Source organism: Rhodoferax sp. LS1R11 (assembly GCF_056521395.1).
In genome coordinates, this window is record NZ_JBWMAW010000019.1 from 1 (window position 1) to 57671 (window position 57671).

The window sequence follows — 57671 nt, forward strand, 5'->3', positions numbered from 1 at the left end:
GTGATCGAGAACGGGAATGTGTTTGAGGTGCTGATGGCCGCTGTGCGCGTGTGCTCGCTGGGCCAGATCACCAATGCCTTGTTTGAGGTGGGTGGGCAGTACCGGCGCAATATGTAGGGGTGATGACGATGTCCAGACAGGCAATCCGACAGATGAAACGCGTGGTGACACAGGGCCGCCATTCCGAGGCCAACGAGGCGTCGATCGGTTTGGCCAAAGAAGCGTCTGTGCGGCTTCTGGAGCGAAGCATACGATTTGGCCACACGCGCCTGTCAGTGCTGCGACTCGCCATGGCAGCTCAGTCCGGTGCCGTGATTCCTCATGAATGCTGGGATTTTTGCCGACGGATTGCGTCTACAAGCAACGACGCGAACACCCATGCTTTATTTCTGGAAGCTGTTCGGGCCACAACACCCACATCTAGTTCGGCATCAGCTTAATCCGATGGAAAATCTCCCGGTTTTTGGAGAAAGGTGTTGTATGGAGAGTTACGAATACATCTTGAAAGTTTGTTTCGCACACTGGCACAGCACAAAAAGAGCAGGATTCAAGAGGGACACTTAATGTTCGACCACGTGCATATGATGATATTGATATCGCGGAAATATGCGGTGTCGAACGTGGTTAGCTAGATGAAGGGAAAAAGTGGGCTTTACATGGCGCGCGGATATGCAGAGTGCAAGAGAAGTTTTGTGAGGTACCACTTCTGGGCTCGAAGATATTTTCTTTTGACGGTAAGACGAAATGAAGAAGTGATTCGCAACTACAGCCGGCACTAAACGCAGGAAGTTGGAACAGTTGGGGCTTTGGGGATAGTTGCCGCCGTAACGGTGACTGAAAGCAATGCCTGGGATGGACGAAATACCGCAAGCCCATGCGGCACGACATGTTCTTGAACACGATGAAAGTGAACGTGCCGTGGGTGGCGTTGTGAGCCCCCTTACTAACAACAAATCTGAGAGAGTCTAAATGTGGAAAGGTGTTGCCTCAACCAATCGGGGATTTCACGAGGCTTGCGACTGGGTTCGTCAATGAGGACGAGAACTGTTTCAGCGTTACCCACACAGCGCTCACCATCAAACAGTCCCTGCCCCAGGCGGTATGAACTTCGACCAATCGCCAGTATTCCGGTACCGATTTCGACTTCGCCGGGCCAATGGACTTCCCCCAGGAAATTCACGGTCATCTGCGCCAACAGCATCATGACCCGGCGTTCGGCGTCCCGTGCGATAAGAGGCCGCAGGAATTCCGTCCGTCCGGTCTCAAAATACGTTGAGAACGACAGGTTGTTTACGTGACCAACCATGTCAGTATCGGACCACCGGACGCGCTCCGGTATCCAGTGCGAATAGGTAGCGCGATGAGTGAGTGGGTTGTCTTTTTGCATTTCAATTATTTCTTTATCGGTGAGTTTCCAGGATAGGGGAATGCCCATCTCAACGAATCCAGTGCATCGTCACGATCAGATCGATGATCAACCCTCACGCAGCGCCGACGCCAAATGTTCCGAGCCAATAGACTGTCAGGAGCATGGCTGAAACGAGCAACAACCAGCCTTCGATTGCCGACCTCCAGACGAGCGGCGCATGGCGCAGTTCCATGAAATCGAGGGCGATCAGACGGCCTTTCAGGTAGGCGATGACCAGCGTTCCCGTGCCTGCGTAGAAGCCGATCGAAGCTTCTCCGCTGATCTGAAAGTTGGCCACTGTCGCAATCAACAGCAGCAGCAAAACACGGAGTTTTGTATTTCGGATCATTTCAAACATGGGATTACCTCAGTAGATATAACAGCGGAAACAGGAAAATCCACAGCAGATCGACCATGTGCCAATAGGAAGCGCCGGCTTCCAGACCCTTCAGATGGCCGCGGTGATACCGGCACTGTCGCGCGTTCAGGCAGAGCACGATGAGAATGATCGAGCCCCCCACGACATGCGCCAGATGGATCATGGTCAAACAGAAATAAAACATGTAAAAGTCGTTCGTCGTCAGGTCGATGCCGGCCTGAAACTTGGCCGAATATTCGAAACACTTCACCACAATGAAGGCTGCGGCAAGAGCAATGGCCAATGCCAGATAGCGGGCAGTTATTACCGACTGGTTGCGTCGGGCGGCGGTGATCGACTGGACCACGGCCCACGAACTGAAAATAAGAAAAATCGTGTTAAGGACTCCCAGACTACGGTCCAGCGTCAGCTGCGAGGCGTTGTACAGTCCAACCGCACCTGCCCTGTTGACGATATAGGCAACAAAGAAGGCAGCGAACATCAGTAGTTCGGCAAGGATGAAGATCCAGACGTCCGAGTCGCCCGGCAGTCGCCGCTGGGCAGTGGCATGGCTGGCGACGTGGACTGTTGGCATGGTGGTGGCTTGGGCGCAGGACCGGCTAGCCGGCCCGCTTTGGGGGTCGGCGTAGGGCAAGAACGCTGACTGCCTTTCGGGCTGCCCGTTCACATGCTTCGATCGGGGACATGCTGCGCTGAGATTCATTGGCTGCAATGCTTCTGCGGCGCGTGCAACATTGATGGTGAAGCGCGTGAGTACTCACGATGGCGATATGGAGCATTGTCACAATTCTTCCTTTGATCTCGGCTAAGCGTCTATTCCTTGGGCGTGCCATTGCCGTATCGGCATGAGAATGTAACGACCCCACCGCAAAGGGGAGGGATCACTTTGATTACGCGCCTAAGCCATGCAAGAATTACCCTTTGACAGCAAGAACTTCTGCCTCACGCATGCGGCGGCGCACGTCTTTAATCATGAAGAAACTGGCCACGCTAAACCAGCACAGCCAGCAAAAATACGGGATGTAGTAACTCAGCATGCCGTTCCAGGCGAAGGGTCCGGTTTTCAGCACACCCGTCAGACTGGCTGGCAGGAAGCTCAGGCCACACCAGATCGTCAGGAAGCAAGCCCAGCGAGGGAACAGCGGCGTCTTGCTTTTATCGGCCAGTCCGACCATTGCGGCGGCGACCATCTGAAATGTTGTGCAGGCGTATTGCAGGTCGATACACAACCAACCTAGATCCGTCAACAACTGAATCAAGGCGGGGTCGCGATCCGGCCGGAAGGCGGCAGTCACCCAGAAGAAGGCGCTGAAGGACACCACCATCACGGTCAATCCACCGCCCAACAGTTGCACATAGGCCATGACCGGGAACTTGCCCTCGATGCGAGCCATCTGCGTGGCGAGCAGGGCCGACCAGGGCATGTAGAGCACGATGATGATCATCGACATGATGAAGCCGAGGCGGATGTCGTTGAGGTGGGTTACGTAGCGCGTAACTAGATCGGGTGCGCTCAAGGCTGGCGAGGGATTGGGCAGGTTTTGCCCGATCACACCCCAGAACAGGAGGAAGGTGATCAGGAATGCAGGACCGCACCAGGCGCTGATCAATTGGTAACGCAGAGCTGTCTTTTCATTCATGTCGGGTTCTCTTTGTCGTATGAGTGGGTGGGAATTGGCGTTAATGCAACGTGTTAGGCCGCAGCTTTCAAAGGCAAAGCGCCCTTGTCGAAAGAAATTGTGACTTTCCGCAATAAGGTGCCGAGCGTGGCGAATTCCTCTGGACTCAGGTCGGAAAACGCCCGCTTGAGCGGATCGATCATCTGCGGGACTGCGTCGGAGCTTACTTGCCGCCCCTTGTCCGTGATTTCGATGGAATGCCGCCTTGCATCTCGGGCTTCGACGGACCGCGAAGCTAAGCCTTCGCGCTCGAGCAGATCAAGGATGCGTGTCATGTTAGCGCGGCTGGTGCCGACCAAGTCGCTCAATTCGCTGGGTGAAGCGCGACCTTGTTCGCTGGCCATCAGCAGACAGAGGACGTGAAACGAGTTTTCTGTTAGATCAAGCTTGCGGAAAACAGGTTCAAAAAAATCCGTCATGCCGGCGACGGTGATTCGTACCAGACGAACCATGACCGTCTCAGGCATTGGAAGGCCTGGTAACACGGCCTCCATGGGAGACGTACTCCGCTTTACGTTTGCCAATCGTTCATTGCCACGCATTAGATATTACCTAGTTAGTTTACATATAAATTATTATAAAACTATTTATTACCGGATTGCAAGGGAAGTTCAAAAACTCTCTGCTTTGAGTGTTGACGCCTCAAATGCGTCAAGGTCCTTTCGATATAGGGGAGGTTGGCGGCTTCAAGTCGGTGTAGCCGCAGGTGTCTACCGCCAGTTGGATGGATTCAATGCTTTTTTGGAGGATGACGCCTTCAACTACCACCCCTGAGCCCCTGATGCTGGCGCTGGTCTATGGCATCGTCCCTCTGCTGGTGTTGTGGGAGTTCAAGTCCTGGCGGGTAACCATTTGCATCATGGCCCAGCTGGGTCTGGGGGGTCAAAGTGGCCACCTTGCCAGTTATTTCGCTGGATATCGCGATCGGTGTGGATTACGGGATCTACATCTACAACAAGCTGGAGTTCTATTTTGAAGAAGGCTTGGCACTCAAGGAGAGCCTACTTTGAAACACTCAACACCACCGGGGTCGCCGTGGCCTTGACCGGAGTCATGCTTGTCCTTGGCGTGTCGACCTGGATTTTCTCGGATATCAAGTTCCAGGCCGATATGGGTTTACTCCTTGCCTTCATGTTCCTGTGGAACATGTTTGGCGCGGTGGTGATGATCCCTGCCTTGTCGGCTTTGCTCATTGATACGAAGAGTTGCAGGGCGGCCGCCGCGCTGGCCACCCTGCCCGCCGCCTGACGCAACAGAAAATTCCCGTCGATACGGGTAAACCCCTTGCTGTGCGATTTGATTTCGTTGATAAGATACGAACAAGTCAGTCGGTTTGTAAGTTATTAAGTTGATATTCAAACTCCCGGAGTAACCATGAGCGATGCAAATTTTTCAAAACTACTGGATGTCGATCGCGACGCCGGAGTGTTTCGCGTGGCGCGCAAGTCTTTCGTCGACAACGACATTTTTCAAGCCGAGCGGTCGCAAATCTTTGATCGCTGCTGGTTGTACCTCGGGCACACGTCAGAGTTGCCCAAGAAGGGCTCATTTGTTACTCGCCCGGTGGGTGGGCGCAATGTCATTTTCAATCGCGATGTTGCGGGCACGATTCACGCCTTTCTGAATTCGTGTCCACACCGGGGCGCAACGGTGTGTCGTGAGCCCGCCGGAAATGCAAAGAATTTCACCTGCAGTTATCACGGCTGGGTTTTTGGTGCCGATGGCAAGATGCGCGATCTGCCGGGCATCGAGTCGTACAGTGAAGGCTTTAACGGCGGGGGGTGTGCGGACCTGGTGGCCGTTCCGCGCCTTGAGCAGTACCGCGATTTCTGGTTTATCTGTTTCGATGCCGGAGCGGTGTCCCTGGTTGAATACCTTGCGGGTGCCACTGAATACCTGGATCTGGTGGTTGATCAGTCGGCGGCAGGAATGGAAATCATCAGCGGCACGCAGGAGTATGCGATCCGGGCCAACTGGAAACTGCTGGTCGAAAACAGCATCGATGGTTATCACGCCGTCTCGACCCATGCTACTTACTTCGATTACCTGAAGAATATGAATGGCGTGCTGGCGCAAAGCAATGTCGTGGGCTTTGCGCGCGACCTGGGCAACGGTCACGCCGTGGTGGAGTACTCGGCGCCTTGGGGTCGTCCCGTTGCCAACTGGGTCCCGGCCTGGGGTGAGGAGCGCAAGTGTGAAATCGATGCGGTGTTCGATCGACTGGTTGTTAAACATGGTGAAGAGCGTGCCACGCGCATCGCTAAAAACAGCCGCAACATTCTGATATTTCCCAACCTGGTCATTGTTGACGGCATGTCGGTGACACTGCGGACTTTTTATCCGAAGCAGCCCGACTACATGGAGGTTACGGCCTGGGCTATCGGACCTTCAGAAGAGAAGGACTGGCTGCGAAAGAATCGTCTGAATGGCTTCCTTGAGTTTTTCGGTCCTGGCGGCTTTGCAACGCCGGACGACGTGGAGATGCTTGAGCATTGCCAGCGTGGCTATTCCAATGCCCGCGAGGCGGCCTGGAACGACCTCTCGCGCGGCATGAACAAGGCCGAGCCCGCGACGGTGGATGAACACCAGATTCGAACCTTCTGGTCGCGCTGGCATGAGTTGGTGCAGCAAGCGCAGCGCGCCATCCCTGTGCAAGCTGACTGAACTATTTCACAATCAATCTGGAGGAGCTCATGGTTCCACTTCGCTACCGTAAACCTGGTTACGTTGCCCTCAATGTGACGAATGTTGATGCCTCTGTTGGCTTTTACCGCGACCTTGTCGGCCTGCAGCTTGAGTCGCAGCAAGGATCTGACAGCGCCTTTTTGCGCTGCAGCGAGGATCACCACAATATTGTTCTTTATAAATCCAGTGAGCCGGGTATCAAGCGCATGGCCTTTGAGCTGGAGTCCGGCAAGGATCTTGAGCAGGCCGCGAATTACATTGATCAGATGGGTTGGGAGCGACATGAGGTGTCCGCTGAAGAGGCGGGCCAATTGAAGCAGGGGCGGACCTTTCGCTTTTGCATTCCGGAGAGCACCTTGACGTTCGAGTTTTATGCCCAGATGGAGCGTGGCAAAGGGGACTTCGTGCCAAGCGTCTCCAAAATTGAGCGTTTGGGTCATGTCGTGATCCGCTGCGAGAAGCGCGACGAGGTGCTGCGCACGCTGACCGAAAAGCTGAACTTCAGGGTGTCGGATCATTTTGGTGATCAGGTGTCGTTTTTGCGCTGCTTTCCCAATCCGCTCCATCACACCTTTGGCGTCAGCCGTGGCGATGTCGACGGTCTGCACCACCTCAACTTCATGGTGACCGATGTCGATGACGTGGGGCGCGCGATGAATCGCATGCGCAAGGCGGGCGTGGAGGTTGTGTATGGGCCGGGCCGGCACGACATTTCAAATTCAATATTTATCTATTTTCTCGATCCCGACGGATTGACAGTCGAATACAGCTTCGGGATGGAGGAGTTCCCGGAGGTGAGTCCGCGCGAGGCGCGTGAACTGCCGCTGCGTCCGGAAATCCTCGATAGCTGGGGCGGTGCACCCGCGCCCAAGTTTGGCAAGGGCGGCGTCATAGAGTCCGCAGCATTCTGAGCGCCAGGGCGTATTACCAAGGAAATCACCATGATCGCAAACATCACACGCAACGATGTTGAAGAGTACCTTTACCGCGAGGCCGCCATGCTGGATCGCTGGCAGCTCGCGGAATGGCTGGCGCTGTTCACCGACGATGCTGTCTACCATGTGCCAACAGTGGGTACCAGCCCGGACATCCAGCCGGACAACACGTTGTTTTACATCGCCGACGACCGCCAGCGCCTGCAAGAGCGGGTGGTGCGCTTGCTGAAGAAGTCGGCTCACGTTGAATGGCCCCGTTCGCGAACGCGCCATATGGTGACCAACATCCTCATTGAAAAGCGAAGCGATCAGGAGCTTGAAGTGTCCGCGGCCTTTGCCGTTCACCGCTTTAAAAATGGAGCCGCCGACGTGTATGTCGGTAGCTATCGCTATCGTCTGACAGGGGTCAACGGCCAGCTCATGATCCGGGAGAAGCGTTCCATGCTCGACATGGACGCCCTGCGACCCCACGGGCGCGTCAGCATTATTCTTTGATCCCGAACGAATGCCCTGACGATGAACTACCCCACTTTACGACCCCCGTCTGAGCACGCCAGATTCAGTGGCCAGGTTGCCGTCGTCACAGGCGCCGCCCGCGGCATTGGCCTGGCCATCGTCGAGGCGCTCGCCAGGGAAGGCTCTTCCCTGGTGATAGCCGATATCGCCAACCATGAACTGCAGGCCGAGGCGCGGCGGATCGAACATGAATATGACGTCAAGGTGATTGGCGTGGCGGGCGACCTTTCCACCGAGGAGGGGGCGCAAGCACTGTTGGCGCAGACACAAAGCGCCTTCGGCGATGCCTCGATCCTGGTGAACAATGCCGGCGGTGGCGTGATCCTGCCCTTTCTCAGTCATACCGCCGAGACCCTGCGGATGACGATAGACCGCAATCTCTGGACCACCCTTTGGTGTACACGCGCCTTTTTGCCTGGGATGCTGCGCCAGGGCTATGGGCGCATCATCAACCTGGGTGCCGACTCGGTACGCAACGGCCTGCCCGACCATGCCGCCTACAACGCGGCCAAAGGTGGCGTGCACGCCCTGACCACCGGGCTGGCGCGCGAGTTTGCCAGCGCCGGCATCACCGTCAACACGGTGGCGCCCTGCGCCGTCAACAGCGAGCAACTGCGCCAATTCGTGCGGGACAAACCCGAGGTGGCGCAAAAATTCCTGAGTATTATTCCCATGGGGCGGGCGGCCGAGCTGGAAGAAGTGGCGTCCATGGTGGTCTATCTGGCCACACGCGAAGCCGCGTTCGTCACCGGCCAAGTAATCAGCGTCAACGGCGGGAGTACGATGTTGTGACGACAAACCCTTGCTGCAACGATACGGCTGACCACGATGACAACCAAAGCTTCCCAAGAGACCGCACAACAACCCGTCAAGGTGCGGCGTACCCAGGCCGAGCGCACCGAAGAAACCCGCAGGCGCCTGCTCGACGCGGCGGTGGATGTGCTGGCGGCCAAGGGCTATGCCGGCTTTCGCACCGCCGACGTGGCCACGCTGGCCGGCGTTTCACGGGGTGCCCAGACGCACCATTTCCCGTCCAAGGACGAACTGGTGGTGGCGGTCGTCGAACATGTGTTCCAGCGCTCCGCAGAGGCTGGGCGCAAGCGGGCCAGGCGCGTCAACTCCGTGGACGATGCCATCAAGGAGCTGCTCTCGGACAGCCAGGACTTCTTCTTCAGCGAGCTGTTCCTGATTGCCCTCGACTTGGCCATACAGGGCCGCATGAAGACCGGCGAGGAGCACACGGTGGGCGACATCTCGGCGGCCTCGCGGCTGCCGGTGGAGGCCAGTTGGCTGGAGGCCCTGATCGAGTCGGGCGTGCCCCCGGCGGTGGCAGAAGACCTGTTGTGGCTGACCATCAGCATCGTGCGCGGCTTGGCCGTACGCCGGCTCTGGCAGAACGACACCCAGCGCTTCAACCGCCTCTTCAAGCTGTGGCGAAAAATGGTGGTCCTGTACCTGGACAGCCTGTAGCGCTTCGCTGCTGCGTTCCGTTTAAACATTCCGTCCCCAGCCCTCAGGATCTGAGGGTGGGCGCTCGACGGCGTCTGCTCGCTGGTCAGCACCCGGGCAACTGCACGCCTACACGGCGGCTGACCCCTGCGCGACTGCGCGCCCCCTGTTTCTTCCCCCTGACACCGCAAAGGAATACCCCATGAGCCTGTGGCTTGATTTTCTCGGAGCCGAGATCCGCTATGTTGAGACCCCCCAATTTGGCCGTATCCGAATTGCCGAAGCCGGTGCAGGCAATAAGGAAACCATTCTGTTCCAGCACGGCATGAACGGGCATCTAGAGGCCTATGCAAAAAACCTGATGACCCTGTCCGAGCAGTTCCATGTGATTGCCCTGGACTATGTGGGCCATGGCCTGTCGGACAAAAAGCTCGACGCCTACACGCCCGCCGTGTTTGTCGAGCAGTTGCTGGCCTTGATGGACACCCTGCACATTGACAAGGCCCATCTCTCGGGTGAGTCACTGGGCGGCTGGGTCTCAGGCCTGTTTGCCGCCAAGTACCCGGAGCGCGTGCGCCGCCTGATGCTCAACACGGCTGGCGGCATCCCGGTTGTGTCAGTCAAGGGCAAGCAGGACATGGAAAACTTCATGGCCTTGAACAAGCGCAACGTTGATGCGGTGCCGAACCGCGAGTCAGTGACGGCCCGCATGCAGTGGTTGATGCACCCGAATAACCACCACCTGCTGAACGACGAGTTGATTGATTTGCGCCTGCGCATCTACCTCGCGCCCGAGACCCGGCGCGTGGCGCCGACGATCAATGCGGTGATTCAGCGGCATGACGAGTTCCTGATCCCACTTGAATCGCTGAAGTGCGACACGCTGTTCCTCTGGACCCAGGATAACCCGATCCATGACCTGGAGGCTGCCCGCGCCGCCGCCGCCCGCGTGCCCGGCAGCCTCTTTTACCTGATGCAGGCCGACGCTGCCCACTGGCCCCAGTACGAATCGCCAGAGGAGTTCAATGCTGTGGCGGCACATTACTTCGCCACCGGCAAACTGCCCACAACTGCCCAGGGCTGATCGTGTCAGCTCTGATTGATGTCCACACGCACGTCGTACCGGAGAATTTCCCCGCATACATCGGACGGCATGTGAATGCGCCCTGGCCGTCGATGGTCGCCGCGCAGGCCTGCCATCGCCATGTGATGGTGTCCGGCGCCGTCTACCGCACGGTGTCGCACCAGTGCTGGGACTGTGCCATGCGGCTGGGCGATATGGACCAGCGACAGGTCACGCGGCAGGTGTTGTCGCCCATGCCCGAGCTGTTGTCCTACTGGCTGGATCCGGTGGACGGCGCCAGGATGTCGTGCTACCTGAACGAGGTTATTGCCGAGATGGTGGCCAGTCATCCCACGCGTTTCGTGGGTCTGGGTGCAGTACCGCTGCAGGACGTGACGACAGCAATTCGCGAGCTCGATGTGGCGGTCCATCAGCTAGGTCTGTCCGGGGTTGAAATTGGCGGCAATATCAACGGCACGGTGATCGGGGACCCGCGCTTTTTCCCGTTCTTCGAGGCGGCGGCTGAATGGGGCGCGGCGGTGTTTGTGCATCCGCTCAAACCGAGCGGCATGGACCGCCTGGCGGGTCCGGCGGTGCTGGAGCAGGTGTTGGCCTTTCCCAGCGAGACCGGTCTGGCCGCCGCCTCCATGATCACAGGTGGAACGCTGGCCCGCCTGCCTGGCCTGCGCATCGCGTTCAGCCACGGTGGCGGTTCGCTCAGTGCGCTGCTGCCGCGCTTGCAGCACGCTTGGCAGACCTTGCCCCAGGTCCGCGACACCCTGGCTGGCGACCCCAGCCTGGCGGCGCGGCGCATGTATTACGACGACCTGGTGTACGACGCTGACACAATTCACCGGCTGATCCAGGTCTTTGGCAACAGCCAGATCCTAGCCGGGTCAGACTATCCGTTTGTCATCATGGACGCCGACCCGGCTGCACGCTTGCAATCGCTCGGTTTGCCGGATGACGTCCTGCGCCAGTTGTGCTCGACGAATGCCGAGCGCTGGTTGGGTCTGGCGCCGCAGGCGAAGCACGACCATCAGGAGAAAAAATGAAAAACACGTCCTTTACGATAAAAATTGCGGGCAGCGACGCCAGTTACGTCAACGCCGAGGGCGACAACTTGCTGCGTGCGGGCTTGCGTACCGGTATCGGCCTGCCTTATGAATGCTGCGCCGGCGGCTGTGGCTCCTGCAAGTTCGAGCTCCTGAGCGGTGAGGTGCAAGACCTGTGGCCCGATGCGCCCGGCTTGAGTGCGAAAGACCGGGTTCGCGGCCGCCGCCTGGCCTGTCAGTGCCGACCGCTGTCGGACTGCGAAATCAAGATCCGCCCAGGTCCCGAGTATTTATCGGAAAACGCCCCCACGCGCTTCAAAACCCAGTACCTCGGTAGCCGCCAGGTCACCGTTGACATCCGTGAATTCAGGTTTCGCGGCGAGCAGCCAGCGCAATTTGTACCCGGTCAATATGCCTTGTTTGATTTGCCCGGGGTTGGTCAATTGCGTGCCTATTCGATGTCGAATCAGCCGAACGAAGCGGGCGACTGGCACTTCATGGTGCGGCAGGTGCCCAACGGGCGCGTCAGTACCTTGATGTTTGATGCCTTGCAGCCCGGCGACAGCGTTGACATTGACGGCCCCCTCGGTCTCGCCCAGTTGCGCGCGGAGTCCCCGCGTGATGTGGTGTGCATTGCAGGCGGATCCGGCCTGGCGCCGATGCTGTCGATCGTGAACGCCCTTGCCATGCAACCGGCGCTGAACGAGCGTGCCGTGTGGCTCTTTTACGGCGGCCGCAGCCCGGCCGATATCCCCACCTTTACCGACTGGCTGCAGGACCCGGACCGCGTCCAGGTCAAAACCGCTGTGTCGAATGCGCCACCGGCAGACGGCGATGGCTGGCAGGGCGAGCGCGGCTTTGTTCATGAATTGCTGGGCCGCAGCCTGAGTGGTGATTTCACCGCCCATGAGTATTACCTGGCAGGACCGCCGCCGATGATTGAAGTGGTGGTCCGGATGTTGATGGTCGAGTACCAGGTGCCGGCGCAACAGATACATTACGACCGATTTTTTTGAGGTGGTTCGAGAATCATGGAACAAAAAGACGTCACACTTTCAGCCGGCGAGTTGCGACTGTGCCGCGTGGATGCGGTCGAAGACGGCGAGGCCCTTCGGGTGGAAGTCGAAGGCCGGATGCCGCTGGCGGTCTATCACGTGGATGGGGAGTTCTATGTCACCGATGACACCTGCTCGCACGGAAACGCATCGCTGTCCGAGGGCACGGTCGAAAACGGCCAGGTCGAATGCCCCTGGCACGTTGGCCGCTTCTGTCTGAAGACCGGGACCGCACTCACGTTCCCGGCCATCACCCCCATTCGCGCTTATCGGGCCATCATCAAGGACGGTAACGTGTTTATTCGACCGGAGGACAGCACTACATGAACAATTACTCAAACGAGGCTGTACCACAGGCCGCGCTGGCGTTGCGCACGGCGCGCGCGAACCGCGCCCCGATTGCCCCTATCTCCATCAGCTACGGCATCCAGGATCTTGAAGCGGCCTATGCGGTGGCAGAAATCAACACCCGCGCCCAGATCGAGTCCGGGCGCCGCATGGTGGGGAAAAAAGTGGGCCTCACTTCCAAGGCGGTGCAACTGCAACTGGGCGTCGATCAGCCCGATTTCGGCATCCTGTTTGACGACATGGAGTGTCTGAACGGGCAGGATGTGCCGACGGCGCGCCTGATGCAACCCAAGATCGAGGCCGAAGTCGCCTTTGTCGTCGGTCGCGACCTTTGCGGCATCACCCCGAGTTGGGCCGAATTCATGACCTGCATCGCCTATGCACTGCCGGCCCTCGAGATCGTGGACAGCGCCATTGCCGACTGGAAGATCAGCCTGGTGGACACTGTGGCGGACAACGCCTCCTGTGGCCTCTATGTGCTGGGCGACCAGCCGGTCGCAGTGGGCAACGTCGCGCTGGGTGATCTGGAGATGCAGATGAGCAAGAACGGGCAGCTCGTCTCGATCGGTACCGGCGCCGCCTGCCTCGGTCATCCGCTGCGTGCGGCCTACTGGCTGGCCCGCACCATGGCCGAGCGCGGCCAGGGGCTGCGCGCCGGTGAAGTCATCCTCTCGGGCGCCCTCGGCCCGATGGTGCCCGTACAGGCCGGTGACCTGATTCATGCCCAGATCGGCGCTCTTGGTTCAGTTACCTGCCGCATGGCTTGAAGGAGTTACACATACATGACACGCAAACTCAAGGCTGCCATCATCGGCAGCGGCAACATCGGCACGGATTTGATGATCAAAATCATGCGCCACGGCATTAACATCGAAATAGGTGCCATGGTCGGCATTGATCTCGCTTCCGACGGCCTGGCGCGTGCGGCTCGCTTGGGCGTGGCCACCACGCACGAAGGCGTCAAAGGCCTGACGCAATTGCCCATCTTTGCCGACATCGACATTGTGTTCGACGCTACCAGCGCCGGCGCCCACATCAAGAACGACGCCTTCCTGCGAAGCCTCAAGCCCGGCATCCGCATGATCGACCTGACACCGGCGGCGATCGGTCCGTACTGCATTCCGGTGGTGAACGGCGAAGAACATCTGGACGCGCTCAACGTCAACATGGTCACTTGTGGCGGCCAGGCCACCATCCCGATGGTGGCAGCGGTATCGCGCGTGGCCAAGGTGCACTACGGCGAGATCGTCGCCTCCATCTCCAGCAAGAGTGCAGGGCCCGGCACCCGCGCCAATATCGATGAATTCACTGAAACCACCTCGAAAGCGATTGAGGTCGTGGGTGGCGCCGTCAAGGGCAAGGCCATCATCGTGCTGAATCCGGCCGAGCCGCCGCTGATGATGCGCGACACGGTGTACACCTTGAGTGACTTTGCCAGCGAAGATGCCATCGCCGAATCGGTAGCGCGCATGGTCGCCGACGTGCAGGCCTATGTGCCCGGCTACCGCCTCAAGCAAAAGGTGCAGTTTGACCGCATCGAAGCTAGCAACCCTATCAATATCCCGGGCGTGGGTCCGCGCATGTCGGGCCTCAAGACCTCCATCTTCCTGGAAGTGGAAGGTGCTGCGCACTATCTGCCGTCCTACGCCGGCAACCTCGACATCATGACCAGCGCCGCACTGCGCACCGCCGAACACATGGCGGCACGCATGCTCACCGTCGTAGCCGCGTAAAGGAGACATCCATGAGCTATTCCCCCGACAAAAAAATCTATATCTCGGACGTGACGCTGCGTGACGGCAGCCACGCCATCCGCCACCAGTACAGCGTGGCCCAGGCCATGCAGATTGCCAAAGCGCTGGACGAGGCCAAGGTCGACTCCATTGAAGTCGCCCATGGCGACGGCCTGCAGGGCGGCAGCTTCAACTACGGCTTTGGCGCCCATACCGATGTGGAGTGGATTGAAGCCGTGGCAAGCGTGGTCAAGCACGCCAAGATCGCCACCCTGCTCTTGCCCGGCATCGGCACCGTGCACGACCTCAAGGCGGCCTACGACGCCGGCGCCCGCATCGTGCGTGTGGCCACCCACTGCACCGAGGCCGACATCTCGCGGCAGCACATTGAATACGCGCGCCACCTGGGCATGGAAGCGGTCGGCTTCCTGATGATGAGCCACATGCAGACGCCGCAAGGCCTGGCCGAGCAGGCCAAACTGATGGAGAGCTACGGTGCCACCGTGTGCTACGTGGTGGATTCGGGCGGTGCCTTGAGCATGAACGACGTGCGTGACCGCTTCCGCGCCTTCAAGGATGTGCTCAATCCCGAAACGCAGACCGGCATGCATGCCCACCACAACCTGAGCCTGGGTGTCGCCAACAGCATCGTGGCGGTTGAAGAGGGCTGTGACCGCGTCGATGCCAGCCTGGCCGGCATGGGGGCGGGCGCCGGTAACGCACCGCTAGAGGTGTTCATCGCCGCCGCCGCGCGCTTGGGCTGGGACCATGGCTGCGACCTCTACAAGCTGATGGATGCGGCGGACGATATCGTGCGCCCACTGCAGGACCGTCCGGTGCGCGTGGACCGTGAGACGCTGGCGCTCGGCTATGCCGGTGTTTATTCCAGCTTCTTGCGCCACGCGGAAGTGGCGGCCAAGAAGTATGGCCTCAAGACCGTGGACATCCTGGTCGAATTGGGCCGTCGCCGCATGGTGGGCGGGCAGGAGGACATGATTGTGGACGTCGCCCTGGACTTGCTCAAGACCGCCGAGCACAACCGTATTCACGCCCAGCCGGTGATGAGCGAGGCGGGCTGAACGCCAGCCCGCCCGTTGTGAAATAGCCTCTGCTAAACACATCTCTTCAAATAAACATGACCACTGACACCTCAGACGCAAGCAGCGCTCGCACGAAATTCATCCAGGCCCGCGACTTTTTGTTGCAGCACCGCAATGAGTACGAGCTCGCCTACCGCGATTTCCGCTGGCCCGAACTTGAATACTTCAACTGGGCGCTGGACTACTTTGACGTGATGTCCCAGGACAACGACGCCCCGGCCCTGCTCATCGTTGGCGAGAACGGCAGCGAAGTGAAGCGTTCATTCAAGCAGATGGCCGAGCACTCGGCACAGGTCGCCAACTACCTACGCGGTCTGGGCGTCAAGCGCGGCGACCGCATCCTGCTGATGCTGGGCAACGAACTGGCGCTGTGGGAACTAATGCTGGCCGCCATGAAACTCGGCGCCGTCCTGATCCCGGCCTCCGCACTGCTCACGGCCGATGACCTGTGTGACCGGATCGAGCGGGGCGAGGTGAGCCATGTTGCGGTTGGCAGTGAGCAGGTGCACAAGTTCGCGGCGCTTGCCGGAAACTTCACCCGCATCAGCGTGGGCGCACGCCATACCGGCTGGCAGTGTCTGGAGGATGCGGCGCAGGCAGCGCTGGTCTTCACCCCTGACGGCCCCACACGCGCTACCGATCCATTGTTGCTGTATTTCACATCCGGTACCACGTCCAAACCCAAGCTGGTGCTGCACACACACCAGAGCTACCCGGTGGGCCATCTGTCCACCATGTACTGGATCGGACTCAAACCCGGCGATGTGCACCTGAATATCTCCTCACCCGGTTGGGCCAAGCACGCCTGGAGCTGCTTCTTTGCACCATGGAACGCGGGGGCATGCATCTTCATTTACAACTACGCCCGCTTCGACGCTCATGCCATGCTGTCGGTACTGTCCACGCACCACGTGACCAGCCTGTGCGCACCGCCCACAGTTTGGCGCATGCTGATCCAGGAAGACTTGGCAGCCTACCGCAGCCGCTTGAGCCTGCGCGAGCTCATAGGCGCGGGGGAGCCCCTGAACCCGGAGATCATCGAGCAGGTGCGCACGGCCTGGGGTTTGACCCTGCGCGATGGCTACGGCCAGACCGAGACCACGGCGCAGGTCGGCAACACGCCCGGTCAAAAGCTGATACCCGGCTCCATGGGGCGACCGCTGCCCGGCTACCGCATCGCGCTGCTGGACCCAGATGGCCATGCCGCAGAGGAAGGCGAGGTCTGTCTGCTGTTGTCACCGCGACCATTGGGCCTGATGCAGGGCTACCAGGACAGCGAGGAGAACACCCAACAAGCCATGCGTGACGGCCACTACCATACCGGTGACACGGCGACGCACAATGCCGAGGGCTACATCACCTTTATCGGCCGGGCCGATGATGTGTTCAAGGCCTCGGACTACCGTATCAGCCCGTTTGAGCTGGAGAGCGCCCTGATTGAACATCCGTCCGTGGCCGAGGTGGCCGTGATTCCCAGCCCGGATCCGCTGCGCCTGGCCGTGCCCAAAGCCTACCTGATCTTGACGGCAGACGCCGTGCCCGGACCGGTGCTGGCCGAGGCCATCTTTGCCTTTGCGCGCGCACAGCTGGCACCCTACAAGCGGGTGCGGCGCATTGAGTTTGTCGCCGAGCTGCCAAAGACACTGTCCGGCAAGATTCGGCGCGTGCAATTGCGTGCGCTGGAAGTTGAACGCCAGGCCCATGCCGTACGGGGCGAAAACGAATACTTTGAGGAAGACTTCCCTGGGCTAAAGAGGGGCGATTAGGACATTGCAGTCCTGGCGAGGTACCAAACTACTCGCATGTCATCGCATACGATGCCGGCTTATCCCATATGAAATCACCCATGTCTCAACCGCCCACCGAAGCAAGCTATCCAGTTGACGAAATCAACAACCGCTTGTTCTTTCGTCTATTTCAAACCGCCAACACCTTACATACCAAGGGATCCCAGGCACTCGATGAATTCGGCATCACCACACACCAATGGTCTGTTTTGGGAGCACTTTCGCGCCCCAAGGGTAACGGGTGGGATGCCGATAGGCGACTTGTCACGCTTTTTGCTCATGAGTCGCCAAAATCTCACGGTCCTGTTATCGCGACTCGAGCGCGATGGCCTGATTGAGCGTGTCACAAACAATGACGATTGGCGCTCACGATCCGTCAAGCTCAGCGCAAAAGGTGAAGTGTTGTGGAAGCAATTGCAGAAATCCATTCACAACTTTTATGGTCAGGCTTTGAAAAATCTGTCTTTTGATGACCGCCTGGCGTTCATCCACTATTTCACGGTACTGCAGGGGAATATGTCCAAGCTCTGAAGGTTCCTCATTGCATGAAACACGCTGCGCAAACTGTCAAACCAGCAAGTCCTTGAGCGGAACAGCGGTGTCGGCCAATCGAGTGGCATCGACAATGGTCCTTGTGCCTATCATCTTCTTGCCCGCCATGAAGTCCTGCGGGGAGTTGACCGCTTCCACCGCAACGACGCGCCCCGCACACAGGTGGTAGACGGCGAACTTGCCTTGGTCCGGATCACCGCGCACCACGCTTTCTGTGGCTTCAAACAGCAGACCGGCCATTTGCAGTTTCAGATCATACTGATCGGACCAGAACCAGGGCACCTCGGCAGCAGCGGACTCCCGACCCGTGAGAACCGAAGCCACACGTTTGGCCTGCTCAAGTGCGCTGGGAACACTTTCCAGGCGCAGCGCACGCCCATAGACGTCGTGCGGGCGCTTGGCCGCATCGCCCAGGGCAAAAATATTCGCCTGCGAGGTGCGGCAATCCGCATCCACCAGAATGCCGTCGTCACAGACCAGTCCGGCGTCCTGTGCCAAGGCCACCGAGGGGTTGGCGCCCACTCCCACCAGCAGCGCGTCGCAGGCAAAGCTGCGTCCGTCTTTCAGACGGATGGCCTCAGCCCGTGTTTCGCCATCGATCGCAAGAAGGTCGGCAGCTGTCACTATCACTACGCCGCGGCTCTGGTGGTACTTTTGCAGAAAGGCAGAAATGGCTGCGCTGGCAACCCGCTCCAGCAGGCGCGGCGCACGCTCGATCAGCACCACCTCTACATTCAAGGCGCGCGCTGTCGCCGCGCACTCCAGCCCAACGTAGCCGCCCCCAATAATGACCAGCTTCGTCCCCGGCGTGAGCGCGGCACGCAGGCCGGCCGCATCGTTCAGGTTGCGCAGGCTCATGACATTGCCAAACGCAGCCCCTGGCAGAGGCAATGTGCGGGCATCGGCACCGGGGGCCAGCACCAGTTGGTCGTAGACCAGTTCGGCGCCGTCGGACAGGACCACACAACAGCGCGCTGCGTCGATGCGTGTCACGCGCGTGCCCAGGCGCAGGACGATATTCTCTGCTGCATAAAAAGCCGCTGGCTTGAGTGCCAGGGCCTCCAGGCTGGTCTCACCCTTCATCCAGGCCTTGGACAGCGGAGGCCGGTGGTAAGGCACCACCGGCTCAATGCCAATCAGTTCAATATCGCCTGCGTAGCCATACTGGCGCAAATAGGCCACCACCGAGCCACCGCCATGGCCGGCACCCACCACCACCACCTTTTCGCGCTTGTCCTGGGTCATGGTGCGCCCTATCCCTGCAGGTTTCTGGAAATCAGCTCGCGCATGATTTCCGACGTGCCGCCATAAATGCGCTGTACCCGCGCATCGGTGTACAGGCGGCAGATTTCGTATTCGCGCATAAAGCCGTAGCCGCCGTGGAACTGCAGACATTGGTCGACCAGGCGGCCATGCATTTCGCTGCACCAGAGCTTGGCGGTAGAGGCATCCAGCGCACTCAGTTCGCCGCGCACGTGCCTGGCCAGACACTGGTCCAAAAAAGACCAGCCCACCAGCAGATCAGCCTTCAGGTCGGCCAGCTTGTAGCGGGTGTTCTGAAAGTCTCCGATCGGTTTGCCAAAGGCCTTGCGGTCTTGCACATAGCCGCAGGTGATGTCGAAGGCGCGTTGCGCTGCGGCCATGGAGTGGACGGCAATGATCAAACGCTCCTGCGGCAACTCGTTCATCAGGATGCTAAAGCCAGAGCCTTCGCCGCCCATCAAGTTGGTGACAGGCACCGCCACTTCGTCAAAGAACATCTCTGACGTATCCGAGGACCGGTGTCCCAGTTTGTCCAACTTTTTTCCGCGCCGAAAGCCGGGACTGTTGGTCTCCACCAGAACCAGGCTCAGGCCTTTGGCGCCTGGCGCATCCGAGGTGCGGGCCACCACAATCACCAGGTCACAGTGCTGGCCGTTGGAGATAAAGGTCTTGGAGCCGCTGACGCGGTAGACGTCGCCATCGCGTACCGCACGGGTCTTCACACCCTGCAGATCGCTGCCGGTGCCGGGCTCGGTCATGGCAATGGCGCAAACGGTTTCCCCGCTGACCATGCGTGGCAGCCAGTGCTTCTTCTGCTCCTCGGTTCCAGCCTTCAAGATGTAGCCGGCGCAAACATCGCTGTGCACTGAAAAGTTGGTCAGCGGCCCGGCATAGCCGGCGTAACCAATCTCTTCATTGACGATGGCGTTGTATTCAAAATTGGCGCCTGGTCCGCCGTATTCCTCGGGGATTTGCGGGCACAGCAAACCGGCCTGGCCACCCTTGGCCCAATAGCTGCGATCGACGATGCCGGCGGCTTCCCAACGCTCGAAGTGCGGTGTGATCTCGGCCTTGATGAAGCCACGCACTGCGTCGCGAAACATCTCCTGCTCAGGGTTGTGGGCGGCGCGGGGCTTAAGCATGGGTGGCCTCCGAGAGGGCTTCTTCTGCCGTGACCACGGGGCGGCTTTCGCGGGTACCCTTCATGCGCTTGGTCGGGTTCAGGGGGTCGTTGGGGGAGATCTCGACATAGTCTGCGTGCACCGCCACCAGAACGCCCACAAAGGGGAAGTCCGGAAAGCGGTCGGGCACCCGGTAGCTCACCATCTGCCCTGGCTGAAAGGTGGCGGCATCGAAATTGAAGGAAAACGGGCAGGCTTCGCCGCTTGCGCCTAGGTCTTGCATGGTTTGTTTCTCACGATTGGGGAATGGGTGTGGGCGCTCAGGCGCCGGCCTTGCCGAGGATCAGGTCTGCACCTTTTTCGGCAATCATCATGGTGGGGAAGTTGGTGTTGCCACTGGTGATTTGGGGCATGATGGACGCGTCGATGACGCGCAGTCCGCTCAGTCCCCGCACACGCAATGCAGCGTCCACCACCGCCATGTCGTCGTTGCCCATCTTGCAGGTTCCCACCGGGTGGTACAAGGTGTTGGCTTCGGTGCGGATATAGGCATCCAATGCCGCGTCACTGTTTGCCTGCGCACCCGGCGCGTACTCGCTGCCGCGGAAGCCGTCGTAGGCCTTTTGCGCGATGATTTCGCGCGACAGGCGGATGCCGTCGCGCAGCACGCGCAGGTCATCCGGATCGGAGAGGTATCTGGGGTCGATCGCGGGCACATCCGTTGGATTATTGGAACGGATCTTGACAGTACCAACGCTGCCCGGCTGTATGCCATTCAGCACGGCCATAAAGCCCTCTTCCTTGATCACATCACGTCCGTGGTCGTTGTACATCAGGGGCACCGAGTAGATCTGCAGATCGGGATAGGCCAGCTCAGGCTTCGACTTCAGATGCGCCCAGGTCTCCAGTGCTCCGATGGAGGTCGGACCCGATTTGAACAGCAGATACTGACCCAAAGCCTTGACCATGGCCAACGGCTTCAGGTCAGCCAGCAGGGAATACGGTTTGGTAATGCGCTGTTTGACAGCAACCGACAGATGGTCGCGCATATTGCGGCCCACGCCCGGCAGTTCGTGGCGCACCGCAATACCGTGGGGGCGCATGTCCTGAGGCTCGCCAATGCCCGAGAGCTGCAGCAATTGCGGTGAGTTGATGGCGCCACCCGCAAGAATCACTTCGCGGTTGGCACGCGCAGTATGTGACTGCCCACGCTGCAGGTATTCGATGCCGGTGGCCTGCCCGCCCTCGATGACGATGCGCTTGGCCAGAGCACCGGTGATGACGCGCAGATTGGTGCGATGCATGACGGGTGCCAGGTAGCAGGCCGAGGCGCTCTGTCGCACGCCATTGGCGTAGTTGCCCTGCATCTGCGCCATACCGAGTGGGTCGCCGGCATTGACATCCGGGTTAAACGGATGACCCGCCTGCACACCGCCATCGATCCAGGCGCGTGAGGTGGGGTTCATGCTCTCCAGCGCCGTCAGCGTGACACCGACCGGCCCGTTGTGGCCGTGCGACGCCGGGTCGCTACCAGGGAAGCTTTCGATGCGCTTGAAGTAGGGCAGGCAATCCTTGTACGACCAGCCCATGTTGCCAAGCTCTGCCCAGTGGTCGTAGTCGCCCACATTGCCACGCGACACCACCAGACCGTTGATGGAGCTGGAGCCGCCCAGCACCTTGCCGCGCGGAAAGTAGATCTTGCGGTTGTTCAAACCAGGCTGCGCAATGGATTCATAGTTCCAGTTGCCCTTGCCGGATTTCATCAATTCGAAAAAGCCCGCAGGCATGCGGTAGAACAGACTGTTGTCGCTGCCACCAGCTTCCAGCAGCAGCACCTTGATAGCCGGGTCGGCGCTCAGGCGGTTGGCCAAAATGCAGCCGGCCGAGCCGGCGCCTACGATGATGTAGTCAGGTTTGAAATCCATTTTTTATATCTCCTCGTGCAGGCAAGCGGGCACAGCCGCAAGAAGCAAAACTTCCTGCGGCCCCAAAAACGTTCAGTCTCAGTGTTGGTTTTCGGGAATACGCAGAACCAGTCCGTCCAGTTCCGGAGTCATGCGGATCTGGCAGGCCAGGCGGCTGCTGGCCTGGGCGTTATCGGTGAGCGCCAGCATGTCCTGCTCTATGCCCGGCGTTGCCGAGCCCGTCCGTTCGGTCCAGGTCGGGTCGACATACACATGGCAGGTGCCGCAGGCGGCCGCGCCACCGCAGTCGGCGTCGATACCGGGCACCAGGTTCTGGGTTGCCGCGTCCATGGCGGTGGTTCCGTCTGCTGCTTCGACGGTACGTTCTGCGCCATTGGCGGAAATGAAGATGATTTTTGGCATGTTCTGAATCGTTCTGTAGGGGTTTTGCCGGATGCCGTGAACAGCGTCTAGCGATGGCTTTATTTGTGCAGGCGAACCGGAATGTCGATGAAGCCGTGAATCAGGTTGGAGGGAACCCGCACCGGCTCGCTCATCAACTCGATCCGCGAGAAGCGATTGAAGACTTCCTCCCACAGCACACGCAGCTGCAGTTCGGCCAGGCGGTTGCCCAGGCAGCGGTGGATGCCAAAGCCGAACGACAGGTGGTGGCGCGCGCGCGGCCGGTCCACAATAAAATCCATGGGGCGGCTGATCACTTCCTCATCGCGGTTGCCCGACAGGTACCACATCACGACCTTGTCGCCCTTGCGGATCTGCTGGCCCCGGAATTCGATGTCGACCAGAGCGGTGCGGCGCATATGGGCAATCGGCGTCTGCCAGCGCACGATCTCGGGAATCATGCTGGCGATCAGGTCGCGGTTGGCATTGGCCTTCGCAAATTCTTCGGGGTATTGGTGCCACGCCATAGCGCTGCCCGACATGGAGCTGCGGGTCGTGTCATTGCCGCCTACGATCAGCAGCACCAGAATGCCAAGAAACTCCTCAGGTCCCAGGTCCTGCATGGATGGCGCATGCGCCAACATGGAAATCAAGTCCGGCTGCGGCGCAGCTTTTTTACGCTCGGCGTAAAGGGCCTGGAAGTAGGCTAGGCATTCCTTCAACTCGGTCTCGCGCTGCTCCCAGCTGTCGACCAGGCCGTAGCCGGGCCGCGTCGTCACGATATCCGACCAGCGCGTCAGTTTGCGGCGGTCCTCAAATGGAAAATCAAGCAGCGTGGCCAGCATCATGGTGGTCAGCTCGATGGAAACCCGGTCCACCCAGTTGAAGGTCTCTCCTACCGGCAACTCATCCAGAACACGGCGGGTGCGTTCACGGATGGTGGATTCAAAACGGACCAGATTCTGCGGTGCCACGATAGGGCTGACCGCCATGCGGTGGATGTCGTGCGTAGGCGGGTCCATGCCCAGGAAGTTGGGCAGGCTGATACCGCCATCGACCGCGTTCAGTACGGTGTCATCGAGCACAAAACTGCCCACGGTGTGATCGGAAGAGAACACCTTGTGGTTGGTGTCGATGGCCACAATGTCATTGAACTTGGTGATGGACCAATAAGGGCCGTAGGCGCTTTCCTTGCAGTAGTGCACCGGTGCTTCGGCACGCAGGCGTTCGAAGTAGGGGTGCATGGTTTCATGCACATAGAGATCGGGCGCACTGACGTCGATTTGGTCCAGGGGAATGGTGCGGGCTCTGTCCGCAGCGGTTTGCAGGCTTGTCATGTCTTTCCTCGTTGTAATCCTTGATGTGGGGCAGTCTAGGAGGGGGAGAGAAAAGGACACCCGTACTTTGGGAGGGGTTGGCCTACATACAAGCCTAAGATACTGGCAATGGCTGACACAACAACAGGAGTCCGTGCGATATGTGGCAAAACACCGAGGTGAGCGCGCTGGTGGCGGAGGCCGAGCGCACCGTAGGGCGCACCGATCCGCCCATCTTCATGTTTCAACCCCTGCGCACCCGTGTACTGGAACATCTCAAGGCACTCAATGGCGTGGCGTCCAAGGCGCTGCTCATCCGGGCACCCGTAGGCTATGGAAAGACGGTGCTGATGTCCATGATGCTAGCCGAATTGCGGCGCACCGGCCGACAATGCCTCTGGTTTGCGCTGGATGACCGGGATACTGCGGTGGAGAGCGTCGTGAGTGCGTTGGAAAGCTTGCTGCACGGGCCGCTGCTGAATCTGCACCCTACACAGGCGCTGTTTCGTGGCCACCCGGCGGTGGAAAGCCGCATCGATGAACTCATCGATCTGATCAACCACTATCAGTTGCCCCTCACCATCTTCATAGACAACATCAACTGCTGTGATGATGCGGAGATGGGGCCTTTGCTGAACAAGCTGGTTTTTCAGACCCATGCCACCCGGCAGTTGGTGCTGTCCAGCACGCGGGACATTCCCCTGGACATGGCGAATGCGCAATTGCAGGGCCTGGTGCGGCAGATTGGCCCCTCCGACCTGAGCTTCGGTACCGACGATATTGCCAAACTACTGGGTAGCAATGTGTCAGCCCTTATCGGCCGCCAGGGCGTGGAAGACATTGCACGGCAGACCGAGGGCTGGCCGGCCGCGGTGCGCATGGTGCAAATCATCCTGTCGAGCGCAGAGGATCCACGCCTGGCTTTGAAGGAGTTTTCCGGCTCGGACGAGGGGCTTGCCCGGCTGCTGAACCGCCGGGTACTGTCGGCCTTTCCAGCCGAGGTGCGCGACTTCCTGCTCTGTATTGCGCAGGTACGCACCTTCAATCTGGAGTTGTGTTGCCACGTGATGGACGACGAACGTGCCCGAGACTACCTGGCCTATCTGTTAGAGCGCAATGTCTTTGTGATTCCGCTGGACCGCAATCGTAGCTGGTATCGCTTGCACGGGCTGTTCCGCGAGTACCTCTTGCGCGAGGCCGAGACCACTCTTGCCGTAGTCAGGCGCCAGGCGGTGCTGACCCGGGCGGCGCACTGGTGCGAGAAAAATGGCTTCTGGCGCGAATCGGTGGAGTACGCGCTGGCCTCGGAATCGGCCGCCACGGCCAGCCAGATACTGGAACGCATAGCGCCCTCCTGCATCCGCAACAGCGGCCTGATCCTGCAGTACATCCAGTGGATGGAAACCTTGCACGCGCTGGGCCATCAGGCCGGGCCCGAGGCCGAATACTGGTTTGTCTGGGCGCTGTCCTTTCACAGGCGCTACGACTATGCCAGGCGCCAGAGCGCCGTACTGGCACTGCGCCTGCAGAAGCAGAACCGCAAATCCGACGCCGGTGCAAGAAGCAACCTGCAGCGCAGGATTGCGATTCTGCGGGCCTCTATAGACAGCCTCAGCGACCATCTGCTGGAGGCCCATACCGGTGCCTCCAGCTGGCTGGCCGATGCCACATCCGGAGCCGATGACCCCTTCAATCTGGCGGCCGCCAACTGCATCGAGTGCGGCTATTTTTCCAGTGCCTTCCGCTTTGTGGAGGCGCGCAAGGCCCTGCACGCGGCGCGCGAGGCAGCCTTTCAGGTCAACAGCCCGTATGTGGATGGATGGGTCGCGTCCTACGCAGCCCTGATCCCGATCTATGAAGGCCACTTTGCATCAGCCTATTCCGAACTGGTTGCCGTACTGGCCACGACCCGTGCCAAGCTGGGTGATGAGATCGGCATCTGCGGCACCATGGCGATGGTGGCGGCCAAGTGCGCCGCCGAGATGGGACTGCATGAAGAGGCTTGGCTGCTGTTCGAACTAGGTAGCCGGACCTCGCGCACCCACGGCTTTCTGGAGGCTACGGCCTGCGGCCTGGAGGCGGCGGTGCTGCTGTGGCAGGGTGGCGCGGATGAGCGCATCTCCCTGTTGCAGCTGCGGGAAATCGCTGCCGCCTATGCGCCACGCCTGTCGCTGATGCTGTCCTGCTACCTGATACGGCGGCTGCTGGTGCTGGGCAAGCCGGACGAGGCGCGCGACGAGGCCGAGCGCATTGGTCTGGAGCAGGGTGGCATCCGCATTTACCAACGCAGCGCGCACGAAGCGCAGATTCCACAACTCGATGCCCTGATTGAAGACTGCCGGCTAGCCATGTTGATGGCGGGCTCAAAACCCAAGCAGGCGGAGTTGCTCATCGCCGAGGAAACCCGCTGCGCCAAGGCCGCTAACTGTGCCCTGCGACTGGTGGAACTGGCCCTGGCCTCGGCCACCCTAGCCCTTCGTAGCCACCAACAGACACTGGCCGTGCGGCACATCACCCAAGCGGTGCGAACAGCCGCCAGCCACGGCATCGTGCGACCCTTCAAGGAGCAGGCTGAGACTCTGGCTGCGGTGGTGGCCGACACCAAGGTCAATGCCTGGGGCTTTGTCACGGCGGATGAACGGCGTTTCTTTGTGGACCGCTGCCGGGATTTGACCTTTTCCAACCAGTCGCTGTTTGACAAGATCGCCTCACTGCACGATGAGGATCCCCAACTTCTCACACAGCTGACAGCGCGCGAACTGGAGCTGCTAGGTTACATCGACGTGGGACTGTCCAACCAACAAATTGCCGATCACATCGATGTCTCGCTGACCACCGTGAAGTGGCATTTGCAAAACCTGTATTCCAAGCTGGGAGTGCGTAACCGCTCTGCGGCCCTGGCCAAGTCCAGGGCCTTGCATTTGCTGGCTTAGCCAAGCATGTACATGGACTTGAGTTGCTGGTAGGCCGCTACCGATTCCGGCCCCATCTCGCGCCCCAGTCCGCTGGCCTTGATGCCACCAAATGGCGTGTTCAGGTCGGGCATATAGCCGTTGATGCCAACCGTACCGGTTGCCATGCGACGGGCCAGACCCAAAGCGCGCTCATGGTCTGTTGACCAGATCGAACCGCCCAGGCCGTAGACCGAATCATTGGCAATCCGGATGGCGTCGTTGTCGTCCGCATAGCGAATGATGGACAGCACCGGGCCAAAGATTTCTTCCTGGGCAATGGTGGCGCTGTTGCTGACATCGGCGAACACCGTGGGAAGCACAAACCAGCCGCACGGACGCTGGCTGGGGCGGCCACCGCCAGCGACCAGCTTGGCCTCGCTCTTGCCCTTGGCAATATAGCCTTCGACACGGTCACGGTGAATGGAAGAGCCCATGGGGCCGATTTGCGTAGCGCGGTCCAGGGGGTCGCCGACCACGTAGGCCGACACGGTGGCCGCAATCGCATCCACGAATTCCTGGTAGCGACTGTTGGGCACCAGGATGCGGGTGCAGGAAAAGCAGGCCTGGCCATTGCTGGTCAGGGAGGCTGCGGGCAAGCCAGCCAGAACGGTGTCGATATTGGCGTCTTCCAGAATGATGGAGGCCGACTTGCCGCCCAGCTCCAGGCTGACCGGGCGCAGCAACCGGCCGCAGACCTCGCCAATGGCGCGTCCGGCAGCGGTGGAGCCGGTGAAGGCCACCTTGTCCACACCCGGATGCGACACCAGGTAGGCACCCACCTCACGGTCGCCAGGTACCCAGTTGATCACACCCGGTGGGAACTGGGCCTCTTCGGCGGCCTCGGCCACGATGTAGCTGTCCAGCACGGTGCCGGGCGAGGGCTTTAGGACGATGGTGCAACCGGCGGCCAGGGCCGGCCCGATTTTCATCATCGACAAAATGACGGGGAAGTTCCATGGAATGATGGCACCCACCACACCCACCGGCTCGCGCCGCACTAGGGTGGTAAAGCCCAGCGGCGAGGGCCGGCTTTCTTCTTCCTGCAGATTGCTGGCCAAGGCCGCGTAGTAGCGAATCAGGGCCACGGTGTAGCCCACCTCCAGCTGGTCGGCGGTGTTGATGGGCATGCCGTTTTGCACGCTTACCGCCTCTGCCAATTGGGCGCCGCGTTTTTCCAGCGCGTCGGCAAAGCGGCCCAGCGCAGCTCCGCGTGTGGCGGCCGTGCATGTGGCCCAGTCAGATTCCTTCAGGGCATGGCGCGCTGCCGCAACGGCCCGGTCCATGTCGGCGTTGCTGCCCTCAGGCACGCTGCCAATGACCTCCTCGGTCGTGGCGCTAATGACTTCGATGCGCTTGGCTGTAGCCGGCTTAACCCACTCGCCGCCGATGAAAAAGGTTTGATGGTGTGTCTGCATGAAATGCTCCTGGTAGGGAAATTCGGTGGCATGGTGGACGCGTCACAGAAGGCCTGCGCGCATCTCCAATAAATGTCGTAATAACAATTATTGTATGCTACCGTATTACATGCTTGCCAGAGCTAGGGTTTCCACTGAGCGATGCAAGCCACTGGCTTGCTCGGGCGAAAATTAGAGTTCGTTGGCGGCCAGATAGGTCAGCAAATTGGCCTTCATCGCATCCAGGGTCACGGCCGAGGATTCCAGCTGGTCGTCATTGAGGCCAGCCAGAATTTGCTCGTTCATGCGGTGGCTGATCTTGCGCATGCGCGCAATCAGCTGTTTACTTTTGGGTTCCAGAAACACACGGTTCACCCGGCGATCGGTGGCATCCGCGTCGCGACGCACGAGTCCGGATTTTTCCAGGCGATCGATCAGACCACCAACTGCAACCTTGCCGATATCGAGCTCTTCAGCCAATTGGGATTGGGTCATGCCGTCTTCACGCGACAGATAGGCTAGCACCCACCATTGCGCGCGGGTGACATTCAAAGGCTTGAGGCATCGGTCAAACGCACTGCGTCGCAGCCGTGAAACATCGTGAATCAAAAACCCGAGCCTGAGCTCCCAATCGACGGTGTGGACTTGCGCTGTCAATATGACTTTCCGGCGCACGACGAGCCATCATTGACCCCGTGAACGCCTATGCATTACTGTAAGGAAGCGTACATTCTAAACCCTGTTGGCGGGTGCCAACTGCAGGTACGGGGCGTCGTGCTCGGGCAGTGCCTGGGGTTCTGCAGGCCCCAGATGGAATACAGCCACCGTGCGCACCAGATCCTGGGCCTGCTCATTCAAGTTGCTGGCCGCAGCAGCGATTTCTTCCACCAGTGCCGCATTTTGTTGGGTGGCGTGGCCCACCCGGCCTATGGCCTCGCTCACATGGACCACGTCGGCCGTTTGTTCGACGCTGGCCGCACTGATTTCGCCGACGAGCAACGAGACGTGCTGGATGCTATCCACCACCTCGGCCATGGTGATTCCCGCCTGGTCCGCCAATACCGAGCCCTGTTCCACACGCGCCACACTGGCACCAATCAACAGCTTGATCTCCTTGGCCGCATCTGCCGAACGTCCCGCCAAGCTGCGCACTTCACTGGCCACCACCGCAAAGCCGCGCCCCTGCTCGCCGGCACGTGCAGCCTCCACGGCTGCGTTCAGGGCGAGGATATTGGTCTGAAAGGCAATTCCATCGATCACGCTGATGATGTCGGCGATTTTCCTTGACGCTTCATTGATACCTTTCATGGTGGCAACGACCTGCGCCACCACCGTACCGCCCCGGGCCGCAACGCGCGAGGCGCTACTGGCATGTTTGTTGGCCAGGTTGGCGTTGTCAGCATTTTTCAGGACGGCAGCGCTGAGTTCATCTATGGACGCCGTGGTTTCCTGCAGTGCGCTGGCTTGCTGTTCGGTACGGTTGGAGAGGTCTCGGTTACCCAGTGCAATCTCGGCACTGGCCTCGGCCACTCTTTCGGAACCCTGGCGCACCTGAACCACGACCTTGGCAAGTTCGGATTGCATGGAGGACAGGGCCATGAGAACCTGGGACACCTCGTCTTTTCCGTCCACTGCAATGCGTTGGCTCAGATCACCCTGGGCCACCGCATTGGCGCCCACCAGCGCCTGCCGCAAGGAGCGGGACACGCCACGGATCAAGGTTGTCCCCAGAAACAGTGCAAACATCACCCCACCAATGATGGAGCCTATCGATGCTACCCGGATCATCGCATAGCGATCGGTTGCGCTGTCGAATTCTGCTTTGGCTTCGTGCAGTTGGAGCTGCACCAGGAGTCTTCCATTGTCTTGGACCGGCACGTAAAGAGGCGCTATTTTTTCAAACACAATGCTCTGCGCACCCTCCAGATCAACCGCATTCAAGGCGGCAATGGCAGGCAGCATGCCTTCTGCATGCAACTTGCTTTTGGCAACATTAAACAGCGCGGCCAACCGGACCTCCTCGGTCGTGAGCTTGCTGGCCATATAGGCTGCCCACTCGGCATCGATCTGTTTTATATTGGCCTCGATCTCGGCGTTGTACTTAACAACCTTGGCCCTGGTGGGGTCCAACAGGTTGTTGCTGATCATCAAGCGATTGTTCAGTATCAGCGCGTTGATGACCCCTAGCTGCCCTACAGGAACGGTTCGACCCTGGTACACGACCCGCAATGCGTGATTGGCCTGGCTGATGCCATACAACCCCAGGCTTCCGATGGCAATCAGCAAGGTGGACAGAACGCCGATAAGGAGGAAGAGCCGGGTGGATATCCTGAGATTTTTCATCTGCAACTTTATGCGGCCTACACCGGATCCCAGGTGAACACATCACCCGAGCGATCCAGTTTGTAGAAGTCGCCACGGAGCATCGGAATGGCCGTATCCAACACGCTCTCCGGCGTCCAGCCCTCGCCCCGGTGGGCCGATCGAATCGGGCGCGGCTGGCTGAACAAATAGATTTCGTTGTTGCGAACGCCAAAGACCTGACCACTCACATCCGCCGCGGCATCGGCGCACAAGCCGACCACGAAAGGCGCGACCTTTTCGGGCACCAGCTTCTTCAAGCCCTCGACGCGTTTTTTTTGCTCATGCGTCTCATCGGGGATGGAGCCAACCATGCGGGTCCAGGCGAAGGGCGCAATCGCGTTGGAGCGCACGTTGAACTTCTGCATGTCTATCGCAATCGATTTGGACAGGGCCACAATGCCCAGTTTGGCCGCCGAGTAATTGGCCTGGCCCATGTTGCCTATCAGACCGGAAGTGGAGGTCATGTGCACATAGCTGCCGCTGCCCTGCGCCTTGAAGTAGGGGGCGGCGGCGCGGCTGGTGTTAAAACTACCCTTCAGGTGCACGGCCAGCACGTCGTCGAACTCCTGCTCGGTCATGCGGTGAAAGATGGCATCGCGCAAGATGCCGGCGTTGTTGACCACAATGTCAATGCGGCCGAAGCTGCTCACGGCCTGCTCCACCATCGCGTCGGCGTCCTTTCGGCTGGCCACCGACCCCCCGTTGACCACCGCCTGACCACCCATGGCAAGGATCTCGGCCACCACCTCATTGGCCGGCTGCCCGGTGTTGAACGTGCCATCAAGCGAGGCTCCCAGATCGTTCACCACCACCTTTGCGCCGGCCTGCGCCAATGCCAGTGCGATGCCGCGCCCGACGCCGCGCCCGCTGCCGGTAACCAGTGCCACTTTGCCTTCAAGTAATTTGCTCATGATGTGTGTCTCTTCTTAAGTAGTGTTGTCGACGACCCGGAAAGGCGATGCGGCAAGCGCCCCACCTCGGGAAAACCCTTGTGTATTCCCTATGATTTACCCAAAATACGAACGTAACTTTATCATATACTAGCGTACCATGTGTATGGACACGACCTCTTTCAGATGCAAAAACCATGAATACTTCCAAGGCTGAATACGGCCTGCTGGCTTCCACCCGTTATGTTCCGCGCTTGCGCCTGGAGCGCTCTGAAGTGCTGGCGCAGCACCGCTGGATGGCGCCCGGCCTGCGGTCCCTGGCCAAAGGCCAGCGCTCCATGGCGAGCTGGGACGAAGACACTGTCACCATGGCCGTCGAGACCGGGCGCATGCTGCAAGCGGCAGTCCCGCATATGGCGGTGACGGAGTTGACGTTTGCGTCCACCAGCTTTCCCTTTGCCGACCGCTTGAACGCAGGCATCGTTGCCGCCGCCATGGGCCTGGCATCGCGTGCCGGTGTACGTGACGTGGCCTCCAGCGCGCGCGCTGCTTGCACCGAGCTGGGTGCCATGCTGCGCCGCCCAGAGGCGGGCACAACCCACTTGCTTCTGGCCGCAGAGCGCCGCATTGGCCGCCCCGCCAGCACCCAGGAACTGATCTTGGGCGACGGTGCGGCCGGTGTTCTGGTGGGCACCGGAGCCGCCATTGCGACCTTGGTGGCCAGTCAGAGCACGCACGCCGATCTGGTGGACCATTTCCGCCAGACCGGTGCGCTGTACGACTATGGTTGGGAGGAGCGCTGGGTCCGTGACGAGGGTTATATGAAGATTGCCGTCGATACGATACGCGGCTGTCTGAAAGATGCCGGTGTGGAGGCTGCGGATGTGGCCCACTTCGTGATGCCCACGCCACTGGCCCGCGTGAACGACCTGGTGGCCAAGCGCATTGGTTTTGCCTCCGCAGTTGTGGTTTCTTCCGAGCACGAGACGGTGGGTGACTTGGGTAGCGCGCAGCCTCTGGCCATGCTGGACATTGCCCTGCGTGCGGCTGCACCCGATGCTCTGATTTTGGTGGTGGCTTTTGGCAGTGGCTGCGAGGCGCTGCTGCTGCGCCGTACCGGCGTGCCCTGCCCGGGCACGGTGCCGGATGCGGGCCGCAAGGAAACCAGCTACATGAAGTACCTTTCCTTCACCGGCCAGATTGCGTTGGAATGGGGCATGCGTGCCGAGATGGACAACAAGACCGCGCTGACCGCCGCCTGGCGCGACCAGGCTCGGGCCGCGCACTTTGAGGGCGGACGCTGCACAGCGTGTGGAACGGTTCAGTTCCCCAGCGCGCAACTCTGCGTCAACCCCACATGCCGGGCGCAGGATAGCCAGACCCCCTTGAGTCTGGCCGATGTGCCCGCGCAGGTCCTTTCGCACACCAGCGACTATCTGGGCTACACGCCCAACCCGCCATTTCAGTTCGGTCACATCGATTTCGCAGGCGGTGGGCGTGTGATGATGGAGTTTGCCGACACCGACCCGGATGAATTGCGTGTGGGGCTGCCACTGCGCATGGTGTACCGCGTCAAAGACTTCGATGCCAACCGAGGTTTCAGGCGCTATTTTTGGAAGGCCACGCCTGTGCGCGGCGTGGAACAAGGGGCATCACATGGCTGAGGGCATTCGCGACAAGGTCGCCATTCTGGGCATGGGCTGCTCCAAGTTCGGTGAGCGCTGGGATTGCGGTCCCGACGAGCTGATGCTGGAGGCCTTTAACGAGGCGCTGGCGGACGCCGGCATTGACTACCAGCAGATTGATGCGGCCTGGTTTGGTGTTTGCCTGGAAGAGAACAACGTCGGCAAGACCGCAGGCCCGCTCGCCCAGGCCCTGCGCCTGCCGCGCATTGCGGCCACGCGGGTAGAAAACGCCTGTGCCACCGGCACCGAAGCCATGCGTGGCGCGGCCTATGCGGTGGCCTCCGGCGCCTATGACATCGTGCTGGCGCTGGGTGTGGAAAAACTCAAGGACACCGGCTATGGCGGCCTGCCCGCACGTACCCGCGGTGTGGCCAATGACCTGTGGTTGCCCAACACCACCGCACCCGGAGCGTTTGCACAGCTGGCCTCGGCCTATGCCGCCAAATATGGTGTGAACATGACGGACCTGAAGCGCGCCATGGCCCACATCTCGGTGAAAAGCCATGCCAACGGCGCGCTCAACCCCAAGGCCCATTTGCGCAACCCGATCACCGAAGAAGATGTGCTCAAGGCAGCCACCATTGCCGCACCGCTGGGCCTGTATGACTGCTGCGGCGTCAGCGATGGCGCCGCCTGTGCCATCCTCACCACGCCAGAAATCGCCAGGGCCTTGCGGCCCAATGCCCAGCTCGTCAGCATCAAGTCGCTGGAGGTCTCTGTCAGCAACGGCGAAGAAGCCAGCTTTGGCAGCTGGGACGGTGCCCATATTGCCACCGCCCGCGTGGCCGGCGCACGCGCCTATGCCAGCGCCAGGGTCAACGACCCGCGCACGCAAATTCAGATGGCCGAGGTCCATGACTGTTTCTCGGTGACAGAGGCGGTGCTGATGGAAGACCTGGGCTTTAGCCAGCACGGTCGCGTCATTCATGACGTGCTGGACGGCGTGTTCGACCGTGACGGCGCCTTGCCGGTGCAGCCCGATGGCGGCCTCAAGTGCTTTGGTCATCCGATTGGCGCCACCGGCTTGCGCATGGTCTATGAGATCTACCAGCAGATCCATGGTCGAGCCGGCGCGCGCCAACTCAAGAACGTGGACCTGGGCCTGACGCACAACCTGGGCGGTCACCCACACCAGAACGTATCTGCCATTTCCATTGTCGGACGCTTCGGCGCCTGACCCTAGTAGCCCATTACGCTTACTCAACCAAAACCACAGGAGATACCCCATGCGAGGCATCAATAACAAAACGGCTATCGTGACCGGCGCCGGCAGCGGCATAGGCCGCGCCATTGCCGTGCGACTGGCCGAAGAAGGCGCCCAGGTCGGCGTGTTCGACATCAACCCAGTAGGCGCTGCAGAAACCGTGGCCGCCATCACCGCCGCTGGCGGCAAGGCTGTAGCCCAGCTCTGCGACATCACCGACTACAGCGCCGTCAAGGTCGCCGTGACCGCCTTTGAAGCAGCCGTCGGCCCCACCGACATCCTGGTCAACAACGCCGGCTGGGACACGCCCATGCCGTTCCTGAAAACCGACGAAGCGTTCTGGAAAAAAGTGGTGTCCATCAACTACTTTGGCCCGCTGCACATGACCCATGCGGTCGCCCAGGGCATGGCCGAGCGTAAGTCCGGGCGTATCATCAACATCGCCTCCGACGCGGGCCGCGTGGGCTCCTCGGGCGAGGTGGTGTATTCCGGCTGCAAGGGCGCCACCATTGCCTTCGCCAAAGCGCTGGCACGTGAGCTGGCACGCAGCCAGGTGACCATCAACAACGTCTGTCCCGGCCCCACCGACACCCCGGCCATGGATCTGTTCGTGGGAACCGGCGAACAAGGCCAGAAGATTCGTGATTCGATGGTGCGCGGCGTGCCGCTGGGTCGCATTGGCGTGCCCGAAGACTACCCCGGTATCGTGGCCTTCCTGGCCAGCGATGATGCTGCTTTCATGACCGGCCAGACCATCAGTGTCTCAGGCGGCCTGACCATGCACGGCTGATTCGCCGCCACTGCATTTCCCATCCACATCTCCACCACATCCAACCCAAGTCGAGGACCGCATGACCGTATTCAAAGACATTCTTTACGAGGTGGGCACCAATGCCGTGCGCATCACCATCAACCGCCCCGAAGTGTTCAACGCCTTTCGCACGCAAACAATTGAAGAGCTGATTCTGGCGTTTCGCCAGGCCGACGAAGAAAAATCCGTCAACACCGTGATCTTCACGGGTGCAGGTGAAAAGGCTTTCTGCACCGGTGGTGATCAAAAAGTGCACCTGTCGGAAGACGGACTGTATGGACCTCGTGGCATGGTGGGCCTGCCAATTGAAGAAATGCAAAGTGCCATACGCGACTGCCGCAAGGTGGTGATTGCGCGGGTGCAGGGTTTTGCCATTGGCGGAGGCAATGTGTTTGCCACCATCTGCGATCTCACCATTGCGTCCGAGAAGGCGCAATTCGGTCAGGTTGGCCCCAAGGTGGGTTCAGTCGATCCCGGTTTTGGCACCGCCTATCTGGCGCGCATCGTAGGCGAAAAGCGCGCCCGTGAAATGTGGTTTACCTGCCGTCGTTTGCCGGCCCAGGAAGCCTGCGATTGGGGTCTGGTCAATAAAGTGGTACCGCATGATCAACTGGATGCCGAATGTGAAAGCTGGGCTGCGGGCATCAACGAAATGAGTCCGACGGCACTGGCCATTGCCAAGCGTTCGTTCAATGCGGACAGCGAAAATATTCGCGGCATCAGCTTCATGGGTGTGGCCGCCGTCAAGGGCTACTACCAAAGCGAAGAGTCCAAGGAAGGAGTGCGCGCCTTTAACGAGAAGCGCAAACCCGACTTCAAAAAATACGCTGGTTAGAGCGCCAATTCGCAGCCGACAAAAAAAACAGGAGACAAGCACCATGTGGCTTCATTCAGATATCAAATCCTTACCCGACATCGTGCGCCACCATGCCCGCATGACGCCCGACAAGACCGCGCTGATAGAAGGGCGCCGCAAAATGAGTTTTCTGGAGTTGGATCACTCCAGCAATCGCGTGGCGAAGGCGCTGACAGGCAAGGGGGGAACGCCAGAATCGGTGGTGGCCTTCATTGGAAAAAACTCGATTCCGTTTTTCGAAATCATGTTCGGCTGCAGCAAGGCGGGCTGCATTCTGCTGCCCCTGAACTGGCGGCTGGCGGCAGCCGAGCTGGTGCCCATTGTGGACGACGCCCAGCCGGTACTGGTCTTCGTGGACAAGGACTACCTGCCCTTGATGGATGCCGTTCTCCAAGGCGCGGCCCAGCCATTCCAAATTGTGGTGCTTGACACGGCTTCGGCAAGCGACAGCGGCTTGGCCCTGTGGTGCGGTGATGTGCCCAACGAAGATCCCGGCCTGCCCGAAGATCCGCGCTCCCTGGCCTTGCTGATGTACACCTCGGGCACCACCGGTCGGGCCAAGGGGGTGGAGATGACCCACCAGGGGCTGAACTACATGCGCCTGTGCGAAAGCCTGGAGCCCGCCATGCAGTGGCATGCGGACGATGTGCTCTTGATGGTCATGCCCAACTTCCACCTGCTGGGTGCGAGCCTGCCGGTGCAGTCTCTCTACAACGGCTCCACCGTATCCATCCTGTCCGCACTTGAACCCGGCAAGCTGCTGTCGCTGATCGAGAGCGACCGGCCCACCGTGCTGGTGCTGGCTCCCACCGTGATCCAGATGCTGCTGGACCACCCCGCGGCCAAGACCACCGACTTCTCGTCGGTGCGACTCACCATGTACGCCGGTTCTCCCATCAATGCGCAACTGCTCAAGCGCGCCATCCTGGAGATGAAATGCCAGTTCATGCAGTTCTATGGCGCCACCGAAAGCCTGGGTGCCATTACGATTCTGCGGCCGGACCAACATGACCTGGTGCAGGAAAACAAGCTCAAGTCCTGTGGCACCCCCTTGCCATTGATGGAGCTTCGCATAGAGGATGGCATGGGCAATGTGCTGCCGGACGGTGAGATCGGTGAATTCGTGCTGCGTTCGCCGGCCATGTTCAGGGGTTACCGTAACCAACCCGAAGCCACCGCCGCCGTGCTGAACCGGGGCTGGTATCGTACCGGCGACGCTGGCTACCGCGACCAGGATGGCCTGCTCTACATCGTGGACCGGATCAAGGACATGATCGTCAGTGGCGGTGAAAATGTTTATTCCGCCGAGGTGGAGCAGGCGATACAAAAGCACCCATCGGTTGCCATGTCAGCTGTGATTGGCGCCCCGGATGAACGGTGGGGCGAGCGGGTAGTGGCCGTGATAGTGCTGAAGGCCGGATGCACGGCAACTGCTGAAGAAATCAATCTGCATTGCCGCGGCTTGATCGCGGGCTACAAGGTGCCAAAAGAAATTCGTTTTGCCGACTCCCTACCCTTCAGTCCAGCGGGCAAGGTGCTCAAGCGTTTGCTGCGTCAGGCGGCATAGTCAGGAGTGAAGATTTTGAATATGCAAATAGGCAGCCGCCTAGAAGCAGACGGCGTGCTCTTGGCCACCATCGACATGCCCGGTCGCTCAATGAATGTGTTTTCCGTCGAGTTGATGGACGCGCTGGATGCCCTGATGGACCGTGTCGACGCCGACCCGGACGTACGCAGCGTGGTACTCACCTCCGGCAAGTCTGCTTTTCTGGCGGGTGCCGATCTTGTCATGATCCGCGGTTACACGGATAGCGCGCGTAGTCTAAATGCCGACCAGATGGTCGAGCTGTGTGGCCGTCTGGGACGCCAGTTCGTGCGGCTGGAAGCGTCAGAGAAGCCTTGGGTGGCAGCCGTCAACGGGACCGCCTTGGGTGGTGGTTTGGAGTTGGCCATGGCCTGCCGCGCCCGCGTCGTCAGTGACAATCCGCGTGCCTTGTTGGGTTTGCCAGAGGCGCGCTGGGGCCTGTTGCCCGGGGCTGGCGGCACCCAGCGTCTGCCCCGCTTGGTGGGCTTTGAGGCAGGGCTGGAGCTGCTGTTGAGTGCGCGCTCAATGAATCCCACCGAGGCCGTGGAGCGCGGCGTGTTTGCACAGGCCGTGCCCGCGGCTCAATTGCTGGACGCTGCCCGCACCCTGGCACGTAGCCTGCAAGGCCAGCCCTTTGATCCGAAAGCCAAGTTCCCACATTTGGCGCAGACTGATGTGCCCGTGCGCAGCGTCGAGACGGTGCAGGCGCTGGCCCGCCGGTTTGGCGTGAGTGATGCCACCTTCCGTGACTACCCCGCGTACGAGACCATCATCGACTGCGTGCTGCTGGGCGCGCGCCTGCCGCTGGCCGAGGCCAGCGCCATTGAGATGCGCCAGTTTCTGCGCCTGATGTTCAACCCGGTTGCCGGCAATATGGTGCGCTCCTTGTTTCTGCACCGCCAGCGCGTGGACCGCGAATGGGCGGCACCGGCAGACTTGCGCATCGCCCATGTGACACTGGGCCCCTTGTCCACGGAGCACTTGCTGTGGGAGCAGTTGCTTGCCAAGAGCCAGCTGCCACAGCACACCGATATGTCCTTGCCGCCCGGCACTATCAACGTTACGGATTCCCGTGGTGCGTCGCACACCATCCGCGTTGGAACAGTGAACGCAGAGCCGTCCAAAGGAAACGGTGGCGCTGCGCAAGCGCTGTTGTCACCCATAGGCGCTAACGGCTGTGTACTGGAGATCATCAAGGCCAGCGAGCCCGCCGCGCAGGCTTTGGCCGCTCTGGCCGCCGGTCTGGGCGCGGTCCTGCCCTACCGCAGCGGCGATGGCCACAGCGTGCTGCAGCGCCTCGCGACAGCGGGCAATGTATCGCCGGATGCACAGTCCCTGCAAGCCCTGCAGCTACTGGCCAGTGGCGCGGCGCCCCAGGCCGACGCGCTGGATGTGGTGGCCTGTGCGGCGGGCCTGAGCCCGACCTGGAGCGGCGGCCCGCTTACGCATTTGTGGACGCACCGGGAACGATTGACCCCCCAGTTCGATGCCACACTGCGCGCGGCCTGGCCTCGTCTGGAGCCGCACATACGCGTGGCTTGCACATGATCGATCCACGTTTCAAGGGTTACAGCACGGCACCGACCACGGTGCTGGTAGATGCCTGGCGGGTCCAGCTGTTTTGCCAGGCCATTGGTGAGGGCAATCCGGAGCACTGGGACCCGTCCGCAGCCCGCGCGGCAGGCCTGTCCGGTTGCCCGGTCCCACCCACGTTTCTCAAGGCCCTTGAGAGCGAGCACTTCAGCAGCGCCTCACTGTTGCGCGTGCTGATGGTGTCGGTCGGCAAAGTGTTGCATGCCGAGCAAAGCTTTGAATACACCCGGCCGGTGTATGTGGGCGAGGCGGTGGAAATCACCCGCACCATTACCGACCTGTACGATAGGCGCGAGGGAACCATGAGCTTCATCGTCGTTCACACCGATTACCGGGTGAGTGGGCAGGCGGTGGGCAACAGCCTGCAGACCATCATGATCCGCAACCCGGAAGGGGTAAAGACATGAGCGCTCTGCCCTTTCCCACGTCCATTGAACTCAGCTGTGGTCCGGTCACGGCGGTGGATCTGGCGCTGTACGCCGCTGCCTCCGGTGACCTCAACCCCCTGCATCTGGACGACGCGGTGGCCCGCAGCGCCGGTTTTGACCAACCAGTGGTGCATGGCATGCTGAGTATGGCCTATGTGGCTCGTCTATTTACTCAGACTTTTGGCACCACGGTCTTGCTTGCCTTGAACACCCGCTTCATTGGCGTGGCCAAGCGCGGCGACACCATTCTGTTCAGTGCAAAGCTAGAAGAGAGCGCGGGCGCCGGCGCGCAGTACAGTGTGCGTGGCAGGACCGCAACGGGCACCGAGATCGTGTCCGGCAGTGCGCGTGTACGTCATGAACCGAAGACCAGGATGGACGAGGCCGCGCCATGAAACAGCCACTGCGCCATCTCAGTGACGTCATCCGCCCAGGGGATCGTGTTTTTGTTCCGACCATGAGCGCAGAGTCAGCCTTGCTGGCCGAGGAGTTGCATGCCGACCCCGAGCGCGCGTGCGGTGTCAACTTCATGGGAGTGCAGTTCCCGGGCATAGACAGCATCGATTACATCAGCCTGCACCCGGAGTCGAAACTGAGCGCTTTCTTCATGTCCCCGCCCGTGCGCCGTGGCTTGCATGAGCAACGCGCCACCTTGCATGGTCTGGACTATCCTGGCATTGCACACCTGTTGCGTCGGGGCCCACCCGTGGATGTGGCGATTGCCCACGTCAGCCCACCGGATGCCCAGGGCCGCTGCAGCAGCGTGAGCAGTGACTTTCTGCCCCTGGTCTGGCAGCAAGCCAAGCAGCGCATTGCCCATATCAACCCGCTGATGCCGCACACGCAAGGGTCGTTTGGCGTCAACATGCACGAACTCGATGGCTGGGTGGAGGCCGAGCGCCCGTTGTTGAGCTACCAGGAACCGCTGTCCGGGGACATTGATCTGTGCATCGCAAACCATGCTGCCAGTCTGGTGCGCGATGGCGATACCCTGCAGTTCGGCATAGGCACTGTACCGTTGGCCCTGGGTCAGGCGTTGGCGCAACACCGGCGCCTGAAGGTGCACGCAGGCATGGTAACCGCCATCGTGCGACGCCTGCATGTGTCGGGTGTGCTGGATCCGCACGCCCGCATCACCACCGGGGTGGCCTTGGGTGACCTGGATTTTTATGACTTCGTGGCACAGCATCCGCAACTCTGGTTCACCGATGTGGGCCACACCCACAACGTGCAGGCCATCGGCCGCATCCCCCGCTTTGTCGCTGTGAATGCGGCGGTGGAAGTGGATTTATTCGGCCAAGTTAACTCCGAGCGCATGGGCGGCACGCTGCAAGCGGGCGCGGGCGGGTTGCCGGCCTTTGCACAAGGCGCACTGCAGTCTGAAGGCGGACGGCTGTTGATCTGCCTGCGCTCCACGGCCGCCCGTGGCACGGTGTCCCGCATCGTTCCCGCGCTGGGCGCGCAAGGCCTGTGCACCCTGCCAGGCTATATGGCCGACGCCGTGATTACCGAGCACGGTGTCGCCGAATTGCGCGGCTGCAGCCTAGAGCAACGCGCACAGGCACTGATTGGTATTGCCGACCCCATACATCGCGCGGCCTTGCAGACAGCATGGGAGTTGCAATACGCCAGGCTTTGAGGTGTCACACCGAGCGTTAAGGCGAAGCGCCGGGCGCTCGGGCCCGGCACTCCACTCAATCCTGGGCAATGCGAATCAGCCGCTTACCCAGGTTGTCCCCTCGGTACAGACCGGCAATCGCATCCGGCGCGTTTTCGATGCCCTCCAAAATGTCTTCCAGGTAGCGTAGCTTGCCCTCGCGAATCCACTGCGCCAGATCGCGGTAGGCGGCGGCATAGTGTTCGGGATGGTCGAAGATCACAAAGCCCTGCATGCTGGCACGCCTAATCAGCAGGTGGCGCTCCACCCGTGGGCCCGAGGGAACCGGGTCCCAATTGGAGACGGAGGCGGTGCCGCAGACAATCACCCGCGCACCCCGGTTCAGGTGCGTCATTACCGCATCGCTGATAGGGCCGCTGGTGTTGTCGTAATAAATATCCACACGCCCTGCACAGGCATCTGCCAGTTGCCGAGCGAAGTCGGCAGCCTTGTAGTCAAGCGCCACATCAAAGCCGAACTGCTCCAGACACATGTGCCGTTTGGCCTCGCCACCGGTGATGCCAATGGTTCGGCAACCCTGAAGTTTGGCAATCTGGCCGACGCAGGAGCCCACCGAACCAGCGGCGGTCGAGACCACCACCGTCTCCCCCTTTTGCGGGCGACCGATGTGCAGCAGACCATAGTGCGCCGTCACACCGTTGATGCCCAGCACCCCCAGGGCGGTAGAGAGCGGCAGGTCGCGGTCCGCGATTTGGCGCTGGATGGCGTCGGCCTGCACCACGGCGTAGTCCTGCCAGCCAAACAGGCCGGTCACCCGGGCGCCCACTGGCACGGTTGGATCGCGCGAAGCCTCTACCCGCCCGGCGGCAAAAGAGCGCATCACGCCGCCTATGGGCACCGGCTCGCTGTAGTTGCCAACGGCGCTGAGCCAGCCGCGCATGGCCGGTTCCACCGATAAAAAGACATTGCGTACCAGCACCTGGCCGTCTTCCAGGGCGGGCACGGCCTCTTGCGTGATTTCAAAATGTTCGGCTTGCGGGATGGCAAGGGGGCGGCTGCGCAGGCGCACCTGGCGGTTCATGGTAGGGGTCATAGCGGATGGGGATAGAGGTTTCTACTTAGTAGCATGATTGAATACCTATGATATATTACACATGCGTACCATGTACAGGTGAACGCTATAAAATATATCCAACGAGAAGGAGCCTCCCATGGCAGGGCTTTGGTTTAAAGAATTCCGTATTGACCAGACATTCGAGCACGAAATCCGTCGCACGGTCACCGAGACCGACAATATGTGGTTCAGCAACGCTACCTACAACCCGGCGTCCATCCACATCGATGCCGAGTATTGCAAGACCACCGAGTTTGGCCGCCCCCTGGTCAACAGCATTTTCACGCTGGGCCTAGTGATCGGCCTGTCGGTGCAGGACACCACCCTGGGCACCACCGTGGCGAACCTGGGTATGAGTGATGTGCGCTTCACGCACCCGGTGTTTGCCGGTGACACCATACGCTCGCGCACCACCGTCAAGGACTTGCGCGACAGCAAGTCCCGCCCCAATGCCGGCATCGTCACCTTTTTGCACCAGGGCTTTAACCAGCGCGGTGAAGAGGTCTGCACCTGCACGCGCCAGGCCCTGATGCTCAAGCAGGCCGTGGCGTGAAGCTGCGCTCCCTGCTGTTTGTGCCGGCCGATAGCGAGCGCAAGCTCGCCAAAGCCTTGGCCAGCCCGGCCGACGCGCTGATTCTGGATCTGGAAGATGCAGTGGCTGCCAGCCGCAAGGCCGAGGCCCGCAGCGCCGCAGCGGCCTTTGTCACGGCCCAGGCAAGCCAGCTCTGCAGCAAGTTGTTTGTGCGCATCAACCCGCTGGACTCCGGCATGGCCATGTCCGACCTGGCCGCCGTGGTGCTGCCCGGCCTGGCCGGCATCATGCTGCCCAAAACCACTAGCGCGGCCGATGTCATCCATCTGGGCCACTGCCTGGACGCACTGGAGGCGCGCGCCGGAATGGCCCCCGGCAGCGTAGTCATCTTGCCGGTGGCCACCGAGACCGCCGCAGCCATGCTGAATATGCAAAGCTTTGCCGGCCCCGTGCCCCGTCTGGCCGGCATCACCTGGGGAGCCGAAGACCTGTCGGCGGCCATAGGCGCCGTCTCAAACCGAGAAGAAGACGGCCAGCTGTCGCCGCTCTACACCCTGGCCAACTCGCTATGCCTGTGCGCGGCAGCCGCCAGCGGTGCGGCCGCCATTGACACCTTGTATGCCGACTTCCGTGATGACGCAGGTCTGGCTGCATCCTGCCGCGTTTCGCGCAGGCGCGGCTTTCGCGGCCGCATTGCCATCCACCCCGACCAGGTGGAGACCATCAACGCGGCGTTCTCGCCATCCGAGGCGGAACTGGCCCACGCGCGGCGCATCGTTGCCGCCTTCGCGGCAGAGCCCGACGCCGGCACGCTCAGCCTGGACGGCGTGATGCTGGACAAACCCCATTTGACGCAAGCCCTGCGCACCTTGAGCCTGAACGGCTAAGACCTATTTCACGGAGCAACAGAATGGACTTTTCACTCTCGGAAGATCACCGCGCCATACGCGATGGCGTCAGCGCCGTCGTGCGCTCTTTTGATGACGACTACTGGCTGGAGCGCGACGAGGACGGCGCCTTCCCGCGCGAATTCCACAAGGCCATGGCCGACGCCGGCTGGCTGGGCATCACCATGCCCACCGAATACGGCGGTGCAGGCCTGGGCGTGACCGAGGCCTGCATCATGATGCACGAGGTGGGCAGCCATGGCGGCGGCATGGCGGCCACTTCCTCGGTGCACATCAACCTATTTGGGCCGCACCCCATCGTGGTCTTTGGCACACCCGATCAGCGCCAGCGCTGGTTGCCGCGCCTGATAGAAGGCAAGGATCAGTGCTGCTTTGGCTTCACCGAGCCCGACGCCGGCCTGAACACCACTGCCATCAAAACCTTTGCCGAAAAAGTGCCCGGTGGCTATATGGTGTATGGGCAAAAGGTCTGGACCTCGACCGCCCAGGTGGCCAACAAAATCATGCTATTAACGCGCACCACCAAGCTCGAAGACTGCAAGAAGCCTACTGACGGCATCACGATTTTTTATACCGATCTGGACCGCACCAAGATCGAGGTGCGCCGCATCCCCAAGATGGGCCGCAAGGCGGTGGACTCCAATGCCATCTTTATTGACGGCCTGTTCATACCCGATGCCGACCGCATCGGCGAAGAGGGCAAGGGCTTTGGCTACATTCTGCACAGTCTGAACCCCGAGCGCTTGCTGATTGCCTCCGAGGCGGTGGCGATTGGCCAGGACGCGCTGCGCCGCGCCACCCAATATGCCAAGGATCGCGTGGTGTTTGGCCGCCCAATCGGAATGAACCAGGGCATACAGCACCCACTGGCCGAGCGCTGGATGGACCTGGAGGCGGCCTGGGCCATGACCATGAAAGGTGCCTGGTTGTATGACCAGCACCAGCCTTGCGGTGCCGAAGCCAACACAGCCAAATTTCTCGGCGCACGTGCCGGCCATGCGGCGGCCCAGCAGTCGGTCTTCACCATGGGCGGCTTTGGCTATGCCAAGGAATACCACGTGGAGCGCTTGCTGCGCGAAGTCACCGTGACCCGCATCGCCCCCATTACCGAACAGCTGATCTTGTGCTTTATTGCCGAGAAGGTGCTGGGCCTGCCCAAGTCGTACTGAGTACACACCAAGGAATTCCATGTTTAAAAGAACCCTCTTCAACGAAGACCATGACGCCTTTCGCAACACCGTACGCCGCTTCATTGAAAAAGAGATCACCCCTTTCCATGCCCAGTGGGAGGCCGACGGCATCGTGCCGCGCGAACTCTGGCTCAAGGCGGGTGCGGCCGGCATGCTGTGCTGCACCGTGCCTGAGGAATACGGCGGCCTGGGCCTGGACTATTTGTTTGACGTTGTGGTGTTCGAAGAAATGGCCCGCTCGGGTTACACCGGTCCCGGCTTTCTGATCCATTGCGACCTCGTCTCCACCTACGTCAAATCCTTTGGTACCGAGGAACAGCGCAAGACCTGGCTACCCAAAATGGTCGCCGGCGAAGCCATTGGCTCGCTGGGCATGACCGAGCCGCATGCTGGCAGTGACCTCAAGGCCATACGCACCCGTGCCGTGCGTGACGGCGATGACTACCTGATCTCCGGTCAGAAAGTTTTCATCTCCAACGGCCAGCTGTGCGATGTCATCGTGCTGGCCACCAAGACGGACCTCACCGCTGGTGCCAAGGGCGTAACCCTGTTCCTGGTCGATACCAGCTTGCCGGGGTTCCGCCGCGGCAAGAATCTAGAGAAGCTGGGCATGAAGGGGCAGGACACCTCCGAGCTGTTCTTCGATGAGGTACGGGTCCCGGCGTCCGCCATGTTGGGTGAAGAAGGCAAAGGGTTTGAACTGATGATGACCAAGCTGGCGCAAGAACGTTTGGCGCAGGCCATCCGCTCGGCAACGGTTGCCGAAACCGTGGTGGACTACACCGTGGCCTACACCGCCGAACGCAAGGCCTTCGGTCAGACCATTGGAGACTTCCAGAATACCCAGTTCAAGTTGGCCGAGCTGAAGACGGAGGCTGTCATTGGGCGCCAATTCACGGACAAATGCATAGATAACTTCATGAAGGGTGAACTGGACGCCATCGATGCTGCCATGGCCAAGATGTGGCTAAGCAATCTGCATTGCAAGGTAGTGGACGAGTGCTTGCAGCTCTTTGGCGGCTGGGGATACATGTGGGAGTACCCAATCTCCAGAGCCTATGCCGATGCGCGCATTGTCAAGATTGCTGGCGGCTCGATAGAAGTAATGAAGCTCATCATCGGGCGCAAACTTTTTTCGGACTACCGAGCCAACGGACTGGCTAGCCAATAGCCGGTTACCCGCCCCTTTCCCAATCCAAGCCAACTACATACACCTATGGACACACACACTTCAAAAGGCGCCATGCGCGATGACGCATTAAGCGGCAAACGCATTCTGATCACCGGCGGCGGCACCGGCCTGGGCAAGGAGCTGGCGCGCGCCTTCAGCTCCCAAGGTGCGGCCGTGCATATCTGCGGCCGGCGCAAGCAGGTGCTGGACGACACCGTTGCCGAACTGCAGTGCACCGCGGCGCATGGTGGCTCCATCGAGAGCCATATTTGCGACGTGCGCGATGCCGATCAAATCGAAGCCATGGTGGACACCATCTGGCAAGGTGGCCCCTTGACCGGCCTGGTCAACAACGCCGCTGCCAATTTCATTTCGCCTTCCATTGACATCAGCCCGCGCGGCTTTGCTGCCGTGCGCTCTACCGTGATGGACGGAGCTCTGTTTTCCACCCTGGCCTGTGGCCGGCGCTGGATTGAGCAGGGCTTGCCCGGCTCCGTGGTCAGTATGCTGGTGACCTGGGTGTGGACCGGTTCTGCCTATGTGCTGCCATCTGTAATGGCAAAAACTGCAGTGCATGCTATGACCATGTCCTTGGCCGTCGAATGGGGCAAGAATAATATTCGCGTCAACGCGGTGGCACCCGGCCCCTTTCCCACCGAAGGCGCCTGGGAGAAATTGGCCCCTATTCCGAAAGCCAATGTGGGCGCCGCTTCTGCCGATGAAGTACCCATGCAACGCTTTGGCAAGATGACTGAACTGTGCAACTTGCTCACCTTTTTACAAGCTGATGGCTGCGAATACCTGACTGGGCAGAACATTGCCATTGACGGTGGCCACCACCTGGCGGCCCCCAGTACTTTTGCTGCCCTGGGCAAGCTCACACCCGAGGACTGGGCCGAGGCCAAGTCCTTGGTGCGCGGTCGCGCCGAGCAGGAAAAGGCGCAGCGCAGCGCAGGTTGATTCAGAAAAGGGCCGGGCTATACAGCACGGCACCCGCACAACATTCTATTTACGGAGATTTCAATGAAAGTCCTGGTCGCAGTCAAGCGCGTGGTGGACTACAACGTCAAGGTCCGCGTCAAATCGGACAACACGGGTGTAGACATCGCCAACGTCAAAATGAGCATGAACCCCTTTGACGAGATCGCCATTGAAGAGGCCGTGCGCCTGAAAGAAAAAGGCGCCGTCACCGAGATCATCGCCGTCTCCTGTGGCGTCACTCAGTGCCAGGAAACCCTGCGCACCGCCATGGCCATTGGCGCCGACCGTGCCATCCTGGTCCAGACCGACGAAGAACTGCAACCCCTGGCCGTGGCCAAACTGCTCAAAGCCCTGGTGGACAAGGAACAACCCGGCCTCATCATTTTGGGCAAACAAGCCATTGATGACGACTGCAACCAGACCGGTCAGATGCTCGCTGCCCTGTGCGACCTGCCCCAGGCTACTTTCGCCAGCAAAGTCGACGTGGCCGATGGCAAAGTGGTGGTCAAGCGCGAAGTCGACGGGGGACTGGAGACTGTCTCCCTCTCTCTGCCAGCGGTCATCACCACCGATTTGCGCCTGAATGAGCCGCGCTATGTGACGCTGCCCAACATCATGAAGGCCAAGAAAAAGCAGATGGACATCGTCACCCCGGCCGACTTGGGCGTAGACGTGGCCCCGCACCTCAAGACCCTCAAGGTCAGCGAGCCGGCACAACGCAAGGCTGGCATCAAGGTGCCCGATGTCGCCACCCTGGTGGACAAGCTCAGGAACGAAGCCAAAGTAATCTGAACAGGAATTGAAAATGACCTCACTCGTTATTGCTGAACACGACAACGCCACCATCCGCCCGGCCACGCTCAATGTGGTGAGCGCCGCCCTCAAGTGCGGGGGTGACGTGCACGTACTGGTGGCCGGTGCCAACGCCGGTGCCGCTGCTAGCGCGGCGGCCCAAATCGCCGGTGTCGCCAAAGTCCTGCACGCCGACGACGCGTGCCTGGCCCACGGGCTGGCTGAAAACATGGCCGCCCAAGTGCTGGCCATGGCCACCAACTACAGCCACATCCTGTTTGCGGCCACGGCCTCGGGCAAGAACATTGCGCCGCGCGTGGCTGCCAAGCTGGACGTTGCCCAGGTCTCCGACATCACGCAGGTCGACAGTGCGGACACCTTTGAGCGTCCCATCTACGCCGGCAACGCCATCGCCATCGTGCAAAGCCTGGATGCTATTAAGGTCCTCACCGTGCGCACCACCGGGTTCGACCCGGCAGCAGCCTCTGGTGGCGCCGCGGCCATCGAGACCCTGAGCGCGGTGGCGGCCAACGACAAGACCACCTTCATGGGCAGCGAAATTGCCAAGAACGATCGTCCTGAGCTCACCGCAGCCAAGGTCATCGTCTCGGGTGGCCGCGCGTTGGGCTCCAGCGAGAAGTTCATGGAAATCATGACCCCGCTGGCGGACAAGCTCGGTGCGGCCATGGGCGCGTCGCGCGCTGCGGTGGACGCCGGTTATGCGCCCAACGACTGGCAAGTGGGCCAGACCGGCAAGATTGTGGCGCCGCAGCTCTACGTGGCTGTGGGCATTTCGGGCGCCATCCAGCATCTGGCCGGCATGAAGGACTCCAAGGTCATCGTGGCGATCAACAAGGATGCCGAGGCGCCTATCTTCTCCGTTGCCGATTACGGGCTGGAGGCGGACCTGTTTGTGGCGGTGCCTGAGCTGGTTGCTGCGTTGTAGCCCTCATTTTTTGAACCCAACTTTGCACTCAGAGGAAACCCATGTTCCAGCAGAAAAAAGTCATCATTAGCTGCGCGGTCACTGGCGCCATTCATACGCCGTCCATGTCACCATATCTGCCGGTGACGGCTGAGGAAATCGCCGAGGCTTCGATAGCCGCCGCCGAGGCGGGTGCTGCCATCATTCACCTGCATGCGCGTGACCCCGTGACCGGCAAGCCTGACCAGCGACCTGAAGCCTTCACGCCTTTCTTGAAGGAAATCAAGAAACGCTCAGACGCCATCGTCAACCTGACCACCGGCGGCTCGCCCTATATGACGGTGCAGGAACGCATGCAGCCAGCCAAGGTGCTGCGCCCGGAAGTGGCGTCCATGAACATGGGCACCATGAACTTCGGCCTGTTTCCCATGCTGCAGCGCTTCAAGGACTTCAAGCACGACTGGGAGAAGCCTTACCTGGAAGGCAGCAAGGACCTGATTTTCCGCAACACCTATGGCGACCTTGAGACTGTGCTGACCGAGCTGTCCATCAATGAGACGCGCTACGAGTTCGAGTGCTATGACACCTCGCACCTGTACAACCTGGCACACTTCGTCGAGCGCGGCCTGGTGAAGGCGCCCTTCTTTGTGCAAACCGTGTTCGGAATTCTGGGCGGCATAGGCACGCATCCGGACGATGTCATGCACATGAAGCGCACCGCCGATCGCCTGTTTGGCGATAGCTACCGCTGGTCGGTGCTGGGCGCTGGCAGCAGCCAGATGAAGATCGCGGCCATGGCCGCTTCTATGGGCGGCAATGTGCGTGTGGGCCTGGAAGACAGCCTGTGGATTGGCAAAGGCCAGCTCGCCAAGTCCAATGCCGAACAGGTTCTGAAAGTGCGCAGCATTCTGGAGGGACTGGGGCTGGAGATTGCAACACCCGCTGAGGCACGGGAGATTTTGCAGCTCAAGGGTGTGGCCAAGGTCGCGTTTTGAACGCGGCGCACGACCAGGACCAGGACCTGGATCTGCTGAACGCGTCGCTGGAGTTGGCGGTTGCGCAGTGCGAAGACTTGGCGCCCGCCGTCTTCGCTCGCTTCTTTGAGCGCTGTCCCGCAGCCGCCGCCTTGTTCACCGTGCCCGACGCTGCCATGCCGCCTCTGGGTTGCGGCCAGATGGTATTCGAGATCATTTCCCTGCTTCTGGATAGCGCTGCCCGCAAGCCCTATGTGGCCTCGTATATGCACCAAATCGCATGCGAGCACGCCGCCTTCCGCATAGAAGATTCCGCGCACTACACGGAATTGATGGCATCGCTGGTCGATGTGCTGGCCGGTTTGCTGGGACCGCAGTGGACCCCTGCCTACGCCCAAGCCTGGCTTCGCCAATCACGGCGGCTCTTGGAGAGTCTTCCGGCACCAGCCCTACCTGGAAGGCCTGGGACTGGAGATTGCCAAGCCCGCCAGCCGACTTTTTAAACAGGCCGCAACCCAGCGGCGTTGTCTCCAACGTCAGTAACCCGTCCATACGACCCAAGGGGAAGAAAACCATATGCTGACGGCTCCGTATGACCAACCCGTGAACCTTGTCATGCAGGACGTCATGAACTACGCTAGCGGTTCTGTCGCAATAATCGCCCAAGCATGAGAATGGCTGGATGCAAAATATGACCGAAACTGCGATGATCCCCGAACTGCGCAAGGTACTCAAGCGACTGCACTATCCGCTGGAAGTAATGCTTGTGTGCGCCCGGTGGTATGCGGCCTACCCTTTAAGCTTTCGCCATTTGGAGGAAATGATGCAGGAGCGCGGAGTCTTTGTTGATCATTCCACTGTGCATCGCTGGGCCTTAAAAATTCTGCCAATCATGGCGCTCATCTTTCGCCGCCGCAAACGCCCGGTTGGTACAAGCTGGCGGATGGATGAGACTTACATCAAAGTTGCCGGCCAGTGGAAATACCTCTACCGCACAGTGGACAAGAGCGGCGACACAGTGGACTTCTTGCTCACCGCCAAGCGGGATCTGGCAGCAGCGCGGCGCTACCTGGAGCGCGCCATCAATTTGCATGGCCTGCCCGAAAAGATCACCATAGACAAGAGTGGCGCCAACACCGCTGGCATTCGCAGCGTCAATGACGATGCCTGCCTTGATATTGAATTGCGCTAGTCCAAATACCTGAACAACATGGTTGAGCAGGATCACCGGGCAGTCAAACGCATCACCGCCCCGATGCTGGGCTTCAAGTCATTTTGGAGTGCACAAAAACTGATTGCTGGCATTGAGACCATGCACATGGTGAAGAAGGAGCAGTTGCACTGCCCCAATGGTCAACCCATGTCTGCAGCAGATCAGTTCTACAGCTTGGCCTTCTGATTATCTGGCGCTGCCCGCGCCATTCCAGTCACGAAACGTTATTGCGACAGAACCTGCGGGCTGCATGTTTGTGGCGTCCGGCACGACTCTGCTGATAGCGCTTGCCGACCTCGCGTTGTCGGTTCAATCGGGTGATGTCCGCGCCCCCTGAATCGCAGTAGCGCTGACCACGGTCACATTGGCTGCACACCAGGACTTGCGTTTGGCAGCGTGCGCATAGGAAAAGCCTGCCCGTCTGATTGTGCAAGACACCTCCGGCAGCACCCCAGTAATGGCCGGATTATGGAACGCGCCCATCCTGGCAGCCATTCACATAGGGCCATTTTTGGAAAATTACCATCGATTGACCGCCGCTAAGTTGCGATAAATGTCCATTAATTCTTGCACGACTTTTTACCCATCAAGAAAGACTACCCAGGGCCAATCATGCGGACCATGGCAAGTGAACAAATTCCAATTTCTGCTATGCGCTGCGTACCGGGTGGCCAGTGGCACATTCACCTTTCCAATGCAACTTTGCCCAATCACAGGATGTTCCAAGTTGAGTAAATTCGTTTATGTTTTCCCACCCCCTGGGATTGAGTTCTTCCCATGCGTCCGCGTCCCAATCGCTTAGCTCTACCGATGAATTCCGTGATTTGGATTTCTCGATCTCGAGACGTTCCACGACGCCGATCACCTGTCCATCAGATGACGGTTCTTGTGATGTCGAAGTAACAGGTGTGAATTCAGCCAGCGGGTCGTCATAAACAATCTTCCCAAGCCTCAACCCGTCCAGATAGTCAGCCCACTCCTGCATCATCTTTCTTCGATCTCTAATCATTACCTCGCGGGCATACGGTTTACCATCGGGATCGCGAACAGTATGGTCCAACTGTAACTCTAATAGCTCTTTATCAAAGCCCAACTCCTGCCTAGCGAGCGTTCTGGCAACCGCGCGGAATCCATGCGCAGTGATTTCTTTGGTTGTCGAAAACCCCATGATTTGTAGCGCCTTGTTCATGGTGTTTTGCGACATGCTGGCATCGGTATTGCGTCTGCTCGGAAATACTCTGCCACCACTCCCTGTCTCGCGACGAAGCTGCCACAAGATTTCAATAGCCTGCTGTGGTAACGGAACCACGTGCGGCCGATTGGGTGACTTTTCATGCCTGGAGTCCTTCATGTATTTCCCAGGTATGAGCCACCATCCATTCTTTAGATCGAACTCGCACCACTTCGCATTACGGAGGTTGCCTGGTCGAACCTGCAACATGGTTAGCAATTTCAATGCGCAAGTGACTAAGAATGAGCCGTGATATTTGTAAATTTTCGCAAGAAGGTTTGCCAGCTTTGTCGGGTGTGTTAAGGCAGCGTAGTGCTTGATAGTGTGTTTCGGCAAAAGCGATTTCGCCTTCTCAAACGGGTTTGATTCTGTAACTTCAAAAGCCATGGAGTATTCGCTTATCCTCCAACCGATTTCCCACACGCGTTGCGCTGTATCATTTTTACCGTCAAGCACAATCGCTTCAACAATCTCGGAAACGTCTCTCGGTCCGACTTCGCGCATCAGCTTGTGGCCCAAGGCAGGATATAGGTAGCTTTCCAACCTTCCCATTGTCGGATCCAAAGTGTTTTCGCTCCAGTCGCGACCCGCGAAATCCAGCCATGCTTTTGATTGGGCCTGAAATGATTCAGGGTGCAGAATTTCGAACTTGTGCAACGCGCTCTGGCTGCGACTATTCGTAGGCTGATTTTTTGATGTCTTGCGGGATGCCGACGGATCTTTCCCGCTTTTAGCAAGTGCTATTTGCGCGTCAGCCTGTTGTCGCGCTTTTTCAGGAGTGATAACAGGAAAGACGCCAAGACTGAGTGAGTTTCTTTTGCCTTTGAATGTGAAGTCAACACGCCAATAGTGATGTCCATCGGCCTTACCTCTGATCAAATACAGACCACCACCAAATCCCATGCGCTTGCAGGTGCGCATCGATTGCTCGATCGCATCTTGCTTGGGCATGACTCGCTTTGGCATGGCGTATGTACTTTTTGAGTGAACTGGTTTGTGTTGATTTCTGCTTTTTATTCTGTCGGAAAATTGCGTGCCTGTCAGAGCATTGGGCCCGTTTTCGCGATTTCAGTTGAAGCGAGATTCATAGAATGATTGATGAACATTTGCCTGCAGATGTACTTGGACGGATGAAGAATACATGCCAGTACATCGGGGTGCATCGGAGACTTTGATTGGCGCATAGAAATCAAACGTTGCCGAGGTCCTCTGAAGCCAACAGCACACGCTTGATTTTTTATCAGAATGGCGGCGACACGAATCGCTTCATTCACAGTGCCTTTCCATGAAGATGCTACGGCTCAGTTGCATCGAGCCGGCGGGACACAGGTGTGAATTCGGGCAATACAGGATGTTCAATCGTTGAGCGGCCAAGGCGCAGATCCTCGAGGTAGTCTGCCCACAACTGCATCATGTTGATACGTAGCTTAATGAACTCCGTCCGGTTATATGCCGTGCCGTTGGCATCCTTCACCGCATGCGCAAGTTGCGCCTCGACTACTGACTCTGGGATCTGGAGCATCTCAACGATCAATGTTCTCGCAGTGGCGCGGAAGCCATGCGCTGTAGTCTGATTCGATGAGTAACCCATAATGCGCATGGCTTTATTCAAGGTGTTCTCTGAAATGAACCGACCAGGTTTTGCCTCCGACGGAAATACGCTGCCGCTTTCACCAGTCACCTGAAAGAGCTCTTCCAAAATCTGTACCGACTGGCGTGCGAGAGGAACCAAGTGTGGCTCACCATTGATTTTTTGATCTTTGGTTCGCTTCATGCGGATGGACGGCACATACCAGATACCGTGATCAAGGTCGAACTCCTCCCAACGTGCCAAGCGCAACTCACCCGGCCGCACCATCAGCATGGGCGAAAGCTTCAACGCACAGCGTACACACAGAGTTCCACTGTAGTTGTCGATTGCCCTGAGCAGACCAGTCAGTTCAGCGGGCTTGGTGATCGCAGCAAAGTGGCGCACCGGGGGTCGCTTGAGAGCGTCCCGAATTTCGCTACAGGGGTCACGCAAATCAGCACCTTCGGCAATCGCAAACCGAAAAACTGAAGAGCAGTGTTCACGCAACCGGTGAGCTGTTTCCAAGGTGTCGCGGGCCTCCACCGTACGGCAGGCATCGAGGACGATCTTGGGCGAGATCTCTTGCAAGAGCTTGCGGCCAAACTTCGGAAACGCGTGGAGTTCCAATCTGCGAATCACTTTGGAACTGTAGTTCTCCATCCACTGGTTTTCCTTGACCGCAAACCAACGCCGTGCCACGCACTCAAAACTGCCCTCTTGTGGCAGACCCGAAAGAGCACGTCGTTTAGTCTGTGCTGCCTGCACATGTGCTTCCCGCGTATTGCGGCGCTCGCTGGTTGGGTCCAAACCTGCGGCCAAGAGGACGCGCGCCTGTGACGCCCTCTCTCTCGCCATGGCAAGGCTCACTTGCGGATGGGAGCCTACGCTTAGCGTCTTGCGACGCCCCTCGAATGTGTAGTCAATGCGCCAGTAGTGAATGTCTCCACCAGCAAAGGGGAGCAAGTAAAGCCCCCCGCCATCGTTGAGCCGTTTGGCCCCTTTTTTCAGCGAGCTAATGGTGCGCTCGCTTTTGATGAGTTCCGTTGCCACCGTTTCTCCTTCACTGTCATGCGCGCCCCAGTCGGTTGGAGTGATGCAGCGACATGAGAAGTAACCAGCGCGGTCTTTTTATTGTCTCGAAATTGACGCTCCGATACCTTCGAATCGGGCTTCTGAACTAGCAAAAAAACTTACTGCGAAAGTTACTGCAGAAGTTACTGCAAAAGTGCTGGTTTTAGGCTGTTGAAACCGGGGCGCGGAAGACAACAAAAAAGCCCTAAGTCGTTGAAAACAAAGGGCTTTTAGGATTTTTACACATGATGTGTAAAAGTGAGTTTGGTGGCCTGGGGCGGAATCGAACCACCGACACAAGGATTTTCAATCCTCTGCTCTACCGACTGAGCTACCGGGCCTGAGCTAAAAATTATAACAGTTTCTTTGCCAATTTTTAAAGGCTAACGCTAATTCGTGCTTCGTTTGCCACGGGTCAAGTCAACGCCAAGTTGCTTCAACTTGCGGTAGAGATGGGTTCTCTCCAGACCAGTTTTTTCTGCGACGCGTGTCATCGAGCCACTTTCTTTGGCCAGATGGTATTCAAAATACGCCTTCTCAAACTCGTCCCGAGCCTCACGCAAAGGCTTGTCCAGCATGAAACTTCGCTGGGGTTGAAGCGCGGTCTCTGCTACGCCGACAACCACTTGGCCGTCTGACATGCCATAGTCAATGGCTTGCGGGACAGGAGCGAGTGCAGCAGGAGGAACGGTTTTGCGAATCACGCCCCGTGCCAGACCTTGCTCGACTGCTTTGAGCAGTTTTTGCAGGGTAATGGGTTTTTCAAGAAACGCCAAAGCGCCAATCTTGGTGGCTTCCACCGCGGTATCGATCGTGGCATGACCGCTCATCATGATGACGGGCATGGTGAGCGCCCCCGTGGTGGACCATTCCTTGAGCAGCGTCACACCGTCGGTGTCTGGCATCCAGATGTCGAGCAGCACCAAGTCTGGCCGGTCTCGCAAGCGCGCTGCGCGGGCTTGTGCGGCGTTCTCGGCCACCTCGACGTTGTGCCCCTCGTCATTGAGGATTTCCCACAACAGATCGCGGATGCCGAGCTCGTCGTCTACCACCAATATGTTTGCCATGATTTAGCGCGTCCCCAGAGTTTGCATTTATCGCACGGCTAGGCCGACGCGACGTTTTCGATGGCGAATGATAACGACACTTGAGCACCCACTATTTTGCCGTCCACCGTCCGGTTCGCAATGTCCACACGGGTACCGTGCTCGTCGGCAATCTTTTTCACCACCGCCAAACCAAGGCCGGTCCCTTTGGTCTTGGTGGTGACATAGGGCTCAAAAGCACGCTTCAGAATTTTCTCTGGAAAGCCTGTGCCACTGTCGAGCACGGTCAGGCGAACTCGCCCACTGCTCTCCAGCCACTGCGTCTTGACGACAACAGGGCGAACTTCATCGGCATTCACGGCGGACTCCGATGCATCCTGCGCGTTTTGCAGCAGGTTGTGAATCACCTGGCGCAGTTGCTGGGCATCCCCCTGGATATTGGGGCAACGCGGGTCAAGGTCAACTTGAACGGGCACCTGCGATGTTTCATTGGCGTACAAGTGCAGCACGTCGGTCACCAGTGCATTCAATTCAACCGGCCTCAATTCTGCCGCCGGCAACCGAGCGTAGTCCCGAAACTCATTCACGAGTCTCTTCATGGCATCCACCTGATCGACAATGGTTTTAACTGACTTGGTGAGTAAGGCCTGTTCGGGCGCGGCGACTTTACCAGTCAGCTTCATCTCCAACCGCTCGGCAGACAACTGGATGGGCGTCAGCGGATTCTTGATTTCATGGGCCAGCCGTCTGGCGACTTCGCCCCACGCCTGCGAGCGCTGTGCAGACACAATTTCAGAAATATCATCAAAGACCAAAAGCCTTGTAGCGCCCGGCAACTCTGCACCACGCGCTACCAAAACAAGAGCATCATCAGCTTGTCGCCCAATCAGCGCTGCACTGGCATTACCCAGCTCAAAGGATTGCTGCCAATGGTCGAGGCCATGCTCACTGCGTGCGCCCAGGAACGAATCGAACTGAGTCTGAACGCTGTCGCCAAAGGTCCTCAAGCCGTCAATGTCTGCCAGGCGCTGGCCTTCGAAAGCGGCCAGAGGCACCCTGAGAATACGCGTGGCGCCGGGGTTGGACGACTGGATGTGACCTTGCGCATCCAACACGATGACCCCGGCGGTGAGATTATCCAGAATGGTCTGCAGGTTGGCGCGGGCCGCACTGACATCCTCCATGCTGGACTGGACCGCCTGCCGGGCATCGGCCAGCTGCTGGGTCATGCTGGCAAACGAACGGGTCAGACCATCAAGTTCGTCCCGCCCCTGCAGTGAAGCCTTGGGTGTCAAGTCGCCCGCGGCCACCTCGCTCACGCCATGGGCCAGCAACAAAAGGGGACGCGCAATCTGGTTACCCAGAACCACCGCCAACAAAACAGCGCCAAACACAGCCAAAAAGAGGCTGAGCGTCAAAGTACCGATGTACATACGACGAAGTCCGTCACGTGCCAAGGCGCGCTCCTGGTACTCCCTATTGGCCTCGGTCACCGCCAACGCATAAGCCACCAGCGTGGGCGGTAAGGCCTGGGTCACCATGAGGTACCGCGGCGCACCCAGCAAACCCAGGCTGTTGCTGTTGACCACCACCAGCGCCTTGATGCGGGCGTTCCCAGCCACACCCGGCACAGCATCATCGAGCCCCTCAATCCAGGTGACGAAACGTTGAACGCGGGCATTGCGAAACTGCTGTTGGGTCGGCCGGTCGGGGCTGAGCTGGTAGCGTGACTGCCCGGCCGCAGCCACCAACTGGCCCGAGGCCCCCCACAGCACCAGGTCTGTGGCATCGAGTTGCTCACGGGTGCGCTCCAGAGCCAAT

The 57671-nt window shown here is 59.7% G+C and carries 54 protein-coding genes, 1 tRNA gene and 2 pseudogenes (1 of these 57 running past the window's edge); 36 read left to right on the top strand and 21 right to left on the bottom strand.

Annotated elements, in window-relative coordinates; translation table 11 throughout:
- Positions 1-467 precede the first annotated feature (467 nt).
- Positions 468-816 (top strand): annotated as a pseudogene (gene tnpA, locus AC097N_RS18295) (IS200/IS605 family transposase); the annotation flags it as partial.
- 127 nt (positions 817-943) lie between these two features.
- Here the strand turns inward: tnpA and AC097N_RS18300 are convergent.
- From AC097N_RS18300 to AC097N_RS18320, 5 genes are all read right to left on the bottom strand, one after another.
- Positions 944-1435, bottom strand: a complete 492-nt coding sequence (locus tag AC097N_RS18300; protein ID WP_479583502.1) for an acyl-CoA thioesterase — start codon at positions 1433-1435, stop codon at positions 944-946.
- Between the two features lie 46 nt (positions 1436-1481).
- Positions 1482-1766 (bottom strand): cytochrome C oxidase subunit IV family protein, encoded by a 285-nt coding sequence (locus AC097N_RS18305; protein WP_479583503.1) that lies wholly within the window; start codon positions 1764-1766, stop codon positions 1482-1484.
- Between the two features lie 4 nt (positions 1767-1770).
- Positions 1771-2361: a cytochrome c oxidase subunit 3 gene (locus AC097N_RS18310; RefSeq protein ID WP_479583504.1), complete on the bottom strand. Its 591-nt coding sequence runs from the start codon at positions 2359-2361 to the stop codon at positions 1771-1773.
- 340 nt (positions 2362-2701) lie between these two features.
- Entirely contained in the window at positions 2702-3427 is a 726-nt protein-coding gene (locus AC097N_RS18315; protein ID WP_479583505.1) for a hypothetical protein, read from the bottom strand.
- Positions 3428-3480: 53 nt separating this feature from the next.
- A complete protein-coding gene (locus tag AC097N_RS18320) occupies positions 3481-3918 on the bottom strand; it encodes a MarR family winged helix-turn-helix transcriptional regulator (RefSeq protein ID WP_479583506.1) in 438 nt (145 codons plus the stop codon).
- Positions 3919-4438: 520 nt separating this feature from the next.
- On the opposite strand from AC097N_RS18320, the gene AC097N_RS18325 reads away from it, so the two are divergent.
- The 15 genes from AC097N_RS18325 to AC097N_RS18395 all read left to right on the top strand — a co-directional run bounded on the left by AC097N_RS18325 (position 4439) and on the right by AC097N_RS18395 (position 17723).
- Positions 4439-4714 (top strand): MMPL family transporter, encoded by a 276-nt coding sequence (locus AC097N_RS18325; protein WP_479583507.1) that lies wholly within the window; start codon positions 4439-4441, stop codon positions 4712-4714.
- 126 nt (positions 4715-4840) lie between these two features.
- Complete coding sequence (locus AC097N_RS18330; protein WP_479583508.1) at positions 4841-6130, top strand: aromatic ring-hydroxylating oxygenase subunit alpha; 1290 nt, start codon at positions 4841-4843, stop codon at positions 6128-6130.
- A 29-nt stretch (positions 6131-6159) separates the two neighbouring features.
- A complete protein-coding gene (locus AC097N_RS18335; RefSeq protein WP_479583509.1) occupies positions 6160-7062 on the top strand; it encodes a VOC family protein in 903 nt (300 codons plus the stop codon).
- 30 nt (positions 7063-7092) lie between these two features.
- Positions 7093-7581 (top strand): aromatic-ring-hydroxylating dioxygenase subunit beta, encoded by a 489-nt coding sequence (locus tag AC097N_RS18340; RefSeq protein ID WP_479583510.1) that lies wholly within the window; start codon positions 7093-7095, stop codon positions 7579-7581.
- A gap of 21 nt (positions 7582-7602) precedes the next feature.
- Positions 7603-8394, top strand: coding sequence for an SDR family oxidoreductase (locus AC097N_RS18345; protein WP_479583511.1), 792 nt, complete (start codon positions 7603-7605; stop codon positions 8392-8394).
- 36 nt (positions 8395-8430) lie between these two features.
- A complete protein-coding gene (locus AC097N_RS18350) occupies positions 8431-9072 on the top strand; it encodes a TetR/AcrR family transcriptional regulator (protein WP_479583512.1) in 642 nt (213 codons plus the stop codon).
- A gap of 181 nt (positions 9073-9253) precedes the next feature.
- Positions 9254-10135, top strand: coding sequence for an alpha/beta fold hydrolase (locus tag AC097N_RS18355; protein WP_479583513.1), 882 nt, complete (start codon positions 9254-9256; stop codon positions 10133-10135).
- Positions 10136-10137: 2 nt separating this feature from the next.
- Complete coding sequence (locus tag AC097N_RS18360; RefSeq protein ID WP_479583514.1) at positions 10138-11169, top strand: amidohydrolase family protein; 1032 nt, start codon at positions 10138-10140, stop codon at positions 11167-11169.
- Positions 11166-12185, top strand: a complete 1020-nt coding sequence (locus tag AC097N_RS18365; protein WP_479583515.1) for a 2Fe-2S iron-sulfur cluster-binding protein — start codon at positions 11166-11168, stop codon at positions 12183-12185. The genes AC097N_RS18360 and AC097N_RS18365 overlap by 4 nt, the downstream gene beginning before the upstream one ends.
- Before the next feature lie 15 nt (positions 12186-12200).
- Positions 12201-12551: a bifunctional 3-phenylpropionate/cinnamic acid dioxygenase ferredoxin subunit gene (locus AC097N_RS18370; RefSeq protein WP_479583516.1), complete on the top strand. Its 351-nt coding sequence runs from the start codon at positions 12201-12203 to the stop codon at positions 12549-12551.
- A complete protein-coding gene (locus AC097N_RS18375) occupies positions 12548-13339 on the top strand; it encodes a 2-keto-4-pentenoate hydratase (RefSeq protein ID WP_479583517.1) in 792 nt (263 codons plus the stop codon). Before AC097N_RS18370 ends, AC097N_RS18375 begins: the two co-directional genes overlap by 4 nt.
- Positions 13340-13354: 15 nt before the next feature.
- On the top strand, positions 13355-14305 hold the full coding sequence (locus AC097N_RS18380) for an acetaldehyde dehydrogenase (acetylating) (protein ID WP_479583518.1): 951 nt from the start codon (positions 13355-13357) through the stop codon (positions 14303-14305).
- Positions 14306-14316: 11 nt separating this feature from the next.
- On the top strand, positions 14317-15384 hold the full coding sequence (gene dmpG / locus AC097N_RS18385; protein WP_479583519.1) for a 4-hydroxy-2-oxovalerate aldolase: 1068 nt from the start codon (positions 14317-14319) through the stop codon (positions 15382-15384).
- Positions 15385-15440: 56 nt separating this feature from the next.
- Positions 15441-17171, top strand: coding sequence for an AMP-binding protein (locus AC097N_RS18390; RefSeq protein ID WP_479583520.1), 1731 nt, complete (start codon positions 15441-15443; stop codon positions 17169-17171).
- A 195-nt stretch (positions 17172-17366) separates the two neighbouring features.
- Positions 17367-17723, top strand: coding sequence for a MarR family winged helix-turn-helix transcriptional regulator (locus tag AC097N_RS18395; protein ID WP_479583521.1), 357 nt, complete (start codon positions 17367-17369; stop codon positions 17721-17723).
- A 36-nt stretch (positions 17724-17759) separates the two neighbouring features.
- Here AC097N_RS18395 and AC097N_RS18400 read toward each other — a convergent pair whose 3' ends face one another.
- From AC097N_RS18400 to AC097N_RS18425, 6 genes are all read right to left on the bottom strand, one after another.
- The gene (locus AC097N_RS18400) at positions 17760-18989 is read right to left on the bottom strand and encodes an NAD(P)/FAD-dependent oxidoreductase (protein WP_479583522.1); all 1230 of its coding nucleotides are present in this window, start codon (positions 18987-18989) and stop codon (positions 17760-17762) included.
- A gap of 8 nt (positions 18990-18997) precedes the next feature.
- On the bottom strand, positions 18998-20149 hold the full coding sequence (locus AC097N_RS18405; protein WP_479583523.1) for an acyl-CoA dehydrogenase family protein: 1152 nt from the start codon (positions 20147-20149) through the stop codon (positions 18998-19000).
- Positions 20142-20411, bottom strand: coding sequence for a hypothetical protein (locus AC097N_RS18410; protein WP_479583524.1), 270 nt, complete (start codon positions 20409-20411; stop codon positions 20142-20144). The genes AC097N_RS18405 and AC097N_RS18410 overlap by 8 nt, the downstream gene beginning before the upstream one ends.
- Before the next feature lie 37 nt (positions 20412-20448).
- Positions 20449-22053 (bottom strand): GMC family oxidoreductase, encoded by a 1605-nt coding sequence (locus AC097N_RS18415; protein WP_479583525.1) that lies wholly within the window; start codon positions 22051-22053, stop codon positions 20449-20451.
- A gap of 78 nt (positions 22054-22131) precedes the next feature.
- The gene (locus AC097N_RS18420; RefSeq protein ID WP_479583526.1) at positions 22132-22455 is read right to left on the bottom strand and encodes a 2Fe-2S iron-sulfur cluster-binding protein; all 324 of its coding nucleotides are present in this window, start codon (positions 22453-22455) and stop codon (positions 22132-22134) included.
- A 59-nt stretch (positions 22456-22514) separates the two neighbouring features.
- Positions 22515-23771 carry a cytochrome P450 gene (locus AC097N_RS18425; RefSeq protein WP_479583527.1) on the bottom strand — a complete coding sequence of 419 codons (1257 nt, stop codon included), beginning with the start codon at positions 23769-23771 and terminating at the stop codon, positions 22515-22517.
- Positions 23772-23911: 140 nt separating this feature from the next.
- On the opposite strand from AC097N_RS18425, the gene AC097N_RS18430 reads away from it, so the two are divergent.
- Positions 23912-26683 (top strand): winged helix-turn-helix domain-containing protein, encoded by a 2772-nt coding sequence (locus AC097N_RS18430; RefSeq protein WP_479583528.1) that lies wholly within the window; start codon positions 23912-23914, stop codon positions 26681-26683.
- Here AC097N_RS18430 and AC097N_RS18435 read toward each other — a convergent pair.
- The 4 genes from AC097N_RS18435 to AC097N_RS18450 form a co-directional block, all read right to left on the bottom strand.
- Positions 26680-28119: an aldehyde dehydrogenase gene (locus AC097N_RS18435; RefSeq protein WP_479583529.1), complete on the bottom strand. Its 1440-nt coding sequence runs from the start codon at positions 28117-28119 to the stop codon at positions 26680-26682. The genes AC097N_RS18430 and AC097N_RS18435 overlap by 4 nt on opposite strands.
- A 171-nt stretch (positions 28120-28290) precedes the next feature.
- Positions 28291-28755, bottom strand: a complete 465-nt coding sequence (locus AC097N_RS18440) for a MarR family winged helix-turn-helix transcriptional regulator (RefSeq protein ID WP_479583530.1) — start codon at positions 28753-28755, stop codon at positions 28291-28293.
- 75 nt (positions 28756-28830) lie between these two features.
- Positions 28831-30441 carry a methyl-accepting chemotaxis protein gene (locus AC097N_RS18445; protein ID WP_479583531.1) on the bottom strand — a complete coding sequence of 537 codons (1611 nt, stop codon included), beginning with the start codon at positions 30439-30441 and terminating at the stop codon, positions 28831-28833.
- A gap of 17 nt (positions 30442-30458) precedes the next feature.
- Positions 30459-31373 carry an SDR family NAD(P)-dependent oxidoreductase gene (locus tag AC097N_RS18450; protein WP_479583532.1) on the bottom strand — a complete coding sequence of 305 codons (915 nt, stop codon included), beginning with the start codon at positions 31371-31373 and terminating at the stop codon, positions 30459-30461.
- A 176-nt stretch (positions 31374-31549) separates the two neighbouring features.
- Between AC097N_RS18450 and AC097N_RS18455 the strand changes: the two genes are divergently transcribed.
- The 9 genes from AC097N_RS18455 to AC097N_RS18495 all read left to right on the top strand — a co-directional run bounded on the left by AC097N_RS18455 (position 31550) and on the right by AC097N_RS18495 (position 41153).
- Positions 31550-33016, top strand: a complete 1467-nt coding sequence (locus AC097N_RS18455) for a 3-oxoacyl-[acyl-carrier-protein] synthase III C-terminal domain-containing protein (protein ID WP_479583533.1) — start codon at positions 31550-31552, stop codon at positions 33014-33016.
- The gene (locus tag AC097N_RS18460) at positions 33009-34214 is read left to right on the top strand and encodes an acetyl-CoA acetyltransferase (protein ID WP_479583534.1); all 1206 of its coding nucleotides are present in this window, start codon (positions 33009-33011) and stop codon (positions 34212-34214) included. The genes AC097N_RS18455 and AC097N_RS18460 overlap by 8 nt, the downstream gene beginning before the upstream one ends.
- Before the next feature lie 49 nt (positions 34215-34263).
- The gene (locus tag AC097N_RS18465) at positions 34264-35031 is read left to right on the top strand and encodes a glucose 1-dehydrogenase (RefSeq protein ID WP_479583535.1); all 768 of its coding nucleotides are present in this window, start codon (positions 34264-34266) and stop codon (positions 35029-35031) included.
- Between the two features lie 61 nt (positions 35032-35092).
- The gene (locus tag AC097N_RS18470; RefSeq protein ID WP_479583536.1) at positions 35093-35887 is read left to right on the top strand and encodes an enoyl-CoA hydratase-related protein; all 795 of its coding nucleotides are present in this window, start codon (positions 35093-35095) and stop codon (positions 35885-35887) included.
- A gap of 43 nt (positions 35888-35930) precedes the next feature.
- Positions 35931-37475 (top strand): long-chain-fatty-acid--CoA ligase, encoded by a 1545-nt coding sequence (locus tag AC097N_RS18475; protein ID WP_479583537.1) that lies wholly within the window; start codon positions 35931-35933, stop codon positions 37473-37475.
- A 21-nt stretch (positions 37476-37496) separates the two neighbouring features.
- Positions 37497-39041, top strand: a complete 1545-nt coding sequence (locus AC097N_RS18480; protein ID WP_479583565.1) for an enoyl-CoA hydratase-related protein — start codon at positions 37497-37499, stop codon at positions 39039-39041.
- Positions 39038-39493, top strand: coding sequence for an FAS1-like dehydratase domain-containing protein (locus AC097N_RS18485; RefSeq protein ID WP_479583538.1), 456 nt, complete (start codon positions 39038-39040; stop codon positions 39491-39493). Before AC097N_RS18480 ends, AC097N_RS18485 begins: the two co-directional genes overlap by 4 nt.
- Entirely contained in the window at positions 39490-39909 is a 420-nt protein-coding gene (locus AC097N_RS18490; RefSeq protein ID WP_479583539.1) for a MaoC family dehydratase, read from the top strand. Before AC097N_RS18485 ends, AC097N_RS18490 begins: the two co-directional genes overlap by 4 nt.
- Positions 39906-41153 carry an acetyl-CoA hydrolase/transferase family protein gene (locus tag AC097N_RS18495; RefSeq protein ID WP_479583540.1) on the top strand — a complete coding sequence of 416 codons (1248 nt, stop codon included), beginning with the start codon at positions 39906-39908 and terminating at the stop codon, positions 41151-41153. Before AC097N_RS18490 ends, AC097N_RS18495 begins: the two co-directional genes overlap by 4 nt.
- Before the next feature lie 55 nt (positions 41154-41208).
- Here the strand turns inward: AC097N_RS18495 and AC097N_RS18500 are convergent, their stop codons facing one another.
- Entirely contained in the window at positions 41209-42225 is a 1017-nt protein-coding gene (locus AC097N_RS18500) for an NADP-dependent oxidoreductase (RefSeq protein ID WP_479583541.1), read from the bottom strand.
- A 118-nt stretch (positions 42226-42343) separates the two neighbouring features.
- Between AC097N_RS18500 and AC097N_RS18505 the strand changes: the two genes are divergently transcribed.
- The 10 genes and pseudogenes from AC097N_RS18505 (at position 42344) to AC097N_RS18550 (ending at position 51118) form a co-directional block, all read left to right on the top strand.
- Positions 42344-42799, top strand: a complete 456-nt coding sequence (locus AC097N_RS18505) for a MaoC family dehydratase (RefSeq protein ID WP_479583542.1) — start codon at positions 42344-42346, stop codon at positions 42797-42799.
- Positions 42796-43665 (top strand): HpcH/HpaI aldolase/citrate lyase family protein, encoded by an 870-nt coding sequence (locus AC097N_RS18510; RefSeq protein WP_479583543.1) that lies wholly within the window; start codon positions 42796-42798, stop codon positions 43663-43665. The genes AC097N_RS18505 and AC097N_RS18510 overlap by 4 nt, the downstream gene beginning before the upstream one ends.
- Before the next feature lie 23 nt (positions 43666-43688).
- Complete coding sequence (locus AC097N_RS18515) at positions 43689-44855, top strand: acyl-CoA dehydrogenase family protein (RefSeq protein ID WP_479583544.1); 1167 nt, start codon at positions 43689-43691, stop codon at positions 44853-44855.
- 19 nt (positions 44856-44874) lie between these two features.
- Entirely contained in the window at positions 44875-46047 is a 1173-nt protein-coding gene (locus AC097N_RS18520; RefSeq protein WP_479583545.1) for an acyl-CoA dehydrogenase family protein, read from the top strand.
- A gap of 45 nt (positions 46048-46092) precedes the next feature.
- The gene (locus tag AC097N_RS18525) at positions 46093-47007 is read left to right on the top strand and encodes an SDR family oxidoreductase (protein WP_479583546.1); all 915 of its coding nucleotides are present in this window, start codon (positions 46093-46095) and stop codon (positions 47005-47007) included.
- A gap of 63 nt (positions 47008-47070) precedes the next feature.
- Positions 47071-47820 carry an electron transfer flavoprotein subunit beta/FixA family protein gene (locus tag AC097N_RS18530; protein ID WP_479583547.1) on the top strand — a complete coding sequence of 250 codons (750 nt, stop codon included), beginning with the start codon at positions 47071-47073 and terminating at the stop codon, positions 47818-47820.
- Between the two features lie 13 nt (positions 47821-47833).
- Positions 47834-48766: an electron transfer flavoprotein subunit alpha/FixB family protein gene (locus tag AC097N_RS18535; RefSeq protein WP_479583548.1), complete on the top strand. Its 933-nt coding sequence runs from the start codon at positions 47834-47836 to the stop codon at positions 48764-48766.
- 41 nt (positions 48767-48807) lie between these two features.
- Complete coding sequence (gene kce / locus AC097N_RS18540) at positions 48808-49740, top strand: 3,5-dioxohexanoate:acetyl-CoA acetone transferase (protein WP_479583549.1); 933 nt, start codon at positions 48808-48810, stop codon at positions 49738-49740.
- A complete protein-coding gene (locus AC097N_RS18545; RefSeq protein ID WP_479583550.1) occupies positions 49737-50222 on the top strand; it encodes a globin in 486 nt (161 codons plus the stop codon). The genes kce and AC097N_RS18545 overlap by 4 nt, the downstream gene beginning before the upstream one ends.
- A gap of 179 nt (positions 50223-50401) precedes the next feature.
- Positions 50402-51118 (top strand): annotated as a pseudogene (locus AC097N_RS18550) (IS6 family transposase).
- A gap of 463 nt (positions 51119-51581) precedes the next feature.
- Here AC097N_RS18550 and AC097N_RS18555 read toward each other — a convergent pair.
- From AC097N_RS18555 to AC097N_RS18575, 5 genes are all read right to left on the bottom strand, one after another.
- Positions 51582-53114 carry a tyrosine-type recombinase/integrase gene (locus tag AC097N_RS18555; protein WP_479583551.1) on the bottom strand — a complete coding sequence of 511 codons (1533 nt, stop codon included), beginning with the start codon at positions 53112-53114 and terminating at the stop codon, positions 51582-51584.
- A gap of 343 nt (positions 53115-53457) precedes the next feature.
- Entirely contained in the window at positions 53458-54783 is a 1326-nt protein-coding gene (locus AC097N_RS18560; protein ID WP_479583552.1) for a tyrosine-type recombinase/integrase, read from the bottom strand.
- A 286-nt stretch (positions 54784-55069) separates the two neighbouring features.
- Positions 55070-55145: transfer RNA gene (locus AC097N_RS18565), tRNA-Phe, on the bottom strand.
- 48 nt (positions 55146-55193) lie between these two features.
- Entirely contained in the window at positions 55194-55871 is a 678-nt protein-coding gene (locus AC097N_RS18570) for a response regulator (RefSeq protein ID WP_479583553.1), read from the bottom strand.
- 38 nt (positions 55872-55909) lie between these two features.
- Positions 55910-57671, bottom strand: partial view of a sensor histidine kinase gene (locus AC097N_RS18575; protein WP_479583554.1) — the 3' portion only. It continues 530 nt past the right edge of the window; 1762 of the gene's 2292 nt are visible here — the last part of the coding sequence; its start codon lies off the right edge, out of view — the gene reads right to left on this strand; it ends in the stop codon at positions 55910-55912.

Bases quoted from the DNA above. Each gene is read 5' to 3' on its own strand.
- kce (WP_479583549.1), top strand. From the start codon at position 48,808: ATGTTCCAGCAGAAAAAAGTCATCATTAGCTGCGCGGTCACTGGCGCC.
- AC097N_RS18350 (WP_479583512.1), top strand. From the start codon at position 8,431: ATGACAACCAAAGCTTCCCAAGAGACCGCACAACAACCCGTCAAGGTG.
- AC097N_RS18335 (WP_479583509.1), top strand. From the start codon at position 6,160: ATGGTTCCACTTCGCTACCGTAAACCTGGTTACGTTGCCCTCAATGTG.
- AC097N_RS18435 (WP_479583529.1), bottom strand. From the start codon at position 28,119: ATGCAGACACACCATCAAACCTTTTTCATCGGCGGCGAGTGGGTTAAG.
- AC097N_RS18300 (WP_479583502.1), bottom strand. From the start codon at position 1,435: ATGGGCATTCCCCTATCCTGGAAACTCACCGATAAAGAAATAATTGAA.
- AC097N_RS18375 (WP_479583517.1), top strand. From the start codon at position 12,548: ATGAACAATTACTCAAACGAGGCTGTACCACAGGCCGCGCTGGCGTTG.
- AC097N_RS18400 (WP_479583522.1), bottom strand. From the start codon at position 18,989: ATGACCCAGGACAAGCGCGAAAAGGTGGTGGTGGTGGGTGCCGGCCAT.
- AC097N_RS18355 (WP_479583513.1), top strand. From the start codon at position 9,254: ATGAGCCTGTGGCTTGATTTTCTCGGAGCCGAGATCCGCTATGTTGAG.
- AC097N_RS18530 (WP_479583547.1), top strand. From the start codon at position 47,071: ATGAAAGTCCTGGTCGCAGTCAAGCGCGTGGTGGACTACAACGTCAAG.
- AC097N_RS18480 (WP_479583565.1), top strand. From the start codon at position 37,497: ATGCAAATAGGCAGCCGCCTAGAAGCAGACGGCGTGCTCTTGGCCACC.
- AC097N_RS18380 (WP_479583518.1), top strand. From the start codon at position 13,355: ATGACACGCAAACTCAAGGCTGCCATCATCGGCAGCGGCAACATCGGC.
- AC097N_RS18330 (WP_479583508.1), top strand. From the start codon at position 4,841: ATGAGCGATGCAAATTTTTCAAAACTACTGGATGTCGATCGCGACGCC.
- AC097N_RS18410 (WP_479583524.1), bottom strand. From the start codon at position 20,411: ATGCAAGACCTAGGCGCAAGCGGCGAAGCCTGCCCGTTTTCCTTCAAT.
- AC097N_RS18305 (WP_479583503.1), bottom strand. From the start codon at position 1,766: ATGTTTGAAATGATCCGAAATACAAAACTCCGTGTTTTGCTGCTGCTG.
- AC097N_RS18520 (WP_479583545.1), top strand. From the start codon at position 44,875: ATGTTTAAAAGAACCCTCTTCAACGAAGACCATGACGCCTTTCGCAAC.
- AC097N_RS18310 (WP_479583504.1), bottom strand. From the start codon at position 2,361: ATGCCAACAGTCCACGTCGCCAGCCATGCCACTGCCCAGCGGCGACTG.
- AC097N_RS18345 (WP_479583511.1), top strand. From the start codon at position 7,603: ATGAACTACCCCACTTTACGACCCCCGTCTGAGCACGCCAGATTCAGT.
- AC097N_RS18525 (WP_479583546.1), top strand. From the start codon at position 46,093: ATGGACACACACACTTCAAAAGGCGCCATGCGCGATGACGCATTAAGC.
- AC097N_RS18455 (WP_479583533.1), top strand. From the start codon at position 31,550: ATGAATACTTCCAAGGCTGAATACGGCCTGCTGGCTTCCACCCGTTAT.
- AC097N_RS18430 (WP_479583528.1), top strand. From the start codon at position 23,912: ATGTGGCAAAACACCGAGGTGAGCGCGCTGGTGGCGGAGGCCGAGCGC.
- AC097N_RS18390 (WP_479583520.1), top strand. From the start codon at position 15,441: ATGACCACTGACACCTCAGACGCAAGCAGCGCTCGCACGAAATTCATC.
- AC097N_RS18445 (WP_479583531.1), bottom strand. From the start codon at position 30,441: ATGAAAAATCTCAGGATATCCACCCGGCTCTTCCTCCTTATCGGCGTT.
- AC097N_RS18475 (WP_479583537.1), top strand. From the start codon at position 35,931: ATGTGGCTTCATTCAGATATCAAATCCTTACCCGACATCGTGCGCCAC.
- AC097N_RS18395 (WP_479583521.1), top strand. From the start codon at position 17,367: ATGAATTCGGCATCACCACACACCAATGGTCTGTTTTGGGAGCACTTT.
- AC097N_RS18315 (WP_479583505.1), bottom strand. From the start codon at position 3,427: ATGAATGAAAAGACAGCTCTGCGTTACCAATTGATCAGCGCCTGGTGC.
- AC097N_RS18515 (WP_479583544.1), top strand. From the start codon at position 43,689: ATGGACTTTTCACTCTCGGAAGATCACCGCGCCATACGCGATGGCGTC.
- AC097N_RS18495 (WP_479583540.1), top strand. From the start codon at position 39,906: ATGAAACAGCCACTGCGCCATCTCAGTGACGTCATCCGCCCAGGGGAT.
- AC097N_RS18500 (WP_479583541.1), bottom strand. From the start codon at position 42,225: ATGACCCCTACCATGAACCGCCAGGTGCGCCTGCGCAGCCGCCCCCTT.
- AC097N_RS18370 (WP_479583516.1), top strand. From the start codon at position 12,201: ATGGAACAAAAAGACGTCACACTTTCAGCCGGCGAGTTGCGACTGTGC.
- AC097N_RS18340 (WP_479583510.1), top strand. From the start codon at position 7,093: ATGATCGCAAACATCACACGCAACGATGTTGAAGAGTACCTTTACCGC.
- dmpG (WP_479583519.1), top strand. From the start codon at position 14,317: ATGAGCTATTCCCCCGACAAAAAAATCTATATCTCGGACGTGACGCTG.
- AC097N_RS18420 (WP_479583526.1), bottom strand. From the start codon at position 22,455: ATGCCAAAAATCATCTTCATTTCCGCCAATGGCGCAGAACGTACCGTC.
- AC097N_RS18505 (WP_479583542.1), top strand. From the start codon at position 42,344: ATGGCAGGGCTTTGGTTTAAAGAATTCCGTATTGACCAGACATTCGAG.
- AC097N_RS18555 (WP_479583551.1), bottom strand. From the start codon at position 53,114: ATGCCCAAGCAAGATGCGATCGAGCAATCGATGCGCACCTGCAAGCGC.
- AC097N_RS18570 (WP_479583553.1), bottom strand. From the start codon at position 55,871: ATGGCAAACATATTGGTGGTAGACGACGAGCTCGGCATCCGCGATCTG.
- AC097N_RS18415 (WP_479583525.1), bottom strand. From the start codon at position 22,053: ATGGATTTCAAACCTGACTACATCATCGTAGGCGCCGGCTCGGCCGGC.
- AC097N_RS18490 (WP_479583539.1), top strand. From the start codon at position 39,490: ATGAGCGCTCTGCCCTTTCCCACGTCCATTGAACTCAGCTGTGGTCCG.
- AC097N_RS18365 (WP_479583515.1), top strand. From the start codon at position 11,166: ATGAAAAACACGTCCTTTACGATAAAAATTGCGGGCAGCGACGCCAGT.
- AC097N_RS18485 (WP_479583538.1), top strand. From the start codon at position 39,038: ATGATCGATCCACGTTTCAAGGGTTACAGCACGGCACCGACCACGGTG.
- AC097N_RS18460 (WP_479583534.1), top strand. From the start codon at position 33,009: ATGGCTGAGGGCATTCGCGACAAGGTCGCCATTCTGGGCATGGGCTGC.
- AC097N_RS18450 (WP_479583532.1), bottom strand. From the start codon at position 31,373: ATGAGCAAATTACTTGAAGGCAAAGTGGCACTGGTTACCGGCAGCGGG.
- AC097N_RS18470 (WP_479583536.1), top strand. From the start codon at position 35,093: ATGACCGTATTCAAAGACATTCTTTACGAGGTGGGCACCAATGCCGTG.
- AC097N_RS18465 (WP_479583535.1), top strand. From the start codon at position 34,264: ATGCGAGGCATCAATAACAAAACGGCTATCGTGACCGGCGCCGGCAGC.
- AC097N_RS18320 (WP_479583506.1), bottom strand. From the start codon at position 3,918: ATGGTTCGTCTGGTACGAATCACCGTCGCCGGCATGACGGATTTTTTT.
- AC097N_RS18535 (WP_479583548.1), top strand. From the start codon at position 47,834: ATGACCTCACTCGTTATTGCTGAACACGACAACGCCACCATCCGCCCG.
- AC097N_RS18425 (WP_479583527.1), bottom strand. From the start codon at position 23,771: ATGACAAGCCTGCAAACCGCTGCGGACAGAGCCCGCACCATTCCCCTG.
- AC097N_RS18405 (WP_479583523.1), bottom strand. From the start codon at position 20,149: ATGCTTAAGCCCCGCGCCGCCCACAACCCTGAGCAGGAGATGTTTCGC.